Annotated in this window: 37 protein-coding genes; 13 read left to right on the forward strand and 24 right to left on the reverse strand. The window is 69.6% G+C overall.

What is annotated here, in order from left to right:
* Positions 1–107 precede the first annotated feature (107 nt).
* Genes ACFWIW_RS37575 through ACFWIW_RS37610 form a run of 8 tightly spaced genes read right to left on the reverse strand, consistent with a single transcriptional unit; the run spans position 108 to position 10,711 of the window.
* On the reverse strand, positions 108–1,487 hold the full coding sequence (locus ACFWIW_RS37575) for an adenylosuccinate lyase family protein (RefSeq protein ID WP_378372835.1): 1,380 nt from the start codon (positions 1,485–1,487) through the stop codon (positions 108–110).
* Positions 1,484–3,142 (reverse strand): FAD-dependent monooxygenase, encoded by a 1,659-nt coding sequence (locus tag ACFWIW_RS37580; RefSeq protein WP_378372836.1) that lies wholly within the window; start codon positions 3,140–3,142, stop codon positions 1,484–1,486. Before ACFWIW_RS37580 ends, ACFWIW_RS37575 begins: the two co-directional genes overlap by 4 nt.
* Before the next feature lie 13 nt (positions 3,143–3,155).
* Positions 3,156–3,962, reverse strand: a complete 807-nt coding sequence (locus tag ACFWIW_RS37585) for an SDR family NAD(P)-dependent oxidoreductase (RefSeq protein ID WP_240597327.1) — start codon at positions 3,960–3,962, stop codon at positions 3,156–3,158.
* Positions 3,947–5,914 (reverse strand): FAD/NAD(P)-binding protein, encoded by a 1,968-nt coding sequence (locus tag ACFWIW_RS37590; RefSeq protein ID WP_378372837.1) that lies wholly within the window; start codon positions 5,912–5,914, stop codon positions 3,947–3,949. Before ACFWIW_RS37590 ends, ACFWIW_RS37585 begins: the two co-directional genes overlap by 16 nt.
* A gap of 7 nt (positions 5,915–5,921) precedes the next feature.
* Positions 5,922–6,983, reverse strand: a complete 1,062-nt coding sequence (locus ACFWIW_RS37595; protein ID WP_378372838.1) for a methyltransferase — start codon at positions 6,981–6,983, stop codon at positions 5,922–5,924.
* Entirely contained in the window at positions 6,980–8,605 is a 1,626-nt protein-coding gene (locus tag ACFWIW_RS37600; RefSeq protein WP_378372839.1) for a class I adenylate-forming enzyme family protein, read from the reverse strand. Before ACFWIW_RS37600 ends, ACFWIW_RS37595 begins: the two co-directional genes overlap by 4 nt.
* Positions 8,606–8,618: 13 nt before the next feature.
* Positions 8,619–10,205: a 4-hydroxyphenylacetate 3-hydroxylase family protein gene (locus ACFWIW_RS37605; RefSeq protein ID WP_378372840.1), complete on the reverse strand. Its 1,587-nt coding sequence runs from the start codon at positions 10,203–10,205 to the stop codon at positions 8,619–8,621.
* Positions 10,202–10,711: a flavin reductase family protein gene (locus ACFWIW_RS37610; RefSeq protein ID WP_378372841.1), complete on the reverse strand. Its 510-nt coding sequence runs from the start codon at positions 10,709–10,711 to the stop codon at positions 10,202–10,204. The genes ACFWIW_RS37605 and ACFWIW_RS37610 overlap by 4 nt, the downstream gene beginning before the upstream one ends.
* Before the next feature lie 293 nt (positions 10,712–11,004).
* On the opposite strand from ACFWIW_RS37610, the gene ACFWIW_RS37615 reads away from it, so the two are divergent.
* Positions 11,005–12,450 (forward strand): MFS transporter, encoded by a 1,446-nt coding sequence (locus ACFWIW_RS37615; RefSeq protein ID WP_378372842.1) that lies wholly within the window; start codon positions 11,005–11,007, stop codon positions 12,448–12,450.
* 43 nt (positions 12,451–12,493) lie between these two features.
* The gene (locus tag ACFWIW_RS37620) at positions 12,494–13,288 is read left to right on the forward strand and encodes a BTAD domain-containing putative transcriptional regulator (RefSeq protein ID WP_378372843.1); all 795 of its coding nucleotides are present in this window, start codon (positions 12,494–12,496) and stop codon (positions 13,286–13,288) included.
* On the opposite strand, the gene ACFWIW_RS37625 is transcribed toward ACFWIW_RS37620, so the two are convergent.
* The 9 genes from ACFWIW_RS37625 to ACFWIW_RS37665 all read right to left on the reverse strand — a co-directional run bounded on the left by ACFWIW_RS37625 (position 13,272) and on the right by ACFWIW_RS37665 (position 22,370).
* Entirely contained in the window at positions 13,272–14,384 is a 1,113-nt protein-coding gene (locus ACFWIW_RS37625) for an AMP-binding protein (RefSeq protein WP_378372844.1), read from the reverse strand. The two genes, ACFWIW_RS37620 and ACFWIW_RS37625, sit on opposite strands and share 17 nt — an antisense overlap.
* A gap of 61 nt (positions 14,385–14,445) precedes the next feature.
* On the reverse strand, positions 14,446–15,549 hold the full coding sequence (locus tag ACFWIW_RS37630; RefSeq protein ID WP_378372845.1) for a 3-dehydroquinate synthase II family protein: 1,104 nt from the start codon (positions 15,547–15,549) through the stop codon (positions 14,446–14,448).
* A complete protein-coding gene (locus ACFWIW_RS37635; protein WP_240597318.1) occupies positions 15,546–16,355 on the reverse strand; it encodes a 2-amino-3,7-dideoxy-D-threo-hept-6-ulosonate synthase in 810 nt (269 codons plus the stop codon). The genes ACFWIW_RS37630 and ACFWIW_RS37635 overlap by 4 nt, the downstream gene beginning before the upstream one ends.
* Before the next feature lie 137 nt (positions 16,356–16,492).
* On the reverse strand, positions 16,493–17,389 hold the full coding sequence (locus ACFWIW_RS37640) for a helix-turn-helix transcriptional regulator (protein ID WP_378372846.1): 897 nt from the start codon (positions 17,387–17,389) through the stop codon (positions 16,493–16,495).
* A 101-nt stretch (positions 17,390–17,490) separates the two neighbouring features.
* Complete coding sequence (locus tag ACFWIW_RS37645) at positions 17,491–18,294, reverse strand: BTAD domain-containing putative transcriptional regulator (protein ID WP_378372847.1); 804 nt, start codon at positions 18,292–18,294, stop codon at positions 17,491–17,493.
* A 375-nt stretch (positions 18,295–18,669) separates the two neighbouring features.
* Positions 18,670–19,752 carry a thiamine-monophosphate kinase gene (locus ACFWIW_RS37650; protein WP_378372848.1) on the reverse strand — a complete coding sequence of 361 codons (1,083 nt, stop codon included), beginning with the start codon at positions 19,750–19,752 and terminating at the stop codon, positions 18,670–18,672.
* Positions 19,736–20,326, reverse strand: a complete 591-nt coding sequence (gene dcd, locus ACFWIW_RS37655; RefSeq protein ID WP_378372849.1) for a dCTP deaminase — start codon at positions 20,324–20,326, stop codon at positions 19,736–19,738. The genes ACFWIW_RS37650 and dcd overlap by 17 nt, the downstream gene beginning before the upstream one ends.
* Positions 20,317–21,066, reverse strand: a complete 750-nt coding sequence (locus tag ACFWIW_RS37660; protein WP_378372850.1) for a hypothetical protein — start codon at positions 21,064–21,066, stop codon at positions 20,317–20,319. Before ACFWIW_RS37660 ends, dcd begins: the two co-directional genes overlap by 10 nt.
* Positions 21,063–22,370: a helix-turn-helix transcriptional regulator gene (locus ACFWIW_RS37665; protein ID WP_378372851.1), complete on the reverse strand. Its 1,308-nt coding sequence runs from the start codon at positions 22,368–22,370 to the stop codon at positions 21,063–21,065. The genes ACFWIW_RS37660 and ACFWIW_RS37665 overlap by 4 nt, the downstream gene beginning before the upstream one ends.
* A gap of 692 nt (positions 22,371–23,062) precedes the next feature.
* Here ACFWIW_RS37665 and ACFWIW_RS37670 point away from each other — a divergent pair.
* On the forward strand, positions 23,063–23,704 hold the full coding sequence (locus tag ACFWIW_RS37670; RefSeq protein ID WP_378372852.1) for a hypothetical protein: 642 nt from the start codon (positions 23,063–23,065) through the stop codon (positions 23,702–23,704).
* Here ACFWIW_RS37670 and ACFWIW_RS37675 read toward each other — a convergent pair.
* Complete coding sequence (locus ACFWIW_RS37675) at positions 23,610–24,275, reverse strand: class I SAM-dependent methyltransferase (protein ID WP_378372853.1); 666 nt, start codon at positions 24,273–24,275, stop codon at positions 23,610–23,612. The two genes, ACFWIW_RS37670 and ACFWIW_RS37675, sit on opposite strands and share 95 nt — an antisense overlap.
* Before the next feature lie 92 nt (positions 24,276–24,367).
* Entirely contained in the window at positions 24,368–25,057 is a 690-nt protein-coding gene (locus ACFWIW_RS37680) for a DUF998 domain-containing protein (protein ID WP_378372854.1), read from the reverse strand.
* 232 nt (positions 25,058–25,289) lie between these two features.
* Here ACFWIW_RS37680 and ACFWIW_RS37685 point away from each other — a divergent pair, with 232 nt between their 5' ends.
* A complete protein-coding gene (locus ACFWIW_RS37685; RefSeq protein ID WP_378372855.1) occupies positions 25,290–27,788 on the forward strand; it encodes a M14 family zinc carboxypeptidase in 2,499 nt (832 codons plus the stop codon).
* A gap of 108 nt (positions 27,789–27,896) precedes the next feature.
* Here the strand turns inward: ACFWIW_RS37685 and ACFWIW_RS37690 are convergent, their stop codons facing one another.
* Entirely contained in the window at positions 27,897–28,976 is a 1,080-nt protein-coding gene (locus tag ACFWIW_RS37690; RefSeq protein WP_378372856.1) for a DnaJ domain-containing protein, read from the reverse strand.
* A gap of 184 nt (positions 28,977–29,160) precedes the next feature.
* Between ACFWIW_RS37690 and ACFWIW_RS37695 the strand changes: the two genes are divergently transcribed.
* From ACFWIW_RS37695 to ACFWIW_RS37720, 6 genes are all read left to right on the forward strand, one after another.
* Positions 29,161–29,994, forward strand: coding sequence for an alpha/beta hydrolase family protein (locus ACFWIW_RS37695; protein WP_378372857.1), 834 nt, complete (start codon positions 29,161–29,163; stop codon positions 29,992–29,994).
* A gap of 392 nt (positions 29,995–30,386) precedes the next feature.
* Positions 30,387–31,796 carry an APC family permease gene (locus ACFWIW_RS37700; RefSeq protein WP_378372858.1) on the forward strand — a complete coding sequence of 470 codons (1,410 nt, stop codon included), beginning with the start codon at positions 30,387–30,389 and terminating at the stop codon, positions 31,794–31,796.
* Positions 31,793–32,692 carry an ROK family protein gene (locus tag ACFWIW_RS37705; RefSeq protein ID WP_378372859.1) on the forward strand — a complete coding sequence of 300 codons (900 nt, stop codon included), beginning with the start codon at positions 31,793–31,795 and terminating at the stop codon, positions 32,690–32,692. The genes ACFWIW_RS37700 and ACFWIW_RS37705 overlap by 4 nt, the downstream gene beginning before the upstream one ends.
* Before the next feature lie 101 nt (positions 32,693–32,793).
* Positions 32,794–33,348 carry an NADPH-dependent FMN reductase gene (locus tag ACFWIW_RS37710; RefSeq protein WP_378372860.1) on the forward strand — a complete coding sequence of 185 codons (555 nt, stop codon included), beginning with the start codon at positions 32,794–32,796 and terminating at the stop codon, positions 33,346–33,348.
* Positions 33,349–33,371: 23 nt separating this feature from the next.
* Entirely contained in the window at positions 33,372–34,352 is a 981-nt protein-coding gene (locus ACFWIW_RS37715; RefSeq protein ID WP_378372861.1) for an ATP-binding cassette domain-containing protein, read from the forward strand.
* Complete coding sequence (locus tag ACFWIW_RS37720) at positions 34,349–35,200, forward strand: ABC transporter permease (protein WP_378372862.1); 852 nt, start codon at positions 34,349–34,351, stop codon at positions 35,198–35,200. The genes ACFWIW_RS37715 and ACFWIW_RS37720 overlap by 4 nt, the downstream gene beginning before the upstream one ends.
* Positions 35,201–35,224: 24 nt before the next feature.
* On the opposite strand, the gene ACFWIW_RS37725 is transcribed toward ACFWIW_RS37720, so the two are convergent.
* Positions 35,225–38,350, reverse strand: a complete 3,126-nt coding sequence (locus ACFWIW_RS37725; RefSeq protein ID WP_378372863.1) for an ATP-binding protein — start codon at positions 38,348–38,350, stop codon at positions 35,225–35,227.
* 256 nt (positions 38,351–38,606) lie between these two features.
* On the opposite strand from ACFWIW_RS37725, the gene ACFWIW_RS37730 reads away from it, so the two are divergent.
* Complete coding sequence (locus ACFWIW_RS37730; protein WP_378372864.1) at positions 38,607–39,881, forward strand: cytochrome P450; 1,275 nt, start codon at positions 38,607–38,609, stop codon at positions 39,879–39,881.
* Between the two features lie 3 nt (positions 39,882–39,884).
* On the opposite strand, the gene ACFWIW_RS37735 is transcribed toward ACFWIW_RS37730, so the two are convergent.
* Positions 39,885–40,511, reverse strand: coding sequence for an alpha-ketoglutarate-dependent dioxygenase AlkB (locus tag ACFWIW_RS37735; RefSeq protein ID WP_378372865.1), 627 nt, complete (start codon positions 40,509–40,511; stop codon positions 39,885–39,887).
* A gap of 57 nt (positions 40,512–40,568) precedes the next feature.
* Here ACFWIW_RS37735 and ACFWIW_RS37740 point away from each other — a divergent pair, with 57 nt between their 5' ends.
* Entirely contained in the window at positions 40,569–41,390 is an 822-nt protein-coding gene (locus ACFWIW_RS37740; protein ID WP_378372866.1) for an alpha/beta fold hydrolase, read from the forward strand.
* On the opposite strand, the gene ACFWIW_RS37745 is transcribed toward ACFWIW_RS37740, so the two are convergent.
* Positions 41,362–41,949: a hypothetical protein gene (locus ACFWIW_RS37745; protein ID WP_378372867.1), complete on the reverse strand. Its 588-nt coding sequence runs from the start codon at positions 41,947–41,949 to the stop codon at positions 41,362–41,364. The genes ACFWIW_RS37740 and ACFWIW_RS37745 overlap by 29 nt on opposite strands.
* Before the next feature lie 123 nt (positions 41,950–42,072).
* Between ACFWIW_RS37745 and ACFWIW_RS37750 the strand changes: the two genes are divergently transcribed.
* On the forward strand, positions 42,073–42,678 hold the full coding sequence (locus ACFWIW_RS37750; protein ID WP_378372868.1) for a hypothetical protein: 606 nt from the start codon (positions 42,073–42,075) through the stop codon (positions 42,676–42,678).
* 129 nt (positions 42,679–42,807) lie between these two features.
* On the opposite strand, the gene ACFWIW_RS37755 is transcribed toward ACFWIW_RS37750, so the two are convergent.
* On the reverse strand, positions 42,808–43,758 hold the full coding sequence (locus ACFWIW_RS37755; protein WP_378372869.1) for an RluA family pseudouridine synthase: 951 nt from the start codon (positions 43,756–43,758) through the stop codon (positions 42,808–42,810).
* Positions 43,759–43,923: the final 165 nt, after the last annotated feature.

Below are 43,923 nucleotides of genomic sequence, written 5' to 3' on the forward strand. Positions count from 1 at the left end.
GGGTGTCCCGCGTTTTGTCCCGCGTTATTCCCCGCGGCCCCCGCGTGACGCTAAACCCACTTTCCCCACATCAGATGTCCCAAAAGTGGCTTTCGCGACGCGTCGCCTCACCCCTTCCGGCGCCGCCGGTAGTCGGCCAGCGCCCGGTCCACCAGCCGTCCGGCCGCGCCTGTGTACCCCTCAGGATCGAGAAGGGCGGGCAGGTCCTCGCCGTCGAACCGGGCGGCGAGGACCTGGTCGGCCAGTAGTGTCTCGCGGAGGGAACGGCCCGTGCGCGCGGCTTCAGCCGACACCTCGGTCATCAAGGCCTTCGCCGCGACCCGGCCCAGCGACGGCGACAGGACGGCGGCGAGCCGCTCGGTCAGGATCAGGCCGCCGGTGCGGTCCAGGTTCTCCCGCATCCGATCCGGATGTACCACCAGCCCCGCCACCAGTTCGGCCGCGGTGGCGGCGGCGCCACCGGTCAGCCGGAGACAGTCCCGCAACGGCAGCCATTCGGCGTGCCACGGGCCGCCGGGCCGCTCGTCCTCGGCGAGCATCGCCTGCGTGAGGATCAGGGCGAACGCGGGCACCTGGAGCGCGGCCGTGCGGATCAGCGTGGCCAGCACCGGGTTTCGCTTGTGCGGCATCGCCGAAGACACTCCCCGCGCGGCACCCGACGGCTCGGAGACCTCGCCGATTTCCGTGCGGGACAGCGTCTGGACGTCGATGGCCAGCTTGCCGAGCGCCCCGGAGACCACCGAAAGCGCCGAGCCGAGTTCGGCCGGCGGGACGCGGGCGGTGTGCCACGGCAGCACCGGCGTGGCGAGCCCCAGCGCGCGGGCGAATCCGGCGAGGAGCTCGTCGGGATACCGTTCGCCGAACAGGGGGCGGGCGTACTCGACGTAACCGGCGAGCGTGCCCGCCGCGCCGCCGAGCTGGACGGGGAGCATGGCCCGTACCCGGCGAAGCCCGTCTTCGGCCGCCAGGATCGAATGGAGCCATCCGGCCGCCTTCAGCCCGAACGTCACCGGCACCGCCTGCAGGGCGAGTGTGCGGCCCGGCATGACGAGGTCGCGGTGCTCTTCCGCGAGCCTGGCGAGTCCTTCGGCCACCCGCTCCAGATCGGCCAGGATCAGCCCGGTCGCCCGGTGCGCGACCAGCATCGCCGCGCTGTCGGCGATGTCCTGGCTGGTCGAGCCGCGATGGACGTACTCCGCGGTTTCCGGATCGGCCAGCGCGGTCAGGTCGGCGACCAGCGCGACCACCGGGTTCGCGGATTCGCGGCTCCGCCTCGCCAGGCTCACCAGGTCGACGGCCTTCGCCCGTGCGATCGCGCCGATCCGTTCGGCGGCTTCCGCGGGGATGACGCCGAGTTCGGCCTGGGCACGGGCCAGACCCGCCTCCGCGTCGAGGAGGGCCTGGAGCCACGCCTCGTCGGACGTGGCCGCTTCGACCGATGTCCCGGCGCGGACGGGGGAAAGCAGCCCGGAATCCGAGTCGTTCATGTCCCTCCCGTCACGGTGGCGAAGATCCGGTCGGCGCGGTCGAGATGGTTGCCCCGCCAGGCCACGTGCTGGTCGGGACGGATCAGCACCAGATCCTTTTCGTAGAGGTCTCGCGCCAGCGGATCGGCCAGGTCGAGCACCTTCAGCGGGACGTTGCGCCGCGCCGCCTCGGTGCGCAGGCCGGCGGCGGGCGGCGCGTCCGGTCCCAGGCGGAGCAGCGTGAATCCGACGCCGAAGTGGTCGAAGAGCGAGCTGCCCGCCGCGCGGGTGTCGTCCAGCCACAGATGCGGCGCCCGGCCGCCCGGCACGCTGGTCGGGGTGTAGGTGTCGAACGCGTCCGCGGGCGGTGCGTCCGCGGACGCGACGATCGGGGAGCCGTCGTACCGCGCACCGAGCTGGATCCCGAGGGTGTCGAGCGTCCGGTCGCCGTAGTCCGCCAGCAGCCGCCCGAGCCGGCGGCGTTCGGCACGGCCTTCTTCGGTGTCCTGTTCGATGGAGGGGGATCGCGCGACGTTCGCCAGGCCGAGGTTGAGTTCCCGGGCCGCGCCGGTGTTGCGGATCGCGATCGGCCGACGCTCGTGGTGGTAGGAGGCGAGCAGGCCCGGTCCGGCCCAGCCCTGCACCGCCGCGGCCAGCTTCCAGGCCAGGTTCGCCGCGTCGTCCAGTCCGGTGTTCATCCCGAAACCGCCGTTCGGCGTGAACAGATGCGCCGCGTCCCCGGCCAGGAACACCCGGTCCGTGCCGAAATCGTCCGCGACCAGCGCCATCCCCGACGTCCACGGTCGCCTGCCCAGCACGGTGACCGGGATCGGCGCGCCCGCCGCCCGTCGCACGAGGGAGACGAGCTCGCCGTCGGGCGCCGAGTCCGGATCGGCGGAGCTGGTGAGCAGGAAGAACTCGTCCTTGCCGTTGAGCGCGATGAGGTTCAGCACCAGATCGGAGTTCACCGCCCAGTGGCTCCACGCCCCGCCGTCGACGAGGAAATCCCGGTACAGCGTGGGAACGCGCAGATGCGCCGCGACCGTGCGGCCGCCGAGGATCTCCTGCTCGACCCCGCCCTCCCCGGCGTACCGGGAGCCGAGATGAGGCCGGACGACACCGCGGGCGCCGTCACAGCCGGCCAGGTAACCCGCGCGCCAGGCCCGGATCCGGCCGTCCGAGTCCTCGGCCCGGACGTCGACGCCGTCCGCGTCGGCGGCGATCCCGGTCACCCGCCAGCCGAACCGCAGGTCGATGCGGGCCCGGCCGCGGGCCCGGCGATACAGCAATCGTTCGACGTACATCTGGTTGGCGCGGTGCATCGGCTCGGGCACCTGCGCCGTGCGCGGACCCGAAGCGACTTCACGCAGCAGGTCCCGCACGGCGGGGCGTCGATTGCGGGCGAGCCGGAACCCGTTGTAGCGGGTGTAGAACGCGATGTCCGTGGAATGGTCCCAAGGCAGGCCGAGTTCGCGGACCTCGCCCGCCAGCCCGAGCCGCCGATAGTGTTCCATGCTGCGGGCGCCGTGCGTGCTCCCTCGCGGCTGGTCCGAAGTGGACTCGGCGAGGTCGAACACCACCGACGGGACACCGTGGCGGTCGAGGAACAGGGCGAGCAGGAGGCCCACCGGTCCACCGCCCACGATGGCGACCGGAGTCCTCGCCGGTGCGTTCATGACCGTCACCCTCCTAGATCGTCTTGACGAACCCGGAATCCACCGCGAACTCCGCGCCGGTGGTGTTGGCCGAAAGCGGCGACGCCAGCAGCGCGACGACGGCGGCGACCTCCCGCGGGTCGGCGATCCGGCCGGTGGCCAGCCCCATCATCGCCGGGACCACCTCGGTCATCACGGTTTCGGGGTCCTTGCCGGTCTTGGCCGCGAACAGGTCCGCGACGCCGCCTTCCTCGGTCCACCACGCGGTGCGGACCGGGCCGGGCGAGACCACGTTCACCCTGATGCCCTGCGGGCCGAATTCGTCCGACAGCACCTTGCTCACGTTGTTCAAGCCCGCCTTGGCCGCGCCGTAGTCGACGTTGATCGGGGAGGGCTGCCGCGCGTTGCACGAGGAGATGTTGACGATCGACCCGCCGCCGCGCTCGATCATCAGCGGCAGCGCGGCCCGGATGGCGCGCACGGCGGAGAACAGGTTGAACTCGAACATCTTCCCCCATTCCTCGTCCGTCGCGTCCAGGAAGGAGTCGCGCGGCAGGGTCACCCCCGGCGGCGGCCCGCCCGCGTTGTTCACCAGGATGTCGAGACCGCCGTAGAGGTCCGCGGCCCGCGCCACCACCTCAGCCGGCGCTCCGGGATCCATCAGGTCGGCGGCGACGTGCGTCAGGCCGGCGCCGGCGAGCAGGTCGAGTTCCGGGCTGCTCTTGCGGGACACGGCGACGACCCGTGCGCCCTCCTCGTGCAGTGTCCGGGCGATCGCGAGCCCGATTCCCTTGGAGGCGCCGGTGACCACCGCGATGCGGCCGGTCAGCTGTAGATCCATGATTCTCCTGATTCCTTCGGTCGGGATGGTGCGGGGCAAGCGATCGCGAGAGCGGCCCTGGCGACCGCGTCCGCGTCGGTCAAGATGACCGAGTTGACGCCGGGACGGATTCCCGCGGCGGTCACCCAGTGCACGGTCTCGGTGGGCACGCCGAAGGCGAACCGGCGAGGGTGCGGCCTGCCGCCGAGATCCACCGGGCGATACGGACGGCGGGTGACGGCGAGGCCGCCGGTCGGATACGAACCGCCCCGGGCGATCGGGATCCGGTGGAGCCGGCATTCGCCGCGTGCCAGCAGATTCCGCAGCAACAGGTCCTGGGTCCGCCGGAGATCGGCGTCGGGAAGCCGGGCTTCGATCAGGGTGGTCGCGGCTTCGGTGGTGTCGGGCAGCCGCGCCGAGTGCGCGAGGAACCGGCGCGCGTCCGGCGAGGCCCGCACGCACAGCCGCGGGCCGAGGACGCTCAGCACACCGCTGTCGATCAGGGCCGCCATCTCCTCGATCCGCCGCACGGGCGGGCCGATCGAGAGGAACGCGTTCAGCGGCGTGTACCAGCCCTGGAGATCGTCGCGGTAGGAGTCGCCGGAGAGACCGCCGTGATCGACCACGAGCCGGATCTCGTTGCGCAGGTCCCGAAGTACGTCGAGCGCGGCCTTGAGCGGGCTGTGCACATTGCCCCGTCTCGCTTCCGCGATGTCTTCGTCCAAATAGGACCGGAGCCAGCCGCGGAACCGGCCGGTGCCGGTGAGGGCGTCCGCCGGGATCGGTTGCGCCACACGGCGCCAATCCCAGCGTGTCCCGATGCCGAATTCGGCCAGCACCCGTTCTTCCGCGGGCGACGGCTCCGGCGCCAGTGGATCCGATGGGGTCGGCGACCCGTCTCCCGCCGCCGCGACGAAGGCGCGGGTGAACTCCCGCGCCCTCTCCGGCGTTCCACGGTCACGCACCAGCGTGCCGTAGAACACCGCGCGGACCTCGCGATCGATCAGCGGCCAGACGTCGGCCCGGAAGTCGGCCGGCTCCGCGCGTCCGCGCAGCCGCTCGATCACCTCCGGGGTGAGGAACAACGGCTCGTGCCTGCCGAAGGCGCCTTTCTGGTTCTCGCCGCGCGCGTGGTACGGAACGCCGCGCCGGGATCCGGTGACGATCCGGGGCTCGCGGCCGGACGGCCGGTAGACCAGACCCTCGCCGGTGCGGACGAAACGACCGCCCCGGCCTTCGGTCAGCAGCGCCAGGTAGTCGAAGAAGGCCAGTCCCATTCCTCTGAGGACGGTCGGCTCGCCCGGCCCGATCCCGTCGAGTTCGGCGCCCGCCGGGTTGCGGGGAGCGAGATATCGCAGGCCGTGCTTCCGGGCGAACCGCGCCATGGCGGCCTCTTCGCGGGTGGGGAGCGTGTCCAGATGGCCCTGTGTGAGCACCACGACGTCCTGTCCGTCGAGCACGGTGCCGCCGGACAGCCAGACGCGCTGCGAACCGTCCTCGGCGTCCCGCAGGTCGACGGCCTTCTCCGCGCACAGCACGATCCGCACGGCGGCGGGAGCGGTCCTGATGATCCGCCGCAGTGTCCAGTACAGGTACGACCCGTAGAACGCCCGCGACGGATAGGAATCCGGCCCCAGCGTCCCGGCCTCCGCGCGCACCGTGTCCGGGATCTCGTCGGACGACGGTGCCTCCGCGATCGACTTCGCCCATTCGTACAGGCTCGGCCCGTCCCGCACCGGGCCCGCCGCCTCCACGGTGTCGTCGAGGAACATGGTGATCTGGGCGGCGACGGTGTTCATCAGCAGTTTCGGGTCCTGGCGACGGTGCCACACCAGCCCGCCGTCGTGCACATGGGAGTCGAGGACGGTCACCACGAGTTCGCGGCCGTCGGGAACCTTGGCGGAAGCGTTCGCGCACAACCGTTCCAGTACCGAAAGGCCGCGGGGGCCGAGGCCGATGATGCAGATCTCCACGACGACGTCACCGCGACCGGTCGGACCGGGTCGGCGCCGCGACCAGCAGGGTGGTCTCCAGTGCCAGCGGATGCGCGGACTCCAGGCGCAGCCCCGCACCGTCCAGAATGGACTCGTAGCTCGCCAGGGTCCGCTCGCGGCCGCCCGCCATCATCAGCAGGTGCAGATCCCACAACAGCGGCAGCACCTCGGTCCCGGAATCGGGAATGACCCGCTCCAGGATCAGCACGCGCGCGGAATCGTCCGCCATGGCACGGCGGCAGTGCGTCAGCAGCGTGATGCACTCGCTGTCGTCCCAGTCCTGCAGGATCCGGGACAGCAGGTAGAAATCGATGTCCTTCGGCACACCTTCGAAGATGTCGCCGACCACCACTTCGCAGCGATCGGCGCAGCCGCGCGCGACGAGCTGGTTCCTGGCCACCGGCAGCATGTGCTCCTTGTCCACGAGCACGCCGCGCAGATGCGGATGGGCCTGGAGCACGGTGGACATCAGGTTCCCGCTGCCGCCGCCGAGATCCGCGATCGTCTTCCCCCGCGTGAAGTCGAACGCGGCGGGGACGTCGGCGAAGAAGGTGCTCCCGGCGTTCATGGCATCGAGGAACCGCTGCCCGGCCCCTGGCACCTCCGCGAGGTACTCGTGGAGGGTGCGGTCGAAAGCGTGCTCGAAGCCGGAACGCCCGGTCCGCACGGCGGTGACGACCGAACCCCAGGCCTGGTGGAACTCCTCGCCGTAGAGACGGCACATCTCGCGCATCGACGTCGCGGTGCCCGTGCGCAGCAGCTGCGAGATCGGCGTCAGGCGGTAGCCGGTCCGGTCGTCGCCGTCGAACACGCCGATCGCGACGAGCAGCCGCATCAGCCTGAGCACGCCGTCGGGATCGGCCTGCGCGCGGGCGGCGAGGGAAGCACTGGTGACGTGTCCTTCGGCGAGGTGATCGGGCAGGCCGAGCGCGACCGCCGCGTGGAGCGCCTGGGCACGCCAGGTCCCGGTGACGATGTCGACCACGGCCCGCGCGGCCGTCTCGTCCGTCCCGTTCCCGGTGCGCACTTCCGGGTCGATCGCGGTCATCCGTGCCATCCCTTCGGTTCGGCGCCGTTCGCCGCGCCGGTGAGCAGCTCCCGATGTCTTTCCCGGAGCTCACGTTTGAGGACCTTCCCGGTGACGCCCACCGGCAGTTCGCTCCGTGAGCAGGCCACGACCACGGCGGCCAGCGTCGTGAGTCCCGCCCGCGCGAGCGCGAGGTTGCACGACGCGCGGATCTCCTCGGCGTCCGGCACTTCGCCGTGCCCGAACAGCACCACGGCGGCGGGCACGGACCGGCCCGGTGCGGCGGGATCGGCAACCGCGATCACGGCGGCGTCGAGGGCCTTCGTCTCGTTGAGCACGACCTCTTCCAGCGGCAGGCTGTACACCGGGCCGCCGGCGGTCTCGATGACGTCCGGCGTCCGGTCGAGGTGGTACCAGATCCCGCTCTCGTCCTGGCGCACGACGTCGCCGGTGAGGAAGAAACCGCCGCTGCGGGCCAGGTGGTTCAGCGTCTCGTCGTTGACGTAGCCCGGGGTGACGCTCGGCGTGCGCACCCCCAGCAGCCCGGCCTCGCCCGGCGGCAGGACCCGGCCCTCGTCGTCGAGGGCGGCGGCCTCGCGGACCACGCGCACCGGCTTGCCGATCGCCCGCGCGTAAGTGGTGGAGCCTGCGGTGTAGGCGTGTTTGAACAGCACCATGCCCATTTCGGACGAACCGAGACCGTCCACATAGGTCGATCCGCCGCGCCCGAGCGCCACCAGCGGACGGATGTGCCGTTCGTGGGACGCGTCGCCCATGCCCATCCAGGTGTGCACGGCGTCCGCCGCTTCCGTTGTCAGTGAAGAGATCGGCAGTTCCGCGAGCGCGCCGGGGAAGCCGAGCACGAGCGTGGGCCGGAACGCGTTCATCGCCTCGGCGACCGCTTCGCCCGATGTCCCGTCGGCCAGCATGGCCGGCATCCCGAGCATCAGGGCGAGGCTGAGGTAGCTGATCCCGGAGGAATGGCTGTGCGGCAGCGCGGTGAGCATCCGGTCCGTCCGCAGGGACGGGAACTTCCAGAGCCGTTCCCGTTTGCCGACGGAGAACGTGCGGTGCGCGAAGGCCGTCGGCTTCGGCACCCCGGTGGTGCCGGAGGAGTGGGAGATCAGCACCAGGTCGTCGTCGGTGTGCCGGTGGGTATCCGGCACCGGGGGAGACGGGCCGTCCCAGGGCACGTCGACCGTCTTCTCGTCGACGTACCTCCTTCCGGACCCGGCGGGCACCTCGATGTCGGTGACCACCAAAGCGGTTTCCGTGCGGTCGAAGTAGTGCGCGGCCACGTCCGGGGGCAGCCGCGGATTGGTCAGCGTGGTGACCCCGCCGAGCGTGGTGATCGCGATGTGGTGCACGAACCCGGCGAGCCCGTCACGCAGGTGGACACCGACCCGTGTCCCCGGCTTTACGCCCTCCTGCGCGTACCAGTGCGCGCGGCGCAGTACGTCGTCGCGCAGCTCGGCGAGGGAGCGTCCGGTCACCGCGCCGTCCTCGATCCGGAACAACAGTGGCCGGTCGGGGTCACGGGCGATTTCGCAGACGTGCCAGAAGAAATTCCCCGCGCCGAGCTCGCGCCGGGTCGACAGTTTCAGCCGGTCGGCGACGGACCGGTGCGTGCCAAGCAGATACACGATGCCCTCCGGCTCAAGACGTGCGGCCGAGGCCGCGCATGACGTGTTTCAGCTCGTCGAAGGAATCGAGGTCCGGCACCGTCCAGCCGTCGAGGTCGTACTCGCGCAGGCACTGGTCGGCGAAGCCCTTGTACCCGTCGACCTGACCGCTTTCGGTCTGCGCCGCGAGGATCTCGGTGCGGATCGACTCGTGGTTCCCGGAGGAGTTGCGTTCGTACAGTTCGTGCCTGCTGCCGAACTCGGTGCCGATGGCGTCCCACAACAGCTTCATCAGCTTCACCCGGCTCACCGCGTCGTGCCCGTTGGAACCGCGGACGTACTTGTCGAGGTAAGGCCGGATCGCGGGGTTCTTGAAGTCGTCCGCGCTCGAGTTCACGTAGATGAGGCCGCTGGCGACGTCCTGCTCGATGATCTCCTTGATCCGCGGGTAGCCGAGCGTCATGAACCAGCGGTACGCGAGGCCGTAGTCCTTGCGCGGCAGCAGCGAGCCGTCCCGCCATTCCCGGGGATTCCTTGCCATCGCCTCGCTGAGCGCCCAGAACAGGTTTCGCCAGGCCAGCACCTCGCCGGCCCGCGCCTGCACACCGCGGAAGTCCTTCGTCCCGGTCATCTCGATCGCCTTGAGCAGGAGACCCGCGATGAAGTCGATCTTCACCGCCAGCCGGATGCAGCTCTGGAAGGTCAGCCGTTCCAGGGAACCGGACTCGGCGACGAATTCGTTCACCTTGGCGGAATCGCCGTAGATGAAGACGTTCTCCCAGGGGATGAGCACCTTGTCCATCACGAAGATCGTGTCGTTCTCGTCGAACCGGCTGGACAGGGGATGGTCGTAGGGGCTGCCCATCACCGCGGCGGTGGCCGCGTAGGACGGGCGGCAGATGAGCTTGAGCCCTGGTGCGGTCATCGGCAGCGTCGCGATCAGCGCGAACTCGCGTTCCTTGATGGGCATGCCGTAATGCGAGATGAAGTTCAGGTTGGTGATCGCGGAGCCGGTGGCGACGACCTTCGCCCCGCTGACGATCAGGCCGCTGTCGGTTTCCTTCTCCACGTGGACGAAGACGTCCTTCACCGCTTCGGACGGCAGGTGCCGGTCGACCGGCGGGTGCACGATCGCGTGGTCCCAGAAGAGCACCTTCTCCTGTGACTCGCGGTACCAGCGGCGCGCGTTGTCCTGGAACGGCGAGTAGAAGTCCGCGTTGGCGCCGAGCGTTCCGAGGAAGCTGGCCTTGTAGTCGGGGCTCCGGCCCATCCAGCCGTAGGTGAGCCGCGCCCATTCGGCGATGGCCTCGCGATCGTCGAGGAGGTCCTGCGGGCTGCGCGGGGTGCGGAAGAAGCTGTGCGTGTAACCGCCGCTCCCGGTGTCGGTGGCGGTCGTGAGCACGTCGTGTTTGGCCGGATCGTGCAGCGCGTCGTAGAGCCGCGCGGTCATCAGGGCGGAGTTGCGGAACGCCGGATGCTTCGTGACGTCGGCGACACGGTCGCCGTAGAGGTAGATCTCCCGGTCGTCGCGCAGGCTTTCCAGGTATTCTTTCCCGTTCATCGGCCGGGAAGCCGGGGTCCGGCCGTTCGCCGAAGCGGTGGTTTCCTGCTGGAGTGTCATCGAAGGATTCCTGTCCCGTCGGTGGTGGGGGCGAGCGCTTCGGTGGCGGTTCGGCGCAGTTCGTGGAAGGCGCCTCGGTGGAAGACGAGCGGGGGACCGCCCCGGATCTCGAAGTTCCGCACTTCGCCGAGGTAGATCACGTGGTCGCCGCCGTCGTAGGAGGCCCACGGCACGCAGCTCAGATACGCGGCGCAGCCGGCGAGCCGGACGGAATGCGGGAACACGTCCCAGCGGATTTCCGGTGCCGGATCCGTGCCGCGGCCCGCGAAATGCCGGGCTATTCCTTGCTGCCATGTCGAAAGGATGTTGATTTCGAAAGCGGCGCCGTCGAGCCGCGCGCACAATCTGCTGCGCCGGTCCAGTGAGACCATCACGAGCGGCGGATCGAGCGAAATCGACGCGAAAGCGTTCACCGTCGCGCCGTGGACGGCGCCTTCATGGCGAACGGTGACCACGGTGACGCCGGTGGCGAACTGGGCGAGACAGTTCCGGAGCGCCTGGTTCACCGCCCACTTCCGATTCGCCGGGGAAAGGGCGGGTGGGGTTCTTGGCCGGACACCGTATCTCCCTCCGTGACCGAACTCGTACACGTCCCATGCTCACGAGGTCCGATGAAAAATCGAGCAAGGTCCGCTATAGCCATGCCCGTGATTCCTGGTATCCGGTTGGCTAGCCCGCCGATTACTAGGAATGACAGAGCACTATCTGCCGGACGCCAGTCCTGCGAGGCTGGCTGAATCCCCGGATCGGAAAGCGCCGATCCGGTTTGTCGCCCAGTCACGACCCAAGGAGCGTTCTGGTGGCCAACCAAGTGCCGCGCGTCGAGGAACCGGCTGCCGGTTTCACCCCACGACTGTGGTGGACCCTGATCCTGCTGGCGGCGGCGGTGGCGCTCGATGTCGGCAGCGTGGCCGTGGTCAATCCGGCGCTGCCCGACATCGGGCGGGATCTGGAGATGGACGACGCGCTGCTCCAGTGGACGATGACCGGCTACGGGATCACGTTCGCGGGCTGCCTGCTGTTCGGCGGCAGGCTGGCCGACGTGTTCAGCAGGCGGCTGGTGCTGGCGGTGGGGATCGCCGTCTTCGCCGCGGGCGCGCTCGCCCCGGTCGTCGTGCCCACCGCCGAGGTGCTGATCGCCGCCAGGGCGGCGCAGGGGATCGGCGCGGCCCTGTCCGTTCCGGCGGCGATGGCATTGCTGTTCCAGGTCTTCCCGCCGGGACGGCTGCGCAACCGCGCGCTGGGGATCTACACCGCGGTGGGCGCGGCGAGCTTCGGCGTCGGCCTGGTCCTCGGCGGTGTGCTCACCAGCGCGTTCGGCTGGCACGCGGTGTTCGCCTTCAGCGCCGTGACGAGCGTGCTGGTGCTGCTCGGCATCCGGCCGCTCCTGCCGAGTTCCGTCGGCGAGCGACGGCCGATCGACCTGCCCGGCGCGGCGATGGTCACCGCCGGCCTGCTGGCCGGTATCTTCGCGGTGACCAGGGCGGGCGAAGTGGGCCTGTCGGACACCGGCACGATCGTGTCGGCGCTGCTCGCGCTCCTGCTGCTCGCCGGGTTCGTGGCCTGGGAACGCCGGGCATCCGAGCCGCTGTTCTCGGTCGGCATCCTGCGGTCGCGGCCGGTCCGGGCGGCGACCCTCGCCGGTGGCCTGTTCTTCTTCGCGCTCAACGGGGTCTTGTTCTTCGCGCCGCTCTACATGCAGGGCATGCTCGGCTACACGCCCCTGCAGTCGGGGCTGGCGGTGCTTCCGATGAGCCTGCTCGTCGCCGTGTTCTCGAACGTGGCCGGCCGTCTGCTGACGCGATTCGGTCAGCGACGGATCCTCGTCGCCGGCCTCCTCCTGCTCGCGGTGGGTGTCGTGCTCTGGGTCCGCACACCGCTGGACGGCGACTACCTGACCGACATCCTGCCGGGGGTCGCGGTGATGGCCATCGGACAGGGCCTGGCCTACACCGCGCTCACCGCCGCCTCGCTCACCGGCGTGCCCGGTGAGCGGCACGGTGTCGCCGGCGCGTTCAACATCACCGCCCAGCAGGTCGGTTCGAGCGTCGGCATCGCCGCGCTCGTGGCGTTCGCTTCGGCGCTTTCCGGATCGGGGGAGCAGGCCGATCGCCTGTCCACCTATCACGCGGTCTACCTGGTGATCGGCTGTGTCGTCGTCGTGGGCGCACTGGTCACCGCCGCCTTGTTCGGCCGTCGTGCCGACGATCGGGTGACGGAGGTGGGCACCCCGGTCACCGGATGAGGATCACTTGTCAGCGCAGTGGATCGAAGGGAGTCGAGTCACCGTGAGGATCGCTTTGCTGGGCCCGCTCGAGGTGCTGTACGACGGGAGGCCGCTCGCGCCCTCGGCGCCGAAGCAGCGAACGCTGCTGGCGCTCCTGCTGCTCAACGCCAACCACGAGGTGAGCGTCGTCCAGTGCGCCAAGGAGCTCGGGGACGGCGCGTCGAGGAACTGTTCGGTGTCGACCGTGCACACACATATCCTGCAGCTGCGCAAGGCGCTCGGTCCCGCGGCGAAACGTCTGCGCACCACCGGGGCCGGGCCCGACGCGGGCTATCTGTTCACCACCGAACCGGGGGAACTCGACCTCGACCGGTTCGACCGGCTCGTCGGCACCGCGCGGATCCGGCGTGCCGACGGGAATCTCGGTGACGCGGCCAGGCTGATCACCGAAGCGCTGAACCTGTGGCGCACCGAGGCACTCGTCGACGTCAAGATCGGGCCGGGGGCCCAGCGGACGCTCGTCGGGCTTCGGGCCAAGCGGATGGAGGCCGTCGTCCTCTGCGCCGACCTCGCCCTCCGGCTCGGTCAGCACCGCCAGGTGCTGGGCAAGCTCACCGCGCTGGTGCACCGGCACCCGGCGGACGAACAGCTGACCGCGCAGCTGATGACGGCGCTCTACCGCAGCGGCAGACAGGCCGACGCGCTGGCGGTGTACCAACGGTTCCTGACCGCCGCCGAGACGGGTTCCCGTGCGCTGAGCGAACTCCAGACCGCCATCCTGCTGGCCGACCCGGTGCTGGAAGGGCCCGCGCTGACCCCTTCCGGTCTCGGCGCGGACCTCATCTCCGCGCGCTAGCCGCGACGGCCGGCGGGCGGTCCGGATCCCGCCGGTCGTCGCCCGCGCGGCCCAGTAGCTGCAACGAGCCGGTGACCGGGTCCCGCCGGACCCGGTCACCGGTGGACAGCCAGCCGCCGTTCCAGGGATCGGTCTCGATGACGTACGGCGAACGCGCCAGGTGCACGTCCAGCACGCCGTCCGCGACGCGGATCCTGATCCCCGGCACCGGTTTCCCGACCCCGCACACCGCGAACCGGCCCGCGACGTCCATCGAGATCACGCCGGTTTCGGTGGTGCCGTAGGCCTGGCCGATGCGCACGCCGTGCCGGTCCCGGAACCGGTCGAAGACGTCGTGGCGCAGGACGTCGCCGCCGGAGATCGCGGCACGCAGGGACGTGAAGGGCTCGACGGAGTCTTCGCCGAGCCGCGCGAAATGCCGGGGTTCCCCGATGACGACGTCGGCCGTCCGCGTGGCCGCGGCAGGGGCGGGGAACAGCAGCACCGCGGCGGCGTCGAGGCCGTGCAGCACGCCGCCGACGAGGCCGAAGGAACGCGCGGGCGAGTTCAGCAGCAGCACCCGCTCACCGGGACCCGGAACGCCTTCCACGGCGGCGATCCGCCCGAGTTCGGCGAGGATCGACTCCGGCGTCCGGCCGATGAGCTTCCCCGCGCCGGTGGTGCCCGAGGAGAGCTGGAGCAGACAGTGGCCGGTCGAGGCGGGCTCGCCGTCCGGCAGCCGCCTCACCAGCACTTCGCATTCGTCGGTGAACGGCCGGTGCCTGCGCCCGCTGCCGCCGAAGGTGACGAAGTACTGCGGCCGCCACCGGCCGAGCAGACAGGTCATCTCGGCGAGGCAGGTCTTCTGTTCGATCAAGGCGATCTGCGCGCCCAGCTCCCACAGGGCGAACACCGACCACAACTGGGTGAAGCTGGGGGTTCCGTGCAGGGCGACCGTGGTGCCGGCGCCGATGCCGTGATGGCGGTAGGCCTTGGCGAGCCAGGCCACCTCCGCCCGGAGCTTGCCCCGGGTGACGGCGCGCTCCCCGCACGCCCACGGTTCGTCGTCGTCGCCGCGGCCGAGAAGATCCTCTCCCCACCAGGATCGCGTTCGCATGCCCACCACCGTCCGAAGGCCGGTCCGCCCGGGCCCGGTGGCACGGGCGGACCGGCGGAGGTCACTTTTCCAGGCAGAATTCGCCGACGGGCCAGCCGACGTGCCGCTGGTCGGTGGCCAGGTAGCCCAGCACCTGCGTGCCCGGCGTGAGCTCGGTGACGTTGAGCACCGCGCCGCCGGGGCCGAGCACCCGCACGTGCCAGTCGTCCTGCACGATCAGGTTGACGCCGACGCCGTCTTCCGAGACGGCCTTGATGCTCAGCAACGGCCGGGATTCCAGTTTGATCCGCCCGACCACGATCCGGCGGGTGCGCCCGTCGGCTCCGACGCCGAGCACGGTGCTGCCCGCTTTGAGTTCGCTCAGGTAGTTCGTCCGGTTGTCCTGCCCGAAGACGTAGGAATGCAAAGCCCCGGCGTTGATCCGGAACGGCCTCGTCGGCATGTAGGGCAGCGGATGGGTTTCGCTGCAGCACAGGATGAAACCTTGCGAGTACGAGCCGACCAGCATGCCCTCGTCCTCGCCGAAATGGGTGCAGGTGTCGATGCAGACCCGGTCGCCGAGTCCACAGTGCTCGATCGACTCGACGGTGAGTTTGGCCAGGCTCAGCTGCGGGGTCTTGTCGCGCAGGAGCTCCATCAGCCCGAAGACGTCGTTGGCGTCGCGAGGCGCCAGCAACACGCCTTCGGAGCCTTTTTCGAGGACGTCGACGATGATCTGCGCCTCTTCGAGATCGGCGGCCTGGCAGATCAGTTGTCCCGGCGAGCCGTCCGCGGCCGCGATCACGATTTCCAGCGGGATCTTCGTCGGATCGCGGAATTCCACCACCGTGTAGGGCAGCACACGCGCGGATTCGCAGGCGAGCGTCAGCGTGGCGTCGTCGCGCACGTGCACCAGCCCGGCGATATCGGTCTTGTCGTCGTACCACGCGCTCTTGAGGGCGTTCAGCTCGGTTTCCCCGCCGACGGCGCGGAGGTGGACCAAGCCCTCACCCGAGCCGCCGCCGTCCTTCTGGACCAGGACGCGTTTGACGGTGGCGGGAAGGGTGTCGAGGAGGCTTACGTCGTCGTGCACGATGGCATCCACCCTGGCGTGCACGGCCGCGTCGACGACCGCCTCCCGCTGGGCGTCGGGCACGGTGCGGAGGTCGATCCAGGCGAACTTCACGGGGCACCCACCAGTTCCTTGCGCAGGGAGTCGGTCATCCGGGGGCCGTGGATCGCCGCGGCCAGTTCACGGACCGCGCGGCGAGGGTCGGGGCTGTCGAAGACCCGCCTGCCCACGGCCACGCCTCGGCAGCCCGCCGACAGGGCCGAGGTGGCGAACTCGGTGAGGCCGCCTTCGACGGCGGCGCCGCCCGCGACCACGACCGGGATCGGCGAGCTCAGCACCACCTGGGCCATCCGCTCGGCGGGCGTGGCCAGCACCGTCTTGACGATGTCGGCGCCGAGGTCGGCCGCGATGCCGACCACATGCGCGAGCAGCGCCGGATCACCGGGATCGCTGATCCGCGGGCCGCGTGGATAGATCATGGCCAGCAACGGCATTCCCCAGTCCGCGCAGGCCGACGCGACGGCGCCCAGGTCGGCCAGTTGCACCGCCTCGGTCTCCGACCCGATGTTGACGTGCACGCTGACCGCGTCCGCGCCCAGCCGGACCGCTTCGTCGACACCGCCGACGAGCACCTTGGCGTCACGATCGCTGGCGTGCGTGGTGCTGGCGGAAAGGTGCACCACCAGGGAACAATCGCCCAGCGCCGCCGGATCGACCATCCGCGCGCGGCCCTTGTGCACGACGATCGCGTCGCCGCCGCCGTCCGAGATGTCTTCGATCAAGCGAGTGAAAGCCGCCGCGGTGCCGATGGGACCATCGGATATCGAATGGTCCAGAGGCACGAAGAGGTATCTGTTGTCGCCGCGCCGGGACAGGCGCGCCATACGTAGTGATTTCCCGGTGAGAAGATTGACTGACATCTGCCCGCCTAGCGTGTCGTATCCGAGGTACCTGCCTTGGGCTGCTGGGCTCCGCGTCCGGTATTCGAGCGGTGCGGGTTCTCCCTTGAGCCAGGCTGGCAGCGCACGCTGAAGAACCGGGCGAAAATCGGCAGAGGTCAGGCGCCCGGGGCCGTGACCCTGTTCTCCGGTCCGGCTTCGCGCTCCGCGTGGGCGCGCTTCGTCTCGGCCGCCACCGCGGCGAGCGCTTCGAGGGCGGTTTGGGACGGACTGCCCTTGTCCGCGGTGTAGGTGACCAGTTTCTGGTCGAGCACACCCGGAACGGAAAGGGATTCATAGTGCAATTCGAGCCTGCCCACCAACGGGTGGTCGAACTCCCGCAGGCCGTGACTCCGGTCCTGGACGTCGTGGTTCTCCCACCACTGGCGGAAATCCTCGCTCTTGAGGAACAGTTCCCCGACCAGCGCGACGATGCCGGGATCGTCCGGATAGCGGCCGACCGCCACCCGCAGATGCGCCAGTTCCTGCCGCGCCATCTGTTCCCAGTCCACGTACAGCTGTCGCGCGGCGGGGTCGCAGAAACCGTGCCACACCATGTTGCGCAGGGGCGGGCGGCAGGCTTCGAAATCGGTGAGCAGCGCGACCGCGAGATCGTTCCAGGCGAGCACTTCCATCCGCCGCCCGACGACGAACGCGGGCGTGCTCGGATTGAGCAGTTCGAGCAGCCTGCGCACGCTCGGCCGGACCTCTTCGTCGGAATTCTCCCGGCGCGGCGCCGGTTCGGAGCGGGCGAGCGTGTACAGGTGGCTGCGTTCGTCCTCGTCGAGGCCCAGCACCCGCGACAGCGCCTCCAGCACGGTGGGCGAAGGCCGCCCGTCCCGGCCCTGCTCCATCCGGACGTAGTAATCGACGCTGATCCCGGCCAGATGGGCGATCTCCGTGCGCCGCAGGCCCGGCGTGCGCCTGCGGCCGACCGAGGTCAGTCCCACGTCCTCCGGCCGCAGCCGATCACGCCGGGACCGCAGGAAATCGCTGAGTTCCTTCCTTGCCTGCACCTACCCATTATGGCGGAACGGATGCGGTGAACAACCTCGGAAAGCTGGTAATGCCAGTACTAGGCTGGCGGTTACCACTACTGGGTTTCGATACCGGGCGCTCAGGCGAGCCGGAGGCCGGACAAAGTGTCGGGCGCTTCCATGGTGCGGAGTGTGTCGGTCTGGAGAATGGCCTCGAACAGCCGTTTCGTCTGCGGGCTGGGTTCCAGTCCCAGGTCTTCGGCGAGCGTGCGGCGGAGCCGGTGGAACACCATCACCGATTCCGCGCGCTGACCGGAACGGTAATGCGCCACCATCAACTGGGCGTGGATGTTCTCGTCCATCGGATGGCTGGTCGTGAGTTGCCGCAGTTCGGCGATGACCGCACGATGCCGTCCCAGTCTGAGGTCCGCGTCGATGCGTTCGCCGAGCACGCTGAACCTGGTCTCCTTGATCTCCAGCTGGTAGGCGGCGACCGAAGGGCCGAGCCGGACATCGGCGAGGACGGGCTCTTCGCACAGCCGCAAGGCGGAGTGGAACAGCGTGGCGGCCCGGCACACGTTGTCCCGGGCCAGTTCTTCCCTCGCCGCCTCGACCTGCCTGTCGAACAGTTCCCTGTCGAGACATTCCTTCGGTACCACCAGCTGGTAACCCTGGTGCCTGGTGCGCAATTCGAGCGTCGCGCCGGCGCTCGGCGGGATGGAGCGCAGGATCTTGCGCAGTTGCAGGGTATAGGTCTGCAGCGTCGACAAAGCGCTCTTGGGTGGGTCCGTCGGCCACAGTTCGTCGATGCAGCAGTCGACCGAAACGACTTCATTGGAATTAATCATGAACAATGCGAGAAGGTGCCGTAACTTGGGTGCCGTCGGCGTGTAGTCGACGCCATTCGCGGTCAAGGAAAGACGGCCAAGTATACGCAACCTCATGATACCCCCGTATGCGCAATGGACATTGTTCTCATATGGCGGAAAATCCGGCCAAACATCCTATGTTTTAATCCTAGCAGGAAGTTTCTGGGCCGAATGGGTGTTCCCAAAGGCGGCGAGGAGGCGAATCGCTGACACACGGCGACATACGTGACAGGGAATTTCCTCGTCGCTGGTCCATTCGTCCCTTCCCCGGGTGGCCCGTGGCCATGCGTGACAACCGGTGTCGCCCGCGTGCGGACGTTTCGAGGTGATCGGAGAACGCTACGTGATCTTATGGATTCACCGAACGGCATTACTGCCGACGCGGTCAATGTCCGTTGAGGCGTCCTTTGGTGAAAGCGGGGCGCGGAGCGGCTTTCCGCGCCCCGCGGATCAGCTCGCCCGCTTGCCGAGCACCTCGGTGATCAGCCTCGGCAGCTCGCCGCCGTGCCACGAACTCGGCGAGAACCGCTCCTGCGCGATCCCTTCCCAAGGCTCGCCGTCGTCCAGCGAAATGCCTTCCTCGCGGGGAACGAGCACGCCGATCTCCTGCGCCGCGACTCCTTCGACGGCAAGGGTCTTTTTGGCGAGCTCGACGTCCTCCGGCCGCACGGCGACCACGAGTGTCCAGTCGCCCCAAGCCTGCGCGAGCTCGAAGCGGCCGAGTCCCGACTGCGCGCAGACGTCGGCGAGCGGCTCGTCCAGCCGGATGGCCGTCGTGATCCGCGCGCCGAGGCCGTTGGCCCCGCAGAGGGTCCGCACGGTCGGGAAAAGGCCGTCCGAGACGTCCATCGCCGCGCGTGCCAGCCCCGCCGTGGCGAGGGCGTTTCCGGCGGCCACCTGTGCCATCGGCTCGCAGGCGCGTCGCCGGATGTCGGCGACGACCGAATCGGAGAGCCGCGCCTGCTTTTCGACGAGCAACGCGTACGACCACAGGTAACCGGGCGAACCGACCAGCAGCAGGCGATCGCCGGCCTCGGCACCCAGCCGCCCGAGCCTGCCGCCGGGGACGCAGCGCCCGATCGCGGTGGCGGTGAGCTGCCGGACCGGGCCGTCCCGGAGATCGCCGCCGACGACCTTGGTCCCGTGCACCTTCGTGCAGTCGTCCACACCGTCGAGAAGCCGCCGGAATTCCCCCGCGGTGGTCGTTTTCGGCAGCGTGTAGTTGACGACCAGGCCGAGCGGCGTCGCGCCGGCCGCCGCCAGATCGGACAGGTTGATCGTCGCCAGCAGCCAGCCGGCGTGATACGGATCCGTTTCACCCAGGATGGTGACCAGTGGCGTGGGACAGCTGTCGGTGGTGGCCACCAGCTCGCCGCGAAGCCCCTCTTCGGCGTCGAGGACGGCGCAGTCGTCCCCGAATCCGCGGACGCCGCCGTAGCGCGGCCGCAGGATGTGCTCCAGGATCGCGTGCTCGCCCAGGTCTCCGAGGCGGACGTCGTCGCCGACCGGCGAGAGTTCAGTTACGGCCGACATGATCCGCCAATCGGGACGGGGCCACGTTGTGGTCGCTGGAATAGTTGTGCGGCAGCGTGCCGTAGGGCTGGTCGCTTCCGGTGGAGGCGAACAGCATCAGGTTGCAGATCCGCGCCCCGGGATGCAGCAGTACCGGATGCCGCAGGTGGTTCACGATCTCCAAGGTCAGCACGGCGCCCTTCTCGTTGCCGAAGCCGGGGCTGACCTGTCCACAAAGGACGACGCCGATGCCGAGCCGCGCGTAGTCGCTCGTGCCGTCGACGAGCCCGGCGAGCTTCTCCGAAAGCCCGATCTTCTCCAGCGTCGGCGCGAGGACGACCTCGCCGGGCTCGACGCACAGCCGCCCCTCGACGTCGAGTTCCTTCGGCCGGAGTTCCGGATAGGTGCTCCGGTCGGCGATGTCGACGGTACCGGTCGATTCCAGCGCGAACGCCTCGCGCCCGAGCCGCAGGCTGATCGCGGCGGGGCGGACGAGGGCGGGCTCGAACGGGGTGATCGTGAGTTCCCCGGTGCGGTGCGCGCGTTTGATGGCCCGGTCGGTCAGGATGCCGCGGCGCGGCAGGCTCAGCGGCATGACGCCACCGCTTCCGCGACGGCGCCGACCAGGACACGGAAATCGGTCTCGGTCAGTTCGCCGTTGGGCTGGTCGTCGGACTCGCCGGGCTCGCAGTAGACGACGGTGGTGCTGGTGCGATGCGGTCCCTGGATCACCACCGTCGCGGTCAATCCAGCGGCGATCGGCCGCACGGTGTGCACGACGGCGGTGTCGCACGAGTAGACGTCGCCGAGCCGGACGTGCGGGGTCTTGTCCACCGCCAGCCGGGCTCCGCCGTCCGCGAGCAGCGCGGCCGGATTCGCCGGATCGGAGCCGTAGCGGTACCGGTCGTACGGCTTCCCGCCGTCGGCCGTTTCGTGGAACTCGACCATGTGCAGGCCTTCGCCCGCGACGATGGCCGAGGCGAATTCCCACCGATGGCTGTGCGGATTGGATTCGCCGCGGGACGGTTCCGCGGATTCCGGCCAGACGTGGAGCCGGATCCGGAAATCGGGCGAGGCGTGCAGCACCATTTTGGCGAATCCGTTGGGATGCCAGTAGGAACGCTTCGCCGCGGCACGGACGGCTTCTTCGTCACCGAGGATTTCTTCGAGCCACGAAAGGAAAACGTCGGGGGAGTCCTGGACGTGTCGCGCGATCGTGCGCAGCCAGGGAAGGTCCGCTTCGCCGCGGCCGGGGCGGGTGCCGGTGACCTCACGAAGGAACGCGTGCGCGCCTGCCGGAACGGCGGTGAGGGTCGATGGCGGGGTGTCGATCATGGAGTTCCTGGAATTCCTGGAGGGCTGAGCGGGGGCGCCGCGGCGGCGAAGGCGGCCGCGCGCAGCGCGGTTACTGCGTCCAAGGTCTGCCAGATGGGTAGATCTCCGCTCTCCCAGGCCCACAGCCCCTGATCGGCGTCGTAGCGCTCCCAAAGGGTTCCGAGCGCCCGGTTGAGCCGGGGGAGTGGCAGGAAGGGTGCGGTGGCGAGCGCTTGGACGACCCAGGCTGAGGTGAAGTGCCGGATGATGATCCGGGTCGTTCCTTCACCGTCGGGGCGAGGCCTTTCTAGATCCTCTGCCACGCCATCGTCCGAATGCGACCGGTCGATGAGCCATTGTGTGGCTTCGTCGGCCGCCTCACGGACGTCGGAGCGATCTTCACGGCTGCGCAGGACGTCCCGCAGGGCGACGACCGACCGCGCGGTGTGCACGACCGATGCCTCCGGGGCGACGAGCCCGGCCTCGTTCTTCTCCGGCCACAGCAGTGAACCGTCGAAGTCGAGCCGGGCCGCCAGGAGGGCGTCGATCAGCCGGTCGGTCAGCGGGGCGTCCGGCCGCAGCCGGACCGCCGTGTGCAACACGGCGGACAACAGGTACGGGCGGGTCCGGCTGTACGGGTCGAGCTCCTCCCCGATCAGGAGCGACCCCTCCAGCTGTTTCAGCCCGTCTTCGGCGGACATGGTGCTGGTGCGGAAAAGCGCGTCCACCACCGACGCGGTGGTCTCCGGCCGCCTGCCGCCCGCGCGGCCCCGCCAGCCGTGTGCCGACTGGAGCCGGTAGAGATCTTCGGCGAGCGTATGTAGGTCGATGTAGGGGTCGCCTACCACCAACATGGTGTTGATCCCGTAGGCGGTGCTGAGCGCCTTCGGCCCGGTGCTCTTCTGCAGGTTGTGCCGCCAGCCCAGCGGTTTCCCGTCGGCGTCGCGGATCAGGCGCTCGGCGAGTTTGGCGCCGACGGTGTGGAACACCTGCAACAGCGACCGCGAGGTGTCGACGACGCCGGCGTCGCCGACGGTGGGCGGGGTGTGCTCCTGGGGCGAACGGGCCGTCTCGACCAGGGTGAACAGCGCGTTCGCGGCACGGAAGTGGTCGTCGAGCTGGCGGGCGTTATGCGTCGACGGCAGGTATTTGCCGGTCTCCCATTGGGTCAGGTTCGCCCTGGTCACCCCGATGATCCTGGCCGTTTCGGCCTGGGTTTCACCCGCGGCCTTGCGCAGCCGCCGCAGCTCACGGCCGACACCCGACGCGGTAACGGTTTCCGCATCGGGGCTTACCGGCCGTCGCCCGGCCGATGTAGGCTTCATGTAGGCACTAGACACAGGCTTACCTACCTTTAGTAGGCAAAGTAGGGCGGTGACTGAACGTGCACACAACGGGGAGAGTACAGCAAGCGGATCGGACCGCGCTGGCGCGTCGGTCAATGTCGTGTCACGGCGGGCGAGTCGTCGCATCAGGGCCTGTTCTACCTGGTCCTGGGGTACGTGACCCACCCGAACGCCAGGGCTGGTCCGAACAGGGCACGACCGAAGAGCGGATGCTGTCAGCCAACTGAATGTGACTCTGTGCATCCGTATCGGTTCGCGTCGCCTGCGGGCCACACGAATGCCGGAGTAGGCGTCGTGTGTGCCGACCCGAGTCAGTGCTTCGCCGCATCGGGGGTGAACCTCATGTCCCACCACGAGAACCACACGGCAGCGCCCCGATCTTGGTTCGATCGACTTCTCGAACGCTTCCACGAATGGCTTTTCGCGTCCGGCGAGGACACCAGAGCGGCCGCTCGTGGCTGGCAGGTGGCCCGGGTGCCGAACAGCAGGCGCCGTGTCTACCGCGATCCCCGCTGGGACACCGTGCACGCGTGCGAACCGTGCGGAGGCACGGGGTGGTGGCCCTACGAGGACGCCGTTTGCCCGGACTGCGCCGGTGCCGGTGTCGTCCGCTCCATTCCCGCGGCGGCCGTGGCCGCCGAGCAAACCGCCGGACGGACAGGAGGAAGGTCATGAGCCGTTGGCAGGAACCCCAGGCGATCGCCGAGCTGGCCAGGGAGATCACGGTGGTCAGGAGGCCCAACCCGGTCACCGCCCTTTATCACTGGCGATACGAGATCGGCGCGCTCCTCGTCCTCCCGTACGCGCTGTTCTCGCTTTTCCACGCGGTCGGCCCGATCTGGGGTGCGGTCGTGCTGTTCGGTATCGCGAACTGGCTGTTCTACTGGAAATCGGCGCGGAGGTTCGTCCGTGACCGGCTTCGCTCGATCGTCGTGCAGCACCGGCTGCGGACCGGGTTCGCCCGGGCCAGGGTGTGCACCCTCGACGGCAAGCTGCCGGTGATCCTGTGGACCAGGCCGCGCGGCGACGAGGTCGAGGTCACCGTGTTCTGCCCGGCGGGGGTCGGCTACGAGCGCATCGAACAGCGGCGGGCGCTGCTGGCGGCGGCGTGCTTCGCCTCCGACGTCCACGTGTACCGCCACCACAAGCGTGCGAACGTGGTGCACCTTTCGGTGTGCACCGCGCGGCTGCGCAAGGACGCCGCCGACGACGCCGAGCTCACGCCCGCGCCACGATATGCCGGGCAGACGGACGGTGCCGCCATTCCCCTTCCGGCGCCTTTCGCAGGAACGCCTCGCGCAGTTCGGCGATGAACTCTTCACCGCGCGCGTCCGCCAGCGGCCGCATCGGCCCCGAACGGGTGTGCGCGGTGAAGAACGTGTCGGCGTCGGGGTGGACCATCGGGAACGACAAGGGTTCGTCCCGTTCGATCGTCGCGCCTTCCAGCGCGGGAACGAGTCGTTCCTCCCACGAGCGATCGCCTGCCGGGACGCGTTCGCGGAGCACGTCGGACAGCACCGTGAAGGCCCCGCCCGCTTCGGTGCTGTGGGGCCAATAGACGACCGAAAGCACTCCGCCGGGACGTAGCGCGCCGGTCCAGGACCGGAGCGCCGCGTCGGGTTCGGGCAGTTGCTGGAGACCGAAGACCGAGACGATCGCGGCGGCCGAGCCCGGATCGAGTTCCGAAGCGTCGCCCTCGGCGACGCGGACGAGCGCGTTGCCCGCGGCCCGCCTCCTGGCCCTCGCGGCCATACCCGCGGACAGATCGATGCCGACGATCTCGCGGCCGGGCAGGTGCCCGGTGAGCACGTCGAGCTCCGGGAAGGTGCCACAGCAGGGGACGAGGACGGGCCCCTCGGGCAGCGCCTGGGGAAGGGCGCGCACCGCCGCGGAGACCCAGGGCGCGAACCGCGGGACGTAGTAGGCCTCGTAGCCGTCGGCGGCTTCGTCCCAGGCGCGGGCGAGGCGTCCGGCGCTCAGGACGCGGTCTCCAGAGCCTCGGCCCGCTCGGTCACCGGGGCGGTGACCACGCGCGCGGGGATGAGCAGTGACGCCAGGGCGACCAGCCCGGTCAGCGCCATCGCGCGTTCGACCAGCCCGAGCGGGATCGCCCGCCACCAGGGCTCGCCGCCGTTCATCGAGACCACGATCGCCCCGAGGATCACGCCGAACCAGGCCAGGGCCGCCACCGCGAGCACCCGGGTCACGGCGCGCCGCGCGGGGGAGGAGGGGAAGACGGCTTTCGCCGCGAACCACACGGCCAGCGGCAGGCAGACGAAGGCGACGACGCTCGCGATCCGGTGCACCGTCCCGCCCGTGCTCGGCCCGATCGCCCAGTTGTTCTTGGGGAACGCCACGATCACCACCAGGCTCACCGTCCAGAGCGCGCAGAAGACCGACGCCGCGGACAGGGCGGGAAGGTGTTTGCGGCGGATCAGCGCGCCGAAGCCGATCGCCGAGCCGAACGCGACCAGCAGGACCGCGACGTCGAAGATCCACTTGTTCTCGCTGAGCGCGTATTCGCTGATGGTGCGGCGGACCGGGCTGATGTCGCTGGTGGCGGGGAGGACCTGCAGCAACAGGATCAGCAGCGCTCCGCCGGCGACGGAGACCACGGCGGCCAGCAGGGCCAGCGGTGACCTGGCGGTGACCTGGGGCGTCGTCATGGTTGAAAGGTAACCACCCAACCTGAAGGTTTTCTTAGGCCTTCCTGTCGAAATCGACAGGGAAGTCCCTTTACGCGCGTGTGCGAGTGATCGTTCCAGCACGGACGGTGAGATCGTTGGGCCGAAAGAGGTGCAGGCGACTTGTGGCGGGTCCCTCCGGCGGGGCCGCGGGTCTAGGGTCTCGCTACCGGTGACCTCACCCGGTCACCGGACTGTCCAAGGAGGTCAGTCTGTGGGGTATTCACCAAACCGGCGAAGAGCGGGATGGACGGCGGCGACCCTGGTGCTCGCCGGCACCTTCGTGGCACTTCCGTCGGCCACGACGGCGGGGGCCGCGGACAACGTGGTGCGAGCCGATCAGGCCGTGCCGCGGTCCTGTTTCGCCGCATTGCAGAAGCCGGGTACGTCCGGCACCGATCGGCGCGAGTTCACGTCCACAGTGGACGGTCTGCTGCAGGCCCGCCTGGCGCCGCGCGGCGGAAACGAGGGCGACTGGGACATCGCGGTCTTCGACAAGGCCACCGGCGCCGTGGTCGCCGCGTCCGCCGCGTTGCGCACCCACGAGCTCGCCGAAGGCTTCGTGAAGAAGGACCAGAAGCTGGTCGTGCAGACCTGCCGGTACGACGGGCGGACACGCGACGCGGTACTGGGGGTCGACTTCCTCTCGCTCACCCCGCAGGGGACCCCGACCGGCGCCGCGCCCGCGCCGCAGCGCGCCGAGCTGGTCCGGGTCGAGACGCCCGCCAAGCAGGACAAGGACAAGCTCCTGCGGCTCGGGCTGGACGTCACGGAGAAGGCCGACGCCACCGGCGTCGAGGTCGTCCTCGCCAACGACGCCGACCGCAAGACGCTGGCGGACAACGGCTTCAAAGCGAAGGTGGTCGACGGCGACCTTTCGGCGCGGTCGATCCAGAACGCCAAGACCGACCGCGAGTACGCCGCGAAGACGCCGGGCTCCACCCTGCCGTCCGGGCGCACGAGCTACCGGCACCTCTACGACTACCAGTTCGAGGTCAAGGAACTGGCCCGCAAGAACCCCCGGCTCGTCACGGCGTTCACGCTGCCGCAGCCGACCTGGGAAGGCCGCGACGTCGTCGGTCTCGAGATCGCGACCGACGTCAAGAACATCGCCGACGGCAAACCCGTCAACTTCACCATGGGCGTGCACCACGCCCGTGAGTGGCCGGCGGGCGAACACGCCATGGAATGGGCCTACGAACTGGTCAAGGGCTACACCGGCAGCAACGCCGAGATCCGCGGGCTGGTCGGCCGGACGCGCAACATCATCGTGCCGATCGTCAACCCCGACGGCTTCGAAATCTCCCGTGAGGCCGAGCCCAAGGGCGACTTCTCGCGCTTCGACTACGAGATGAAGCGCAAGAACTGCAACGTCAACGACTCGCCCAAGGAGTTCGCGACCGGCGTCTGCAAGGCCAACCCCGGCGGCCGTGAACGCGGCACCGACCCGAACCGCAACTACGCGGGCTTCTGGGGCGGCGCGGGCGCGTCGACCGTGTGGCGCAGCGACACGTTCCGCGGTGCCGGGCCGTTCTCCGAGCCCGAGACGCAGAACATCCGCTCGATCGTGTCGAACCGCCAGGTGACCAACCTGATCACGCTGCACACCTTCTCGAACCTGGTGCTGCGTGTCCCGGGTGTCGCCGCCGTCCGCCCGCCGCTCGACGAGCCGGCGTACAAGGCGCTCGGCGACAAGATGGCCTCGCGCAACGGATACACCAGCCAGCCGTCGTGGGCGCTCTACGACACGACCGGCTCGACCGAGGACTGGTCGTACTGGGCCACCGGTGGCTGGGGCTTCACGTTCGAGGTCGGCCCCAACGAGTTCCACCCGCCGTTCGCCGACGGTGTCGTCGCCGAATACACCGGTGTCGCCCCCGCGGCGGGTGCCGGCAAGGGCGGCAACCGGCAGGCCTTCGTGGACATGCTGGCCAACACCGCGGACCCGGCGGCGCACTCGACGCTGATCGGCACCGCGCCGAAGGGCTACCAGCTGAAGCTGCACAAGACCTTCCAGACGCCGACCTCCCCGGTGGTGCAGCCGGACGGCTCGACGAAGCCGCCGATCTACGTGACCGACGACCTGAACTCGTCGCTGTCGTCGACGGGTGGCCGGTTCGCGTGGTCGATCAACCCGTCGACCCGTCCCTACGTCGCGGGCCGCTACGGCCGTGAACCGCAGGGGCCGGCACAGCCCGCGATCCAGGCCGTGAACCCGGCCGGGGTCCCGGCGATCAACCAGAACTACCCGACGGACCCGACCTCGGAGAGCTTCACGTTCCACGTGGACGGGCTCCCCAAGGTCGACAACGGGAAGTTCAGCGTCGACGTCAAGTGGGCCAGCCAGGACACCGACTGGGACCTGTACGTCTTCGACGCCGCGGGCAACATGGTGTCGTCGTCGGCGAACGGTTCGACCACCGAGGAACACGCGATCCTGTACGACCCGCCCGCCGGGGACTACCGGGCCGTGCTGGTCAACTACTCGCAGGCGAACCCGTCCACTGTGGACGACTGGACCGGCGGCGTGTCGTTCCAGTCGCCGATCCCGCCGACCTACGGTCCCAAGGAGGCGTACCAGCTGACCTGTACGTCGCCGAAGGGCAAGCTCGTCGGGCTGACGGACGTCTACATCGACCGCGGCCAGACGGTCGACGTCGGTGAGGTCTGCACCCGGTCCGCGCGTGCCAACAAGGAGCGCTCGGGCCGGTAGCTCCTCGTTTCGCGCGTGAAGGCCCCCTTCCCTCGGCTCAGTCGAGGGAAGGGGGCCTTCACGCGCTGCCGTTAGCCGCGTTCGCGACACAGGGGCGAGCCTGAGTCCCTAGCCGGTGCCGACCACCCGGTCCCGCACCACCCGCATCGTCGCCGCGTCCACAGTGGACGGTTCCGCCGCAAGCCAGCCGCCGATCTCGTGCAGGAACTGCTCCGGCGTCATCGGCGGCGCGGGGGAAGGGTCGTCGAGATCCGTGGTGATCTCACCGGTCCGGCTCGGGTACACGATCATCGCCCCGCGCAGCGTGACGCCGGGCAGTACCCGCCGGAACTCGGCGAGGCTTTCGGTCAGCCTGCTCCCGCCGCCGCGGAAGGCGCGGCCGTTGCGCAGCAGGCGGTCGTCGTCACCGGTTTCGTAGTGTCCCGGCAGCCATAGCTTCGATTCGACGAGCACGAGCCGCTTCCCGCACAGCACCGCGTGGTCGACGTCGGCGAACACCGAGTCCGGCCACGAGAGGCCGTGGAAGATCCGCGCGCCGGGCAGCCGGGTCAGGTAGCGCTCGAGCATGTCGGCGGTGAGCCGCTCGGCGAGTTCGTCGGTCTCGACGCCGGGGGTGCCGAACACGCGTTTCCCGCCGAATTCGGCGGCGAACCGGTTCTTGGCGCGGGAAGCGGCCAGATAGCCGCGCGCGAGCCGTTGCACCAGCAGGGCGGTTCCGGCGGTCAGGAGCAGCCAGACGATCAGCGTGGGGGCCGAGAAGCCGACCCCGGTCAGCACCGGCAGCAGGACCAGCACCATCCCGCCGACCGCCGCCACCACGGGGGTGTGCCCGGGGCCGCGACGGCGGCCGTGGCGCACGCGCTCGTCCTGTGCGGCGAATTCCCACCATTCGAGGTCGTCCGGATCGATCACGACCGGCTCGGCCTCGTAGCCGGGTTCTTCGCCGAACCGACGCCGCGGCCGCGGCCGGATCGGGACGCGCACCGAGCGCCCGCCCGCGTCGTAGCCCGCGCGCCGCATCGGGTCGCTGAGCGTGTCGTAGGCCTCGCGGACCAGCTGGAACGTGAGGGCGGATCCGCCGGTGTCCGGGTGATGCGACTTCGCCAGGCGCCGGTACGCGGTCTTGATCTCGTTGACCGAGGCGGCCTTGCCCACGCCGAGCACCTCGTAATAGTCGACGTCGGGCACGGGCGGTTCACCTCCAAAGGGCCGGGCCGCAACACTATTCGGCCGCCGCCGCTCGCTCGCAACCACCTCCGCGGCGCGTCGGGGTGACGTCGCGGGCATACTGTTTCGCTTGTGGCGGAACGAGGTCCGCCTCCGGCACGTCCTGGATATCGTGGAGATCGACAGCACACGAGGAAGGATCGCGGTGGGAGAACCGGTCACGGGCACGGCCGCTGGGGTGCCGTTCACCGTCTTGCCGCCATCTGCCGAGGTCAGCGGACCCGCTCCGGTGGTCGTCGCCTGGCATATGATCGATTCGCCCCGCTCCGACGCGGCGTTCGCGGCCGCGTTGCCGCTGGCGGGGGTGCCGGCGTGGCGGGTTTACCTCGGAATGCCGTTGTGCGGCGCGAGAATGGTCGACGGCTCGATGGACGCCGTGATCGAGCGCGCCCGGCGTGACGCGATGCTCGCGTACGTCGACCCGTTCGTCCGCCAGGCGGCGCTGGAATTCCCCGCCGCCTTGGCCGAACTGCGTGAACGCTTCGGCTTCGACACGTCCCGCATGGCGGTCGTCGGCGGGTCGCTTGGCGGAGCGGTGGCGCTGACGATCCTGGCCACGCGGGAGATCCCGGTCCGTGCGGCGGCCCTGATCAACCCCGCCGTGCGGGCGCGTTCGGTGGTCGGCTTGGTGGAAGGCCTGCTGGAACAGCCGTATCCGTGGAGCGACGAGGCGGAGCAGGCCGCGGATCAGCTCGACTTCGTCGCACGATCGGGTGAAATTTCGGCGCGGGAAACGCAAGTTCCGCTGCTGCTTGTCTCCGGCGAGGACGACTATCCGTCGCTGCGCGCCGACGCCGACGATCTGGTCGCCGCGCTGCGCGAGGGGTACGCCCGTCCGGACGACGTCGGCCTGGCGAGGGTGCCCGGTCTCGCCCATCCGCTGGCCGAAGATCCGGGTATCGAGCCCGCGCCGCAACTGCCGATCGCGAAACTGGTGGACGACACGCTCACCGAGTGGCTGGCGCGCCACCTGGGCTGACGCCGGCAGCCGGGCTGCGGAACGGGCCGGGGTTTCGGGATCACGAACGCGACGCCGGCCAGCAGCTCCGCGACGCTCGACCGCGTGCTCCCTGTCGTACGCCTGTGTGCCGACCGGCCTGAGTGCGCGTGACGGGCCCCCGCGGGCAGGAACGGGCGTCCGGTGCCCGTGATCACGACCGGAACACCGCACCGCCCGGGGACTCTCGCGGAGCGGTTCGAGGTTCTGCTCGATAAAGCCCTTGGCGGCGCGCTGCGATCGTCCTGATACGTCCCTGGTCGGCCCTTTCGGGCAAATCCGGGTGGACCGGTGCGCGACAACTTCGCCGCATGGCCTTCCGACACGCCCGAAATTATGTTAAGAAACTTTACTAACTAACAGGGAGGCGCGTTTTGAGTTCATCCCCGCGGCCGGGGCTCGAGCGGAAGATCGGGCCGCTCCAGGCGACCGCCATCAACATGACCCAGATGTGCGGGATCGGCCCGTTCGTCACCATCCCCGCGATGGTGGTGACCCTCGGCGGCCCGCAGGCCATGTTCGGCTGGCTCATCGGCGCGGTCATCGCGCTGGCCGACGGCCTCATCTGGGCGGAACTCGGCGCCGCGCTCCCCGGTGCCGGCGGCACCTACGTCTACCTGCGCGAGGCGTTCGGTTTCCGCACCGGCAGGCTCATGCCGTTCCTCTTCGCCTGGAGCGCGGTGCTGTTCATCCCGCTGATCATGTCCACCGGCATCATCGGGCTCGTCCAGTACCTCGGGTACCTGATCCCCGGGGTCGCCGACGACGGCGGGACGACGACGCTCGGCAAGGTGATCGGCCTCGGGATCATCGCCCTGATCGTGCTGGCGTTGTTCCGCAAGATCGGCGAGATCGGGAAGCTGACCACCGTCCTGTTCGGGATCATGCTGTTCGCCGCGCTGTCGGTGATCGTCGCGGCCTTCACCCATTTCGACGGCGCGCAAGCGTTCGCCTTCACGCCGGGCGCGTTCTCGTTCGGCGGCGGCGCGTTCTGGGCCGGGCTCGGCGCGGGCCTGATCATCGCCATCTACGACTACCTCGGCTACAACACCAGCGCCTATCTCGGCGGCGAGGTGCGTGACCCCGGCCGGACGCTGCCGCGCTCGATCATCCTCTCGATCCTCGGCATCATGAGCCTGTATTTCCTGCTGCAGCTCGGTGTCCTCGGCTCGATCCCGCTGGAAGAGCTGAAGAACGCCACTTCGGTCGCCTCCACCGTGCTCGAACAGGCGTGGGGCACCGGCGCGGCCAAGGTCATCACCGTGTTCATCGTGATCGCGGCGATCGGTTCGGTGTTCGCGGGCCTGCTCGGCGGTTCGCGGGTCCCGTTCGAGGCCGCGCGCGACAAGGTGTTCCTGCCGGTGTTCGCCAGGCTGCACCCGAAACTGAACCTGCCCACGGCCGGTGTGCTGACGATGGGCGCCATCGCCGCGGTCGGCTCGCTGTTCACCCTGACCGCGGTGATCAACGCGGCGGTGACGGTGCTGGTGATCGTCCAGTCGCTCGCGCAGGTCGCGGCGATCGTGGTGCTGCGGCGGCGACGGCCGGAGCTGGAGCGGCCGTACCGCCAATGGCTCTACCCGATCCCGACGATCATCGCGCTGCTCGGCTGGGTCTACATCTACTTCTCCGCCACCTTGCTCTCGATCGGGCTTTCGGTGGGCTGGATCGTGCTCGGCGTGGCGGCGTTCCTCGCCTACGCGAAGGCGGAGCGCGTGTGGCCGTTCGGGCCGAAGGGGATTCAGGAAACGTTCGCGGGGGCGGCAGAGGGGGCCGGGAAGTGACGGGGGAACAACTGATCCTGGGGATCGACTTCGGCGGGACGAAGGTCGCGATCGGGCTTGCCGACCGAGCCGGGAGCCTGCTGGTCACCCGGCGTCTCGACACCGACGCGCAAGCGGGCGCCGAGCAGGTGGTGAGCCGTGCGCTCGCCGCCGCGCGGAAGCTGCTCGCCGACGAAGGCGCCGCGGACCGGCTGGTCGCGATCGGCGTGGTCAGCCCGGGCATCGTGCTGGAGGACCGCATCCTGCTCGCGCCGAACGTGCCGGGCTGGGAGGAACTGCGGCTGCGCGAACTCGTCGCGGCCGAGTTCGAGGGCGTCCCGATCGAAGTGGGCACCGACGCCAAGGCGGCGGCGCTCGCGGAATGGCGATGGGGGGCGCTGGCGGACACCGATCCGGCGGTGTTCCTCTCGCTGGGGACCGGGATCGCCGCGGCGGTCCTGGTCGGCGGCCGGCTGCTGGCCGGCGCCAACGGAGCTGCGGGAGAGATCGGGTACAACCTCCTCTCACCGCAGGACACCGACGGGTTCGCCAGCGGAGCGGCGCCGCTGGAGGAAGCCGTCGGTGGGCGTGGGCTGGGCGGCCGGGCGAGTGTGCTGCTCGGCCGCCCGGTGACCGCGGGCGAGCTGTTCGGCCTCGCCAGGGAGAACGCGCAGGCGAAGGAACTCGTCGGCGCGGCACTCGACGAACTGTCGATGCACGTCGCGAACCTCGCCATCGCGCTCGACCCGCAGCGCATCGCCGTCGGCGGGGGATTGGTCCGCTCGGCCGACATCCTGCTGCCGGCGCTGCGCGAGCGGCTGGCGCGGGCCGTGCCGTTCCCGCCGGAACTGGTGTCGGCGAAATTCGACCAGGACGCGTCCCTGCTGGGCGCGATCGCGATCGCGCTGGACGCATAGCGAGATCACCGACCGAAGCCGCCGGGCCTTCGCTAGATCCGATCTAGCGAAGGCCCGGCGGCTTTCTCGCGCCTGAGGGGTGAGGCGAGAGGAGGTCGGTCATGGACGCCAGTCCGCTACGGGTCGCGGTGATCATCGGCAGCACCCGTGAAGGACGGGTGGGGGACACCGTCGGCGAGTGGTTCACCGGCCGGGCGGAACGCCGGGAAGACCTCGTCACCGAAGTGCTCGACCTGGTCGACTTCGACCTGCCCGCCGGGCTGCCGGAGCACCCGACGCACGACATGAAGCGGTTCGCGCGGCTGGTCGACGAGGCGGAGGCGTTCGTCGTCGTCACCCCCGAGTACAACCGCAGTTTCCCGGCGTCGCTCAAGCAGGCGATCGACTGCGCCTACGACGAGTGGCGCGCGAAACCGGTCGGCTTCGTCTCCTACGGCTACCGCTCCCAGGGGCTCTACGCCGTGGAGCAGCTGCGCACGATCTTCACCGAGCTGCACACGGTGACCATGCGCGACACCGTGGCCTTCAACCTCCTCGACGGCACCCTCTTCGATTCCGACGGGCAAGTACAGGCGGTGACCACCCTGCTCGACGCACTCGCCTGGTGGGGTCTCGCCCTGCGCGAAGCGCGCGCCGCCCGCCCCTACGTCTGCTGAAAGCTTCTGAAAGGAAACGGAAAATGAGTGAACTGGCCATCGAAGCCTCGGGGCTGGTCAAGGTGTTCGGCGAGAACCGGGCGGTCGACGGGATCGACCTGAAGGTCCCCGCCGGCACCGTGTACGGCGTCCTCGGGCCGAACGGCGCCGGCAAGACCACCGCGGTGAAGATGCTCGCGACCCTGCTCCGCCCCGACGGCGGTGAAGCGCGCATCTTCGGCAAGGATGTCGTCCGCGACGCCGACGCGGTCCGGTCCATGGTGAGCCTGACCGGGCAGTACGCCTCGGTCGACGAAGACCTGACCGGCACCGAGAACCTGGTGCTGATCGGCAGGCTGACCGGGCACCGCAAACCGGCCGCCCGCGCACGGGCGGCGGAGCTGCTGGCGGCGTTCGGCCTCACCGAGGCCGCGGGACGGCAGGTGAAGAACTACTCCGGCGGGATGCGGCGGCGGATCGACATCGCCGCGAGCATCCTCAACACCCCGGACGTGCTCTTCCTCGACGAGCCGACGACCGGGCTCGATCCCCGCAGCCGCAACCAGGTCTGGGACATCGTGCGCGCGATCGTGCAGCACGGCACCACCGTCCTGCTGACCACGCAGTACCTCGACGAGGCCGACCAGCTGGCCTCGCGGATCGCGGTCATCGACCACGGCAAGGTGATCGCCGAAGGCACCAAGGGCCAGCTGAAGGCGTCGGTCGGCGCGGGCGCCGTCCACGTCCGGCTGCGCGAGGCCGGCCAGCGGCCCGAGGCCGAAGCGCTGCTCGTCCGGAACCTGGAGGCACAGGTGCTCCTGGAACCGGACCCCGTCGCGCTGACCGCCCGGCTTTCCGGCGAGAGCACCGAACAGGGCGCCGCCGAGCACGCCGCGCGCGCTCTGGCCGAACTCGCCCGCGCCGGAATCGTCGTCGACACCTTCTCCCTCGGCCAGCCGAGCCTCGACGAGGTCTTCCTGGCCCTGACCGACCGCACCGCCACGCCTGAGGAGAGTGCAGCTTGAGCACCACGGCAGTCAAAGACAACGAACCCGTTCTCGCGGCACCGAAGGCGGAGGATCTCGCCGCCGTCCTGATCGCGAAGAACCGCCCACAGCGTCCCAGCGCGCTGTCGGCATCGGTCACCTTCGGGTGGCGCGCGATGCTGAAGATCAAGCACGTGCCCGAGCAGCTGTTCGACGTCACGGCGTTCCCGATCATGATGACGCTGATGTTCACGTACCTGTTCGGCGGCGCGCTGTCCGGCTCGCCGACGCAGTACCTGCAGTTCGTGCTGCCGGGCATCATGGCGAGCAGCATCCTGATGATCACCATGTACACCGGGGTGGCGGTCAACACCGACATCGAAAAAGGCGTCTTCGACCGGTTCCGCACGCTGCCGATCTGGCGGCCGTCGGCGATGGTCGGCTACCTGCTCGGCGACATGCTGCGTTACCTCATCGCCTCGCTGGTGATCCTCGGCGTCGGGCTGATCATGGGCTTCCGTCCCGCCGGGGGAGTCGGGGGCGTGGCCGCCGCGATCCTCCTGCTGCTGGCGTTCTCGTTCGCGTTCTCGTGGATCTGGACGATGTTCGGCCTGTTGCTGCGCAGCGAGAAGTCGGTGATGGGGGTCAGCATGATGGTGCTGTTCCCGCTGACCTTCCTCAGCAACATCTACGTCAATCCGGAGACGATGCCGGGCTGGCTGCAGGCCTTCGTCGACGTGAACCCGGTGACCCACGTGGTCGCGGCGGTCCGCTCGATGATGGACGGCGACTGGGACGGCGGCGAGATCACCTGGGTGCTGATCGCCGGCGCGGTCATCCTCGCGATCTTCGGCACCTTGACGATGCGGCTCTACAACCGCAAATGAGCCGGGGGTAGGTCCCCTGGCGGCTCACAGCCGCCAGGGGACCTTGTTCTCGGGCGCGTACCGGCACGAAGAACCGGTGGTGACCGACGCGCGCAGGTGCGCGGCCAGCGCCGGATGCTGCTCGTCGAGTTTGCGCAGGGTGTCCCGGATCCGGGCGGTGACCGTCTTGCGGGCGCGTTCGGCCTCGTCGCCGAGGCGCCGGGTGCGGCCGCCGAGCCCGGCCGCGGACCGCAGCTCGGCGAGCAGCGCGTCCCGCTCCCGGTCCAGCGCGGCGGCGCGCGTGTCCTGTCCCAGCCCGGTCGCGGTGTCGATCAGTTCGTCGAGTTCGTCCAGCCGCGCGCGGTACCGGGCCTTCGCCTCTTCGTCGAGGACGGCGTCCCCGCCGAGACTCTTCGCGGCGACGACCACCTCGCCACCTTCGGGATCGAGCAACCGCACGGCCGCCACGTCCGAGCCCGGCCTGCCGAGCAGGAAATGCAGATCCCGCAAGCCTTTCGAGTCCGGAAGGTGAGCGGTGACGCCGTCGAAGTGCAGCGTCCACACGGCTTCGTCGCGGCGGAACTCGGCCGTCGGCGCCGCCGGGGTCCGTGCGGCCTCCCGCGCCCGCTTCACCCTGGCCACGACCGGTCGCATACCGAGCGCGGTGGCTTCTTCGGCCACTTCGGACAGCAGGTTCACCGCGGCCGTCGCGTCGCCGTCGAGGTTACGGCCGAGCAGGGCGTCCGCCAGCCAGGACTTGGCCTCGGTCGCCCAGACCGTCGCCCTGAGGCGATCCGCGGAGAGCATGGCACCGCGCAACCGGTCCACCGCTTCGTTCCACCGTTCCTGCGCGAGATCGAGCCTGCCGAGCCAGAGGTCGACCGGGCCGGAGATCTCGCAGCCGTACAGGGAAACCAGCCATTCCCCGCTGTAGGGCAGGAGAAGCGCGCGGGCGGCTTCACAGCGTTCGGGATCGCGTGAGACCGCCGCCGTATGCGCCTGACAGCGCAACCACAACGCTTCCAGGTCACGCGGATACGGCTTCACGTCGGCCGCGAGATCGGTGAGCCGGACGGCCTCCCCGGCATCCTCGCGCTGGGCCGCGGTGATCGCCTCCAGCAGCCGGCCGTACGCGTACCCGTTGCGGGAGATCTCCCGGTGCAACCCGGCGAGCTCGTCGAACCGCCCCTCCAGGCACCACCGGGCCCACCGCTGCAACTGGTTCAGATCACCGAAATGGGGATGTTCGTCGCCTTCGTGGCACGAGATCACCTGCTGGATGAACGCCTCGGCTTCGGCGAACCGGCCCTGGAGCGTGGCGATGATGCTCTGGTCGATCCGGGACGCCAGCTGCGAACTCGGCGCCCTGCCGGTGGCCGCCAGGGCGAGGAATTCCTGATATTGCTCGAAATACCGGGGATCGCCCTGTTCGAGCAGCGCCACCCATTTGAACGACGCCGCGTAGTGCTCCAATTCCGGGTTCGAAGTGCGGCGGCCGACGAGGACCAGTTCGTCGGTGAGCCGCTCGCGTTCCGCGGCGCTGCCCGGCCCCCAGATCGCGTCGTGCCGGGCCCACAAACCGAACAACAGGGCGGAATCGTCCTGGTCGTCGCGGGCGGTGATCATGATGTGCGCGGTCAGTTCCTGCGTCATCTCTTCGACGGTGACGTCCCGGCCGGGCTCACGGCCGCACAGCCGTCCATGCGCTTCGGTGAGCACCTTGACCGTCTCGTCGGCCCGCAGGCCCTTGTGATCGGCGCGGATCAGGGTCAGCGCCAGCCGGGCGAGGAGATCGTCGTCGTCGAGTTCACGGATGAGCACCGAGACGTCGTCGAGGACCTGCCTGCCCTCCTCCGTGTCCTGGTGGCGGGTCAGATGCGCGCCCAATTCGAGCGCGATGACCGCCTGGCGCCGCCGGTCTTCGACGATTTCCATCGCCCGCCGGTAATGCGTGGTCGTCTCCTCGATCGCCATCCGGCCGGTGGCGTCGATCGCGGCGGCGAGCAGCAGGTCGACGGCCTCGTCCGGATCGACTTCCCGGCCGGCGAGCAGCGCGTGGCGGGCCATGTCCGCGGGGAAGAGCCGGTCCGATGTCGACGGCGTCTCGCGGGCCGCCGCGACGACCGCGGCGTGCTGTTTGCGGCGGTCCGGTTCGGACAAGCTCGCGTACAGCGTCTCGCGGACGAGGTCGTGGGCGAAGGCGAACCGGCCCTGCCCGTGCACCACGACCAGCCGCGCCGCGACCGCCTGATCGAGCAGCCGGTCCACCTGGGGCACGGGCGCCGACGCCACCCCCGCGAGCAGACGGCGGTGGAATTCCCTGCCCAGCACGGACGCGGTGGTCAGCAGATCGAGAACCGGCTGGGGGAGCAGGGAAAGCCGTCTCTGGAGGGCGTCGGCCACGCCCGGGGCGATGGTCTCGGCGGAACCGCCGCTGTGCCACAGCCGCGCCGTCTGCTCGACGAAGAACGGATTCCCGCCGGTGCGGCGGTGGACTTCGGCGACCAGTGCGTCGTCGGGCTCCGCGCCGGCCGTCCTGGCCATGAGCGTGCCGACCTCGTCCGGTTCGAGGCCGGTGAGAGTGACCGAAGTGGCCTTCGCGAGCAACGGCAGCATGAGCGAGCGAAGCGGGTGATCGGTCGCTTCGACCTCGACATCCCGGTACGTGCCGATCAGGAGCAGCCGTTCGAACCAGGTGTGCTGGGCGGCGAACTCGAGCAGCCGCAGCGACGCGGCGTCGGCCCAGTGCAGATCGTCGAGCACCACGACGACCGGCTGGTCCTGGGAAGCGGCAACCAGCACGCTCGTCACCGCGTCGTACAACCGGAACCCGTCCGCCGCGCCGTCGCCGCGCGACTCGCCGAGCAGGACGTCGAGCGCGCTGTCGGCCATCGCGGCCCAGCAGCGCTCGCCGACCGCGCGCCGCAGCCCGCGGACCACCTGTGTCCACGGCCAGTAACCCGGGGCGCTCGCCGAGTCCCAGCAGGACCCGTTGAGCACGAGGGCGCCGAGACGTTTCGCTTCTTCGGCGGCGCCGGTGACGAGCGTGGTCTTGCCGATTCCGGCTTCTCCGGTGACCAGCACCAGCCCGCCGTGGCTTTCGGTGGCACGGGCGATCTCCGCGCGGAGCACCCCCGCGGGATGGTCACGTCCGATGAGCGCGGCTGACATGTCCGAATCCTCCCAGTAGGGTCCGACAATCTCACGACGCGCGCCCGCTGTCAGGCGTTACCGCCGGTCCGTCGTGACCGACGGTGACCGACGTCTCCCGGCCGCCGGGAACCCTTGACAAGGGAAATCCGACTTTCTGGACGTGAGTAATCGAGTGGGACGGCGGGTGAACAGCCGTCGAAGTTCCTGCCCCGATGGGCGAAGGCGGCCTGTTGTGCCAGGTCAGGTGGTCGCGGGCTGGAGTAGGGTGCAAAGTATGGGGAGCATTCGCTCGCGCGTGCTGGCTTGGATCGGCCGCCGTTACCTCGCGCGTCAGCAGAAGAACGGGTTCGACCTGTCCAAGATGTCGGTCATCCCGGACAACGCGCTGCTGCCGCTCAAACGCGACGGGCTCGACCCGGTGGCCGAGCTGGGCCGGATCCGCGCGGCGGAGCCGATCAGCAAACTCGACCTGCCGTTCGGGATGAACGGCTGGCTGGTCACCGGCTACGACGAGGCCAAGGCCGTGCTGGGCAAGGTCGGCGAGTTCAGCAGCGATTTCACGAACCTGGTCGGGAACGCCGGCGTGACCGAGGACCAGAACCCCGGCGGGCTCGGGTTCGCCGATCCGCCGGTGCACACCCGGCTGCGGCGGCTGCTCACACCGGAGTTCACCATGCGCCGGCTTTCGCGACTGACGCCGCGGATCGACGAGATCGTCGCCGAGCAGCTCGACGCGATGGAGAAGGCGGACGGCCCCGTCGACCTGTGGGAGGCCTTCGCGCTGCCGATCCCGTCGCTGACGATCTGTGAGCTGCTGGGTGTCCCGTACGAGGACCGCGACGACTTCCAGCGGCTGAGCACCGCGCGGTTCGATCTCTTCGGCGGCGCGGGCGCGTCACTCGGTGCGATGACCGAGTCACTGTCCTATCTGGACGAGATCGTCAAGAAACAGCGCGAGAACCCGGGCGACGGCCTGCTCGGCATGCTCATCAAGGAGCACGGCGACGAGATCGACGACCGCGAACTGGCGGGCCTCGCCGACGGCGTGCTCACCGGCGGGCTGGAGACCACGGCGAGCATGCTCGCGCTCGGCGCGCTCGTGCTGCTCAAGGATCGCGAGCTGTTCGAGACCGTCCGCGGCGACGACGATGCCGTCCACAAGTTCGTCGAGGAACTGCTGCGGTATCTGACCGTGGTGCAGATGGCCTTCCCGCGGTTCGCCAAGGAGGACATGGAGATCGCCGGTGTCCGGATCGCGAAGGGCGACATCGTGCTGGTGTCGCTCAGCGTCGCGAACCGCGACGGCGTCCTCGGCGAGGACATGGAGAAGTTCGACGCGACCCGCGAGCCGACGTCGCATCTCGCCTTCGGCTGGGGCATCCACCGCTGCATCGGTGCCGAACTGGCCAGGATGGAGCTGCGCACCGCGTATCCCGCGCTGGTCCGCCGGTTCCCGGAGATGCGGCTGGCGATCGCGCCGGAAGAGGTGGGCTTCCGGAAGGTCTCGATCGTCTACGGCGTCGACGCGCTGCCTGTGTCTTTGGGCTGATCCTCAGGCGACTCCTCTCGGGCGGAACTGGATGCTGATCCTCGGGCCGACCGGTTTGGCGGTTTTGGGGACGGCGTGTTCCCAGGTGCGCTGGCAGCTACCGCCCATGACGATCAGGTCGCCGTGGCCGAGGGCGTGGCGGACCGTCTCGCCTCCGCCACGCGGGCGCAGCGCCAGCTGCCGGGCGGCACCGACCGAGACGATCGCGACCATGGTGTCTTCGGTGCGGGAGCGGCCGGTGTCGTCGCCGTGCCAGGCGACACTGTCGCGCCCGTCCCGGTAGAAGCACAGGCCGGAGGTCGCGAACGGCTCGCCGAGCTCTTCCGCGTAGTGCGCCGAAAGCGTCTCCCTCGCTTCCGTGAGGATCGGGTGGGGGAGCGGCATGCCCTCGCGGTAGTAGCTCAGCAGCCGGGGAACGGCGACGACACGGTCGTACATCTGCCGTCGTTCGGCATGCCACGGCACGTCTTCGGCGAGCCGGGTGAACAGTTCGTCGGCGCCGGTGAGCCAGCCGGGCAGCACGTCGATCCAGGCGCCTCGGGTCAGCTCGGTGCGCCGGAGCCCGTCGAGCGAGCCGAGCCCGAGCGCGGCGCACTCGTCGAACAGCGAGGCTTGAAGGGCGGGGGTCATGGCAACCGAACCTACCCCGGATCCGATCATTTGTCGAACGGGTGTTCGAGTGGGTAAATGACCTGCTTTCTGTCGGTGCCGTCGGGCACGATGGTCGGCATGATCCACACAGTGAAGTCCGCGGACGGGACGCCGATCGCGTTCGAACGACGCGGCGAGGGGCAGGCGCTGGTCGTCGTCGCGGGCGCGGGCAACGACCGGCACGGAGACGAACCGCTGGTCGCGGAGCTGACGGCCGAGTTCTCCGTGGTGACTTACGACCGCCGGGGCCGGGGCGGCAGCGGCGACACCGCGCCGTACGCGGTCGAGCGCGAGATCGAGGATCTGGCCGCGGTCGTCGCCGCGATCGGCGAGCCGGTGATCGTGCACGGCATCTCCTCGGGCGGCGCGCTGGCGCTGCTCGCGGCCGCGGCGGGAGTGCCGATGACACGCCTGTCGGTGTTCGAGCCGCCCTATCGCGGCGAGACGGAAGAAGTCCCCGAGGGGTATGCCGACGAGATGCGCGAGCTGGTCGCGGCGGACCGGTGGGACGACGCCGTCGCGCTGTTCACGATGTCCGCGGTCGGCACGCCGGCCGAGGCCGTCGCCGCGGCCAAGGCGACGCCGATGTGGGCGGAGCTGCGATCGTTCGCGCCCACGCTCGTCTACGACGCCTTCGTGATGAGGGATTCCAAAGTGCCGGGCGAACTGGCGTCGATCGAGACACCCGTGCTCGTGGTGAACAGCAACGGCAGCACCGACTGGCTGAAGGCCGCGGCGCTCGCCGTGGTGAAGACGGTCCCGGATGCGCGACAGGTCGAGCTGGACGGGGAGTTCCACAGTGTCCCGCCGGAGCGCCTCGCCCCGGAGCTCACCGCGTTCTACCGGGATCCTCGATGAGGCGCAGATAGGCGGCACCGCGCGGGGAGATCCGGTAGCCGACTTCGAGGCTGAGCGTCAGGCCGAGGTTCTTCAGCTTGCGGATGTCGACCTTCAACGGTTCCTTCTCGCGGCCGAGGAGATCGGCGAGCTCTTGCGCGCGGCGGCCGGGATTTTCGGCGATGAGCCGCAAGGTCTCGTGCGTCCACGGGTGGCGTCTGTCCATCTCGGACAAGCGCTTGCCGATGGCCTCGGCGTCCTTTTCGGACAGTTCGGCGTCCGTGCTGAGCGCACGCCGGGGATCGGGGCCGAGGTAGCGCAGGTGGATCCGGTACACCGGCGCGTCCGCGGGGCCGCGCAGTGTCCCGCGGACCGCGTTCGCGGACTCCGCGCCGGAGCGGCGGGCGTCGTCCTCGGTGATGCCGGCGGGGTCGACGATCTCGACCGAGACGACCTCGATCACCCCTGCCTCCAGGCGCATGACGTCGCCGGGGCGGACGTTCTGTTTCGACCAGCGGCGGAAGGCCAGGTCGATCGTCCCGGCCGCCAGTCCTTCGAGGACCGTCAAGGAAAGGATCACCGTCGTTACCCAATCAGCGGGACGCCGGGGCGTCAACGTCTTGTCCGACGACGGTTCGTGCTCGTACAGTCGCAGCCTGGTCCTGGTCTGGACCACCGCCGCCCCGAATGCGCAGGAGGCAGGATGCGGAGACGACTTCGGACCGCCGGGGTGGTCGCGACGGCCGTCCTCGGCCTGATCGCGTCGGCGATGCCGGCGAACGCCCAGGTCGGAACGGGGCCCTGGACGGTGGAGAACCCGTCGTTCAAGGTGCAGGAACGCGGATGCGGCAAGGTCGACGGGCTGAACTTCGAACTGACCTGCTCCACCGGAAGCGGGGACCAACGGGCGGAACGACGCTACGTCACCTACACCGGCGGGACCCGGCAGTTCGAGGGGTCGTTCCGGATCACCAGCATGGCGGGCACCCGGATCAGCCTGAAGCAGACCTTCCGCGACGCGCCGACCGCCGGACCGTACTTCATGCTCGCGGTCGAACGCGGCGGGCGGCTCTACGCCGTGCACGGCGGGGACACCGTGGGGAGCGGCGCGACCGTCGGGACGTCGGTGCGGGTCAACACCGTGCACCAGGTCGGGAGCACGCACAAGGTGTACCTCAACGGTTCGCTGAAGCACACCGTGAGCAGCAGCGGCGGGAGTTATTACGACAAGTTCGGCGCCTACCGGACGGCCAGTGGCGCCGGGCCGGTCAAGGTGACTTGGAGCGGGATCAAGTTCTGGCGGAAGTGACCCGCCTCGTTTTTGCTCGGCTGTCCTTCACGCGCCACCACTGTGACTGCTGGTGCAGGTGGGGCGCATGTGGCACCGTCTGGTCCGTGAGGGCCTCCTTCCCTACCTTGAGGGTAGGCAAGGAGGCCCTCACGGACCTGCGACCACCGGGCCGCGGCGCCAAGCGTCGAGGTCCGTCCACGCCTGGAGCGTCCGCCTGCTTTCGAACCGGCGGTGTTCCCCGGTGACCGGATCGGTGAACTCGAGGACCTTCGCCAGCAGCTGCAAGGGTTCGGTGAAGTCGTCGAGCGGGGTTTCGGTCAGCTCCGGGTAGAAGTCGTCGCCGAGGATCGGCAACCCGAGGCCGCTCATGTGCAGCCGGAGCTGGTGGGTACGGCCGGTCGCGGGGATCAGGCGATAGCGGCCGAGACCGTCGCGGTGCTCGATCAGCTCGACGCGGGTCTCGGCGTTGGGCGGCCCGTCGATCTCCTGCGCGGCGATGACCCCGCGTTCCTTGACGATGCGGCTGCTGATCTCGCGCGGCATCGCGACGGCCGGATCGTAGCGCGCGACCGCCTCGTATTCCTTGTGTACCAAGCGGTCCCGGAACATTGTCTGGTATTTGCCGCGGACTTCGGGCGTGCTCACGAACAGGATGAGGCCCGCGGTGACCCGGTCGAGCCGGTGCGCGGGGGTGAGCCGTGGGAGGTCGAGCTCTCGGCGCAGCCGGACCAGCGCGGTCTGCAGGATGTGCCGTCCGCGCGGGATCGTCGCGAGGAAATGCGGTTTGTCGGCGATGAGGAAATGCTCGTCGCGGTGTAGCACGGAAACCTCGAACGGCACCTCGACCTCGTCGGGCAGGTCGCGGTGGAACCAGATGAACGAGTCCGGCACGAACGGCGAATCGACGCCCAGCGGACCGTCCAGTCCGACGATGCGCTCCTCGCGGAGCATTTCCTCGATCCGTTCGGGTGCGACGCGGGGAAGCCGCTCGACGAGGTGCTCCCGCAACGTCGTCCACGGCCCCTCGGCGGGCATCTTGAGCCTCGCGGGGTCGAGCCCGTGACGGGGCGGGAGCGGCGGGCGGAGCTTGCGTCTCATCACCGCGCACTCTAGCCGTGCTCCTGGTCGCGAGCGGCTTCCGGCGGGTGTCGCGGCGCCGCTCGCGGGTGCTCCGTGCGTTGGGCAAGACCCAATAACACCCAAAAAACAAGAGAAAATTGGGTTAGCAAACAACGCCGAGTTGTGAAACCAGGGGGGGGTTTT

Source organism: Amycolatopsis sp. NPDC058340 (assembly GCF_042723975.1).
GTDB lineage: Bacteria > Actinomycetota > Actinomycetes > Mycobacteriales > Pseudonocardiaceae > Amycolatopsis.

Bases quoted from the DNA above. Each gene is read 5' to 3' on its own strand.
- ACFWIW_RS37595 (WP_378372838.1), bottom strand. From the start codon at position 6,983: ATGACCGCGATCGACCCGGAAGTGCGCACCGGGAACGGGACGGACGAG.
- ACFWIW_RS37625 (WP_378372844.1), bottom strand. From the start codon at position 14,384: ATGCGAACGCGATCCTGGTGGGGAGAGGATCTTCTCGGCCGCGGCGAC.
- ACFWIW_RS37735 (WP_378372865.1), bottom strand. From the start codon at position 40,511: ATGACCCCCGCCCTTCAAGCCTCGCTGTTCGACGAGTGCGCCGCGCTC.
- ACFWIW_RS37605 (WP_378372840.1), bottom strand. From the start codon at position 10,205: ATGACACTCCAGCAGGAAACCACCGCTTCGGCGAACGGCCGGACCCCG.
- ACFWIW_RS37715 (WP_378372861.1), top strand. From the start codon at position 33,372: ATGAGTGAACTGGCCATCGAAGCCTCGGGGCTGGTCAAGGTGTTCGGC.
- ACFWIW_RS37650 (WP_378372848.1), bottom strand. From the start codon at position 19,752: ATGTCGGCCGTAACTGAACTCTCGCCGGTCGGCGACGACGTCCGCCTC.
- ACFWIW_RS37575 (WP_378372835.1), bottom strand. From the start codon at position 1,487: ATGAACGACTCGGATTCCGGGCTGCTTTCCCCCGTCCGCGCCGGGACA.
- ACFWIW_RS37670 (WP_378372852.1), top strand. From the start codon at position 23,063: ATGAGCCGTTGGCAGGAACCCCAGGCGATCGCCGAGCTGGCCAGGGAG.
- ACFWIW_RS37755 (WP_378372869.1), bottom strand. From the start codon at position 43,758: ATGAGACGCAAGCTCCGCCCGCCGCTCCCGCCCCGTCACGGGCTCGAC.
- ACFWIW_RS37680 (WP_378372854.1), bottom strand. From the start codon at position 25,057: ATGACGACGCCCCAGGTCACCGCCAGGTCACCGCTGGCCCTGCTGGCC.
- ACFWIW_RS37750 (WP_378372868.1), top strand. From the start codon at position 42,073: ATGCGGAGACGACTTCGGACCGCCGGGGTGGTCGCGACGGCCGTCCTC.
- ACFWIW_RS37635 (WP_240597318.1), bottom strand. From the start codon at position 16,355: ATGTCAGTCAATCTTCTCACCGGGAAATCACTACGTATGGCGCGCCTG.
- ACFWIW_RS37730 (WP_378372864.1), top strand. From the start codon at position 38,607: ATGGGGAGCATTCGCTCGCGCGTGCTGGCTTGGATCGGCCGCCGTTAC.
- dcd (WP_378372849.1), bottom strand. From the start codon at position 20,326: ATGCCGCTGAGCCTGCCGCGCCGCGGCATCCTGACCGACCGGGCCATC.
- ACFWIW_RS37645 (WP_378372847.1), bottom strand. From the start codon at position 18,294: ATGAGGTTGCGTATACTTGGCCGTCTTTCCTTGACCGCGAATGGCGTC.
- ACFWIW_RS37710 (WP_378372860.1), top strand. From the start codon at position 32,794: ATGGACGCCAGTCCGCTACGGGTCGCGGTGATCATCGGCAGCACCCGT.
- ACFWIW_RS37660 (WP_378372850.1), bottom strand. From the start codon at position 21,066: ATGATCGACACCCCGCCATCGACCCTCACCGCCGTTCCGGCAGGCGCG.
- ACFWIW_RS37740 (WP_378372866.1), top strand. From the start codon at position 40,569: ATGACCTGCTTTCTGTCGGTGCCGTCGGGCACGATGGTCGGCATGATC.
- ACFWIW_RS37585 (WP_240597327.1), bottom strand. From the start codon at position 3,962: ATGGATCTACAGCTGACCGGCCGCATCGCGGTGGTCACCGGCGCCTCC.
- ACFWIW_RS37580 (WP_378372836.1), bottom strand. From the start codon at position 3,142: ATGAACGCACCGGCGAGGACTCCGGTCGCCATCGTGGGCGGTGGACCG.
- ACFWIW_RS37725 (WP_378372863.1), bottom strand. From the start codon at position 38,350: ATGTCAGCCGCGCTCATCGGACGTGACCATCCCGCGGGGGTGCTCCGC.
- ACFWIW_RS37665 (WP_378372851.1), bottom strand. From the start codon at position 22,370: ATGAAGCCTACATCGGCCGGGCGACGGCCGGTAAGCCCCGATGCGGAA.